Source organism: Alcanivorax sp. 24 (genome assembly GCF_004360225.1).
Lineage (GTDB): Bacteria > Pseudomonadota > Gammaproteobacteria > Pseudomonadales > Alcanivoracaceae > Alloalcanivorax > Alloalcanivorax xiamenensis.
Genome location: NZ_SNUA01000005.1, coordinates 171,598 through 229,268, shown reverse-complemented (window position 1 = coordinate 229,268; position 57,671 = coordinate 171,598). Strand labels below are relative to the sequence as shown.

Annotated in this window: 48 protein-coding genes (2 of these 48 only partly in view); 26 read left to right on the top strand and 22 right to left on the bottom strand. The window is 62.4% G+C overall.

The features are described 5' to 3' along the window. Positions 1-341 carry the 3' portion of a prepilin-type N-terminal cleavage/methylation domain-containing protein gene (locus E0L37_RS09290; RefSeq protein WP_133491464.1) on the top strand. Its footprint begins 151 nt before the window's first position, so 341 of the gene's 492 nt are visible here — the last part of the coding sequence; the start codon falls outside the window, past its left edge; the stop codon is at positions 339-341. 196 nt (positions 342-537) lie between these two features. Here E0L37_RS09290 and E0L37_RS09280 read toward each other — a convergent pair whose 3' ends face one another. From E0L37_RS09280 to E0L37_RS09250, 7 genes are all read right to left on the bottom strand, one after another. Then, positions 538-1,884: a Fic family protein gene (locus tag E0L37_RS09280; RefSeq protein ID WP_133491463.1), complete on the bottom strand. Its 1,347-nt coding sequence runs from the start codon at positions 1,882-1,884 to the stop codon at positions 538-540. Between the two features lie 93 nt (positions 1,885-1,977). Beyond that, positions 1,978-4,188 (bottom strand): TRAP transporter permease, encoded by a 2,211-nt coding sequence (locus tag E0L37_RS09275; protein WP_133491462.1) that lies wholly within the window; start codon positions 4,186-4,188, stop codon positions 1,978-1,980. Continuing rightward, entirely contained in the window at positions 4,185-4,661 is a 477-nt protein-coding gene (locus E0L37_RS09270; RefSeq protein WP_236563941.1) for a DUF1850 domain-containing protein, read from the bottom strand. Before E0L37_RS09270 ends, E0L37_RS09275 begins: the two co-directional genes overlap by 4 nt. A gap of 63 nt (positions 4,662-4,724) precedes the next feature. Continuing rightward, a complete protein-coding gene (locus E0L37_RS09265; protein ID WP_133491460.1) occupies positions 4,725-5,765 on the bottom strand; it encodes a TAXI family TRAP transporter solute-binding subunit in 1,041 nt (346 codons plus the stop codon). 251 nt (positions 5,766-6,016) lie between these two features. Then, on the bottom strand, positions 6,017-6,379 hold the full coding sequence (locus E0L37_RS09260; RefSeq protein ID WP_133491459.1) for a glycine zipper family protein: 363 nt from the start codon (positions 6,377-6,379) through the stop codon (positions 6,017-6,019). A gap of 339 nt (positions 6,380-6,718) precedes the next feature. Continuing rightward, positions 6,719-7,570: a carboxylating nicotinate-nucleotide diphosphorylase gene (gene nadC, locus E0L37_RS09255; protein ID WP_133491458.1), complete on the bottom strand. Its 852-nt coding sequence runs from the start codon at positions 7,568-7,570 to the stop codon at positions 6,719-6,721. Then, entirely contained in the window at positions 7,567-8,898 is a 1,332-nt protein-coding gene (locus E0L37_RS09250; protein WP_133491457.1) for a sodium:alanine symporter family protein, read from the bottom strand. Before E0L37_RS09250 ends, nadC begins: the two co-directional genes overlap by 4 nt. Before the next feature lie 359 nt (positions 8,899-9,257). Here E0L37_RS09250 and E0L37_RS09245 point away from each other — a divergent pair, with 359 nt between their 5' ends. From E0L37_RS09245 to aceF, 5 genes are all read left to right on the top strand, one after another. Continuing rightward, positions 9,258-11,444 carry a DUF1631 domain-containing protein gene (locus tag E0L37_RS09245; RefSeq protein ID WP_133491456.1) on the top strand — a complete coding sequence of 729 codons (2,187 nt, stop codon included), beginning with the start codon at positions 9,258-9,260 and terminating at the stop codon, positions 11,442-11,444. A 32-nt stretch (positions 11,445-11,476) separates the two neighbouring features. Continuing rightward, complete coding sequence (ampD, locus tag E0L37_RS09240) at positions 11,477-12,040, top strand: 1,6-anhydro-N-acetylmuramyl-L-alanine amidase AmpD (RefSeq protein WP_133491455.1); 564 nt, start codon at positions 11,477-11,479, stop codon at positions 12,038-12,040. 46 nt (positions 12,041-12,086) lie between these two features. Beyond that, a complete protein-coding gene (locus E0L37_RS09235; RefSeq protein WP_133491454.1) occupies positions 12,087-12,923 on the top strand; it encodes a hypothetical protein in 837 nt (278 codons plus the stop codon). Between the two features lie 392 nt (positions 12,924-13,315). Then, positions 13,316-15,985 (top strand): pyruvate dehydrogenase (acetyl-transferring), homodimeric type, encoded by a 2,670-nt coding sequence (gene aceE / locus E0L37_RS09230; RefSeq protein WP_133491453.1) that lies wholly within the window; start codon positions 13,316-13,318, stop codon positions 15,983-15,985. 37 nt (positions 15,986-16,022) lie between these two features. Next, positions 16,023-17,726, top strand: coding sequence for a dihydrolipoyllysine-residue acetyltransferase (gene aceF / locus E0L37_RS09225; protein WP_133491452.1), 1,704 nt, complete (start codon positions 16,023-16,025; stop codon positions 17,724-17,726). A gap of 100 nt (positions 17,727-17,826) precedes the next feature. On the opposite strand, the gene E0L37_RS09220 is transcribed toward aceF, so the two are convergent. The 7 genes from E0L37_RS09220 to E0L37_RS09190 all read right to left on the bottom strand — a co-directional run bounded on the left by E0L37_RS09220 (position 17,827) and on the right by E0L37_RS09190 (position 24,014). Then, a complete protein-coding gene (locus E0L37_RS09220) occupies positions 17,827-18,174 on the bottom strand; it encodes a Spy/CpxP family protein refolding chaperone (RefSeq protein ID WP_159659736.1) in 348 nt (115 codons plus the stop codon). Between the two features lie 85 nt (positions 18,175-18,259). Next, entirely contained in the window at positions 18,260-18,958 is a 699-nt protein-coding gene (locus tag E0L37_RS09215) for a response regulator (protein ID WP_097059188.1), read from the bottom strand. Then, on the bottom strand, positions 18,936-20,312 hold the full coding sequence (locus E0L37_RS09210) for an ATP-binding protein (RefSeq protein WP_133491450.1): 1,377 nt from the start codon (positions 20,310-20,312) through the stop codon (positions 18,936-18,938). Before E0L37_RS09210 ends, E0L37_RS09215 begins: the two co-directional genes overlap by 23 nt. A gap of 448 nt (positions 20,313-20,760) precedes the next feature. Then, positions 20,761-21,330 (bottom strand): cob(I)yrinic acid a,c-diamide adenosyltransferase, encoded by a 570-nt coding sequence (locus tag E0L37_RS09205; protein WP_133491449.1) that lies wholly within the window; start codon positions 21,328-21,330, stop codon positions 20,761-20,763. 186 nt (positions 21,331-21,516) lie between these two features. Then, positions 21,517-22,386 carry a ketopantoate reductase family protein gene (locus tag E0L37_RS09200; protein ID WP_133491448.1) on the bottom strand — a complete coding sequence of 290 codons (870 nt, stop codon included), beginning with the start codon at positions 22,384-22,386 and terminating at the stop codon, positions 21,517-21,519. Beyond that, complete coding sequence (locus E0L37_RS09195; protein WP_133491447.1) at positions 22,383-23,681, bottom strand: MFS transporter; 1,299 nt, start codon at positions 23,679-23,681, stop codon at positions 22,383-22,385. The genes E0L37_RS09200 and E0L37_RS09195 overlap by 4 nt, the downstream gene beginning before the upstream one ends. Continuing rightward, the gene (locus tag E0L37_RS09190; protein WP_133491446.1) at positions 23,682-24,014 is read right to left on the bottom strand and encodes an MGMT family protein; all 333 of its coding nucleotides are present in this window, start codon (positions 24,012-24,014) and stop codon (positions 23,682-23,684) included. It abuts the gene before it with no gap. 513 nt (positions 24,015-24,527) lie between these two features. On the opposite strand from E0L37_RS09190, the gene groES reads away from it, so the two are divergent. From groES to ltrA, 3 genes are all read left to right on the top strand, one after another. Beyond that, on the top strand, positions 24,528-24,818 hold the full coding sequence (groES, locus tag E0L37_RS09185; protein WP_080531388.1) for a co-chaperone GroES: 291 nt from the start codon (positions 24,528-24,530) through the stop codon (positions 24,816-24,818). Between the two features lie 52 nt (positions 24,819-24,870). Further along, a complete protein-coding gene (gene groL, locus E0L37_RS09180; protein WP_133491445.1) occupies positions 24,871-26,511 on the top strand; it encodes a chaperonin GroEL in 1,641 nt (546 codons plus the stop codon). A 1,095-nt stretch (positions 26,512-27,606) separates the two neighbouring features. After that, a complete protein-coding gene (gene ltrA / locus E0L37_RS09170) occupies positions 27,607-29,265 on the top strand; it encodes a group II intron reverse transcriptase/maturase (RefSeq protein WP_133491444.1) in 1,659 nt (552 codons plus the stop codon). 1,044 nt (positions 29,266-30,309) lie between these two features. Here ltrA and E0L37_RS09165 read toward each other — a convergent pair. Continuing rightward, a complete protein-coding gene (locus tag E0L37_RS09165) occupies positions 30,310-31,242 on the bottom strand; it encodes a LysR family transcriptional regulator (protein ID WP_063142386.1) in 933 nt (310 codons plus the stop codon). A 151-nt stretch (positions 31,243-31,393) separates the two neighbouring features. Between E0L37_RS09165 and E0L37_RS09160 the strand changes: the two genes are divergently transcribed. From E0L37_RS09160 to E0L37_RS09150, 3 genes are read left to right on the top strand one after another with little or no spacing between them, the layout of a single operon-like run. Next, on the top strand, positions 31,394-32,860 hold the full coding sequence (locus tag E0L37_RS09160) for an AMP-binding protein (RefSeq protein ID WP_133491443.1): 1,467 nt from the start codon (positions 31,394-31,396) through the stop codon (positions 32,858-32,860). Positions 32,861-32,881: 21 nt separating this feature from the next. Next, the gene (locus E0L37_RS09155) at positions 32,882-34,048 is read left to right on the top strand and encodes a TAXI family TRAP transporter solute-binding subunit (protein ID WP_133491442.1); all 1,167 of its coding nucleotides are present in this window, start codon (positions 32,882-32,884) and stop codon (positions 34,046-34,048) included. 46 nt (positions 34,049-34,094) lie between these two features. Continuing rightward, positions 34,095-36,107 carry a TRAP transporter fused permease subunit gene (locus E0L37_RS09150; RefSeq protein ID WP_133491441.1) on the top strand — a complete coding sequence of 671 codons (2,013 nt, stop codon included), beginning with the start codon at positions 34,095-34,097 and terminating at the stop codon, positions 36,105-36,107. 52 nt (positions 36,108-36,159) lie between these two features. Here E0L37_RS09150 and E0L37_RS09145 read toward each other — a convergent pair whose 3' ends face one another. After that, complete coding sequence (locus E0L37_RS09145; protein WP_133491440.1) at positions 36,160-38,409, bottom strand: sulfatase-like hydrolase/transferase; 2,250 nt, start codon at positions 38,407-38,409, stop codon at positions 36,160-36,162. A 156-nt stretch (positions 38,410-38,565) separates the two neighbouring features. Here E0L37_RS09145 and E0L37_RS09140 point away from each other — a divergent pair, with 156 nt between their 5' ends. Genes E0L37_RS09140 through E0L37_RS09125 form a run of 4 tightly spaced genes read left to right on the top strand, consistent with a single transcriptional unit; the run spans position 38,566 to position 45,506 of the window. Beyond that, positions 38,566-39,219, top strand: a complete 654-nt coding sequence (locus E0L37_RS09140; protein ID WP_133491439.1) for a response regulator transcription factor — start codon at positions 38,566-38,568, stop codon at positions 39,217-39,219. After that, complete coding sequence (locus E0L37_RS09135) at positions 39,216-41,039, top strand: sensor histidine kinase (protein ID WP_133491438.1); 1,824 nt, start codon at positions 39,216-39,218, stop codon at positions 41,037-41,039. The genes E0L37_RS09140 and E0L37_RS09135 overlap by 4 nt, the downstream gene beginning before the upstream one ends. Positions 41,040-41,041: 2 nt before the next feature. Next, positions 41,042-43,327, top strand: coding sequence for a multiheme c-type cytochrome (locus E0L37_RS09130; RefSeq protein ID WP_133491437.1), 2,286 nt, complete (start codon positions 41,042-41,044; stop codon positions 43,325-43,327). After that, positions 43,320-45,506 carry a sulfatase-like hydrolase/transferase gene (locus tag E0L37_RS09125; protein ID WP_166643030.1) on the top strand — a complete coding sequence of 729 codons (2,187 nt, stop codon included), beginning with the start codon at positions 43,320-43,322 and terminating at the stop codon, positions 45,504-45,506. Before E0L37_RS09130 ends, E0L37_RS09125 begins: the two co-directional genes overlap by 8 nt. Before the next feature lie 117 nt (positions 45,507-45,623). Here the strand turns inward: E0L37_RS09125 and E0L37_RS09120 are convergent, their stop codons facing one another. After that, the gene (locus tag E0L37_RS09120; RefSeq protein WP_166643029.1) at positions 45,624-46,025 is read right to left on the bottom strand and encodes a DUF1090 domain-containing protein; all 402 of its coding nucleotides are present in this window, start codon (positions 46,023-46,025) and stop codon (positions 45,624-45,626) included. A gap of 57 nt (positions 46,026-46,082) precedes the next feature. On the opposite strand from E0L37_RS09120, the gene rrtA reads away from it, so the two are divergent. The 5 genes from rrtA to rimI all read left to right on the top strand — a co-directional run bounded on the left by rrtA (position 46,083) and on the right by rimI (position 51,284). Next, entirely contained in the window at positions 46,083-46,682 is a 600-nt protein-coding gene (rrtA, locus tag E0L37_RS09115; protein ID WP_133491434.1) for a rhombosortase, read from the top strand. Continuing rightward, positions 46,648-48,372, top strand: coding sequence for a DUF3592 domain-containing protein (locus E0L37_RS09110; protein WP_133491433.1), 1,725 nt, complete (start codon positions 46,648-46,650; stop codon positions 48,370-48,372). Before rrtA ends, E0L37_RS09110 begins: the two co-directional genes overlap by 35 nt. Positions 48,373-48,433: 61 nt before the next feature. Further along, positions 48,434-49,981 carry a 2-isopropylmalate synthase gene (locus E0L37_RS09105; protein ID WP_097058640.1) on the top strand — a complete coding sequence of 516 codons (1,548 nt, stop codon included), beginning with the start codon at positions 48,434-48,436 and terminating at the stop codon, positions 49,979-49,981. A gap of 111 nt (positions 49,982-50,092) precedes the next feature. Continuing rightward, complete coding sequence (locus tag E0L37_RS09100; protein ID WP_133491432.1) at positions 50,093-50,833, top strand: hypothetical protein; 741 nt, start codon at positions 50,093-50,095, stop codon at positions 50,831-50,833. Continuing rightward, positions 50,826-51,284, top strand: coding sequence for a ribosomal protein S18-alanine N-acetyltransferase (gene rimI / locus E0L37_RS09095; RefSeq protein ID WP_133491431.1), 459 nt, complete (start codon positions 50,826-50,828; stop codon positions 51,282-51,284). The genes E0L37_RS09100 and rimI overlap by 8 nt, the downstream gene beginning before the upstream one ends. Positions 51,285-51,431: 147 nt before the next feature. Here the strand turns inward: rimI and E0L37_RS09090 are convergent, their stop codons facing one another. The 5 genes from E0L37_RS09090 to flgA form a co-directional block, all read right to left on the bottom strand. Further along, positions 51,432-51,881, bottom strand: a complete 450-nt coding sequence (locus E0L37_RS09090; RefSeq protein ID WP_133491430.1) for a hypothetical protein — start codon at positions 51,879-51,881, stop codon at positions 51,432-51,434. Positions 51,882-51,962: 81 nt separating this feature from the next. Continuing rightward, a complete protein-coding gene (locus E0L37_RS09085; protein ID WP_240687450.1) occupies positions 51,963-53,198 on the bottom strand; it encodes an EAL and HDOD domain-containing protein in 1,236 nt (411 codons plus the stop codon). A 51-nt stretch (positions 53,199-53,249) separates the two neighbouring features. Then, on the bottom strand, positions 53,250-53,699 hold the full coding sequence (locus tag E0L37_RS09080) for a flagella synthesis protein FlgN (protein ID WP_133491429.1): 450 nt from the start codon (positions 53,697-53,699) through the stop codon (positions 53,250-53,252). Then, the gene (flgM, locus tag E0L37_RS09075; RefSeq protein WP_133491428.1) at positions 53,696-53,980 is read right to left on the bottom strand and encodes a flagellar biosynthesis anti-sigma factor FlgM; all 285 of its coding nucleotides are present in this window, start codon (positions 53,978-53,980) and stop codon (positions 53,696-53,698) included. The genes E0L37_RS09080 and flgM overlap by 4 nt, the downstream gene beginning before the upstream one ends. Before the next feature lie 100 nt (positions 53,981-54,080). Beyond that, positions 54,081-54,746 carry a flagellar basal body P-ring formation chaperone FlgA gene (gene flgA / locus E0L37_RS09070; protein WP_133491427.1) on the bottom strand — a complete coding sequence of 222 codons (666 nt, stop codon included), beginning with the start codon at positions 54,744-54,746 and terminating at the stop codon, positions 54,081-54,083. Between the two features lie 148 nt (positions 54,747-54,894). Between flgA and flgB the strand changes: the two genes are divergently transcribed. The 5 genes in view from flgB to E0L37_RS09045 are tightly spaced (at most 17 nt apart) and all read left to right on the top strand, a layout consistent with a single transcriptional unit that may run on beyond the window. Continuing rightward, complete coding sequence (gene flgB / locus E0L37_RS09065) at positions 54,895-55,311, top strand: flagellar basal body rod protein FlgB (protein ID WP_133491426.1); 417 nt, start codon at positions 54,895-54,897, stop codon at positions 55,309-55,311. 14 nt (positions 55,312-55,325) lie between these two features. Further along, positions 55,326-55,724 (top strand): flagellar basal body rod protein FlgC, encoded by a 399-nt coding sequence (gene flgC, locus E0L37_RS09060; RefSeq protein ID WP_133491425.1) that lies wholly within the window; start codon positions 55,326-55,328, stop codon positions 55,722-55,724. After that, complete coding sequence (gene flgD, locus E0L37_RS09055) at positions 55,724-56,407, top strand: flagellar hook assembly protein FlgD (RefSeq protein WP_133491424.1); 684 nt, start codon at positions 55,724-55,726, stop codon at positions 56,405-56,407. Before flgC ends, flgD begins: the two co-directional genes overlap by 1 nt. 14 nt (positions 56,408-56,421) lie before the next feature. After that, entirely contained in the window at positions 56,422-57,603 is a 1,182-nt protein-coding gene (flgE, locus tag E0L37_RS09050; RefSeq protein ID WP_133491423.1) for a flagellar hook protein FlgE, read from the top strand. A gap of 17 nt (positions 57,604-57,620) precedes the next feature. After that, a protein-coding gene (locus tag E0L37_RS09045; RefSeq protein ID WP_133491422.1) for a flagellar basal body rod protein FlgF crosses the window boundary here: on the top strand, positions 57,621-57,671 show its 5' end (the start). 687 nt of this gene lie beyond the right edge of the window; 51 of the gene's 738 nt are visible here — the first part of the coding sequence; its start codon is at positions 57,621-57,623; its stop codon lies off the right edge, out of view.

Sequence of the window (57,671 nt, the reverse complement as noted above, 5' to 3'; positions counted from 1 at the left end):
GCACCACGATTTCTGAAGTTTCTCAGACAGGATTGGCTGCTGCGCCTACTGGAAACGATTTTGGATGTGGTGAAGATGATACCGGCCCCGTTTCACAATACGTGCAGACTATCCAGACAACTGCTGCTGGCGTGGTTCAAGTTGAAGTTCGCAATATTGATTCGAATGTAGATGGCGAGATTGTTGAACTGCGTCCCTTCACAGATGCAGATGCCGGCACTCCAGCTGCGGGTACCGACTTTGTTCGCGGTACAGCGCAACCTATTCGTTCCTGGCTTTGCGGTCCGGCATCAGGTGGCAGCCTGGAAGTTAAATACTTGCCGGCTACTTGTCGCGACTAATTCCTCCTTATTGAGCATGTTCGGTGGGCCTCGCTTCTTGCCTCTGCAATCGTAGGCAAAAAGTGAGGCCCAGTCTCGTAGACCATTACTCTTGAAACCTGCTCTTACAGCACGCCCAATCGCAACCCAAACGGCTTCAACAACTTCTCCGCCGTGCTCAATGCCGGTTTCCCCGTCCCATGCTCAATGCCGCCAATCACCTTTGTTTTTTCCGCCAGTGCTGAAACTCAGCCGGGCGCAGGCGGTAACGTGCCAAAACGCCTTCGTGGAGGCGGCGCAGTTCCTCAATGATCAGGTCCGCCACTTCTCTCTGCTCTTCTTCGGAAGCCAGGTCCGTCAGGTTGTTTCTGATTACGTCCAGAGGATTGCTGTCAGCATGGAGCACCACCTGACGGACCGTCTCCCTGATCCTTTGGCGCCAGGCCAGGCGCATCGGATCGGGTTCCGCGAGTTCCTGTTTGATGGCCAGGTATTCCTGGGTGGAGCGTTCATAGGCCCAGAGATAGAGATCACGCAGGAGTTCGACGCGTGTCAGCTCGTACACGCCCAGAATAGCACGGCTGTAGGCCTGCTCCGGTACGCCGAGGAAAGTGAGCGGACACAGGTTGGCGCGAATAAGCGGCAGGTTGGCGGCCAGACGGGAGGTGCGCTTGTTGACGTCGGCAAACGGCTGAAGGTAAGGGAGATGGACCATGGCGAAAAAGGATTGTTCGAAGGGGTCCTTGATGCGTGCCAGCTTGTTGAGAAGCAAGTCCAGTTCTTCCTCGATGCGAGCCGGAGTCTCGGGGGGCCGGTAGACGCTTTTGCCGATCTCCACCCGATGCTGCCGTGGACGGCCTTCGTCGGCGGGGTTGGGCAGCAAGTTTTCTGATAACGCGGCGTGCAGGTTGAGTAGGGTGTGCCGGTTGAAGTCGACCAGATCGGCATTGTCCACGAGCAGTTCGATAGCCGCTTTATGATTGAGGATCATCTGAGTTTCGGCGGCGGCTTTTCCGGTAGCGGCCTGGCCATGCTCAATGAGTTCGCGGGTATCCAGGCGGGAGTAGGTGTTGCCTTCGAGGTGGCTGGAGGCCCAGGACAGATCGATCAACAAGCGGTCCAGGATAGCACGGCCGTAAGTGCCCGCCGGGCGCTCGATTTGACCGGTGTCCCCCATGGCATGCAATTGCCGTCTTACCGGTTCGGAAAGGTAGCGGGTCTTGTTGGGTTGATAGGCATCCAGGAAATCCCGCTGATAACCTACGGGGGTTCTCGCCTGAAGAGGCTGGTCCACGTAAGCGAGGATGTCCCGGCTGTCGGCGGACAGGGGGATATGGGCGGGGAAGCGGTCCGCGTCGGCCTCACGTGGATCGGTGAAAATGGCAATGTAGTAGCGGGCGCGGGCAGCCCCCGCCGCGCGCACTTTATGCTGGGTGACCAGAGTCGCGAGCCATCGCTGAAGCGTGCGGCGGGGGGTATCTGGGTGCAGCTTGAGAAGCTCGCTGATGTTCAAGCCGTCGGGGTGGGCTTGAAGGCTTCGCAGTACAGCGTCCGGAGAACTCATGGTGGCGCGATTTTCGACCTCTGTGGCGCGATTCTGGCATAAGAGCGAGAATCGCGCCACTTAGATGGCGCGATTCGTGGGGGAGCACCGGCCCTAGACTCGGGTCTCCACCGGCGCCGCGGAACCCTCTTTCTTTGCCAACAAAAACAGCGTCACCGTAATCACCGCCCCCAGCACGTCACTCCACAGGCCGGGATAGATCAGGGACAGCGCGCCGGCCAGTGCCAGCAGGCGCCATACCGGGCCTAGCGGGCGGCGCAGATAACCTTCCACCGCCACCGCCAGTAGCAGCACCCCAACCGTGCCCGTGATGATCACCCAGATGATGTTGCCGACGGTGGCGTCGATCATCAGCATGTTGTGGGCGAACACGAACATGTAAGGCACGACGAAGCCGGCCACCGCCAGTTTCATCGCCTGGAAGCCGGTGGCGTTGGGTGAGCCGCCGCTGATGCCGGCACCGGCGTAGGCGGCCAGGGCCACTGGTGGGGTCAGATTGGCGAAGATGCCGAAGTAGAAGACGAACATGTGGGCGATGAAGATGGCGGTATCGTTGTCGCCGGCCAGTTCGCGGAACAAGGGCAGGTTGAGCAGGATCGGCGCCGCCATGGTGCTGGTGATGATGTAGGTGGGGATGCTCGGCAGTCCCATGCCCAGAACGATGGACGCGATCATGGTCAGCATCAGGGTCACCAGCAGTTGCAGAGTCGGGTAGGGAATCGCCCGTCCCAGTTGCACCACCGCGTCGGCGGCTTCCAGTGCGATGCCGGTGAGAGTGGCGATGCCGACGATGATGCCCACGGCGCCGCAGGCCAGGGCCACGGGGATGGAATTGCGCACGCCGTCGGTCATGGCGTCTCGGCAATCAGCCACATCCATTTTTTCCGCCACCAAACCAAGCCGGGCGCGAACCGCGTTGATCAGCACTGGAATGGCGATGACCGCGAACAGAGTCAGGCGGCTGGTTGGCATGGAAGGGACGGAATTGCCGAGAATCAGGGCGCGCAGTTGTGGCTCGAATATCAGCAGCGTCAGCAGGATCGTGGCGCCGATCGTCACCCGTCGGGTGCCGCAAATCAGCACGGTGGCGGCGATGGACCAGAACGCGGCGAAGAACGGGGCGCGCCCTTCGTACAGTAACCACATCAGTACCACCATCGGCACCAGCAGATGGCCGCGCTTGAGCATCACTTCCTTGATCGGTGTCAGTTGGGAGCGGGGGATGCCTTCCAGGCCGTTGCGCATGGCGCGCAAATGCACCTGGAACAGAACGCCAAGGTAGAACAACAGAGCGGGAATGATGCCGGCCATGATCACCTGGGTGTAGGGGACCGACAGTACCTCCGCCATGATGAAAGCGGCGGCGCCCATGATCGGCGGCAGAATTTGCCCGCCGACGCTGGCCGAGGCTTCGACCGCGCCGGCGAAATTGGGTTTGTAGCCGGTTCGTTTCATCAACGGAATGGTGAAGGCGCCGGTGGTCACCACATTGGCGATGGCGGAGCCGTTGATGGAACCGAGAAAACCACTGGCCAGCACCGCCACCTTGGCGGGACCGCCCCGGGTGTGGCCCGCCACGGCCAGGGCGAGATCATTGAACAGCTGTCCCAGCCCGGATTTCACCAGGAAAGCGCCAAACAGGATGAACAGGATGATATAGCTGGCGGAGACCGCGATGGCGGTGCCCAGCAGGCCTTCGGTAATGAACACCAGATGCGACATGATCTGCCGGCCGGTCGCCAGGACGATGGCTTCGTTGATCCGTGGATAGAAAGACAGTTTGGCGTAGAAGCCGTAGACCAGAAAAAGGGTGGCCAGAATCGGTAATCCCCAGCCGGTCACTCTGCGGGTGGCGTCCAGCACCAGCAGGATCGCCACCGCGCCCACCACCATGTCGGTGTGGTTGATGCGGCCGCCCGAGGCGATCACCCGGTCCGCCACCACCAACATATAAACGCCAACAGCAAACGCCGTCACGACCAGTATGGCGTCAAACCAGGGGATCCTGTCGCGGGCCCCCTTCTTGGTTATCGGATAGAGAATGAATGCCAGTGCCAGCAACACATAGAGGTGGATGCTGCGCTGGGCGATGTCCACCAGCGGTCCGGAAAAGGAGGTGTATAAATGGAAGGCCGCCAGCAGTACGCAAACAACGGTAATAAAGGCCAGGATCCAGCGGGGCAGGGCGTCGCGGACCAGGCTCTCGCGATCGTATTTTTCCAGCGCTTCCTTGATGGCGGGATCCGTTTCCACCCTCTCCGGTTCCGGTGGCAGCGGGGAAGGGGATGAAGCAGACGGGGTCATGGCGATCTCCACTGCCGCCACCAGGTTCCGAACCGGGCGGGCAGCATCATCAACAAGGGGGCTTCCCGAGTCGTGAATGTCAGAATCGGAGGGACACCGGGATGCGTCAGATCCAGTGTCCGTCCTTGGAAAGATAGGTGGTAGTGTTCAGCTTCGGCGGCCTGGACATGGAGTGGGTCCACCGGGCGGTCGATACCGCTCATGATCACCCAGCCCTGTTCCAGACGGGTTTCGCGGCCCACGGCGGCGGGGACACCGGCGCCGAAGGTCTTGAACCGGGTCTCCACCAGCATCAGGTTGCCATCCGTCTGTATCCGGAACCGTTCTTCCCAGTCTTCTTTTTCCACCGAGTGCGTCCAGCGCAGTACGAAGTCGGAACCGGAAGCGGCGGGGAAGGCGTAACGCAGAGCCTCGCCTTCCTCGACCACCAGCCAGAATCGTGGCCAAAGCAGTACGGCAAGAACCGCCGTCATGATCGGAACCGCCGCCAACGGCCAACGGCGCCGGGTTCCGATCCTTGCTACCACCGTGCCGGCTTATTCGCCGCCGCCATCGCGGCTGTCGTAATAGCTCTGGGCGCCGGGATGCAGAGGAACCACCAGGTGCTGGTCCATGGTTTCCGGGTCAATGTCCTTCAGCGCGCCCACTGATACTTTTCCGGAGTGCAGATAGTCATCGAAACGCTGGGTCAGCTCCCGCGCCACCTTGTCGTCCATGGAAGCGGGAACGATCAGAATGTTGCGGATCGCCACCGTGTTGACCTCGGCGTCCAGGTTGTAACGTTCCGGTTTGCCCGCGGGAATGGTGTAGGTCTCATAGTAGGGGTAGGCCTCGAGCAGTTTGTCCGCTACCTCGCCGGTGACCGGCACGAAGGTCACGTCGTTGGTCTGCATCAGCCCGGTGATGCTGGAGTTGGGCACGCCGGAGGTGAAGAAGGCCGCGTCCAGGTTGCCGTTGCTCATTTCCGTCACGCTGTCGGCGTAGCCGGTATGGCTGACCCGGGCCAGATCATCGTAGCTGAGGCCGGTGGCTTCCAGCACGATTTTGGCGCTTTGCTCGACACCGGAACCCACCTTGCCGACACCGACCCGTTTGCCGGCCAGATCATCGACGCTGTCGATACCGCTGTCCGCGGTGGCGACGATCTGCACCACGTTGGGGTAGAGCCCCGCCAGGGTGGTGATGTCGGCCTTGTTGCCCTCGAACTGATTGTTGCCGTTGACCGCGTCGTAGGCCACGTCGCTCATGACGATGGCGATCTGATTGAGGCCATCCTGAATGTTCTGAATGTTTTGCACCGAGGCCCCGGTGGAAACCACCTGTACGCCGCCGATCAGATCACTGGCCTCGAAGATCGGCTTCAGAGCGCCACCAATGGGATAGTAGGAGCCGGAGGTGCCGCCAGTGCCAAAAATCAGATTCACGGGCGTGCTGTCGCTGGTCTGGGTTTGTTCGGAAGCCGTATCATCGCCGCCGCTTCCGCTCTGTGGCGCATCCTGGGGTTCGTCGCTGCAACCCGCGAGCAGGGCGCCGGACAACCCCAGCGTGGCGGCAAGAATCAAAGTACGAGGTGCCATGGATCTTCTCCTGTTTTTATCGCCATGATGAGTACGTGGACCCGCACTAGCTTACGAGCCGTACCACTTTGATACCACGTGAAGAGGTTAAGACTAAAGTAGAATGGGAAAGAAGGGAGAGGGGGAAGAGCAGATGGGCTACGAAGCCGCTGTGGGAGCTTGCTTGCAAGCGAATTCTTTGGATGTGTGCAATTCGCTGCCAAGGCAGCTCCCACAGCAGCTTCGTAGTGACCTCTAAAGCTGGCCGGGACTTAGTTGAGAACCCGGTAACCGCGCCCGCGCATGCAGTTTTTCATGACCCGGGACTTTTCCTGTTGGGCGTCTCCGGCTTTGCCGGCGCCGCCCAGTACCGCGCCGCCGCCAGCCATGCGGCCGGCGGTGCCGGAATCACCAAATATGGCACCGAGGATGCCGCCCAGTACCGCGCCACCGATGGCGCCCTCGGTGGCATCCCGGCCAGTGGAAACCTGATCGGCGACCTGTTCGCATTCGGCCAGATCCTGCTGATACTGGGCCTGGTCCACGCCTTGAGGGTCCACCACGATCCGTTTGGTCGAGGTGCAGCCGGTCACCAACAACAGTCCGGCGGTCCCGAGGATGATCATTGCGCGCATGGTTGCTCTCCTTCGTTTGCCTGCCTTAGCCTGCCTTCCTATGATTTTTTCTGGTAAGCAACGCCGCGCCCATAAGGCGGCGTTGCTTCCTATTAACTCGATGATACGCGATTTGGCTGTATGGAAACTGAACCGCTGGGAATTTTACGTTGGAGGGCCGGCTCGTTTACACATACGCGGATTCGCCTCGGTCTTTAGCCGCTGTGGGAAGCTTGCTCGCACGCGAATATTACTAAACGCCTGAGCCAGCCTCACCATTCGCTTGCAAGCAAGCTTCCCACAGCGATTTGGGGGCGCTTGTCTTTCGCTGCCACCTGTCCGCTATCAACCGTCAACTCTTCAAGTCGTCCCTTGCAGACGCAGCGATAGATCCACCGCCTGGCAATGCTTGGTCAGTGCGCCGGAGGAAAGGTACAGCGGGCGGCTGTCCGGCAGGGTGGCGACGTCATCCAGAGTGCGGTTGCCGGAGATTTCCAGGGCGCTGTGCGGGGCCAGTGACATCGCCTCGGCCAGCATCTCCGGGGTGAAATTGTCGAGCATGATCTGATCCGGGGTGAGCGCCGCCGCTTCCCGCAGCTCATCCAGATTCTCCACCTCGATGATGATTTTCTTGTCGGCGGCGACACGGCGGGCCTGTTCAATGGCGGCGGTGATCGAACCGCAGGCGGTAATATGGTTTTCCTTGATCAGGAAGGCATCGTACAGACCGAGACGATGATTCTCGCAGCCGCCGCACAGAACCGCGTATTTCTGTGCCGCGCGCAGGCCCGGCAGGGTCTTGCGGGTGTCCAGCACGGTGACCCGGGTACCGGCCACGGCGTCGGCGTAGCGCCGCGCGCTGGTGGCCGTGGCCATCAGCGTTTGCAGCAAATTCAGTGCGGTGCGCTCGCCGGTGAGGATACGCCGGGTATTGCCGCTGAGGGTACAGAACACGGTGCCGGCGGCCAGCCGGTCACCTTCGCCAGCGTGCCATTGCACGTCCACGCCACCGAGTTGACGGAATACTTCCTCGGCCCAGGGCGCGCCACACATGACCGCATCCTCGCGGGTCAGGATGGTGGCTTGCGCCTGCGCGGATTCGGGGATCAATTGCGCGGTGATATCACCGTCGCCGATGTCTTCTTGCAAGGCGAAGGCCACGACCCGCGCGATATCGGCGCGGGCGTAGTCGGGCAGGGATCGGGTCGTCATTGTTGATCGAAAAACTCTTTGCTGAGGCGCACCACCACGGGGGCCAGGAATAACAGAGCGATCAGGTTGGGGACCGCCATCAGGATGTTCATGATATCGGCAATCGGCCAGACCAGGCCGAGGTCCATCATCGCGCCCACCGGCACCACCAGTACCCAGACCCAGCGGAACGGCACCAGGGCGCGTTCGCCGAACAAATATTGGGTGCAGCGTTCGCTGTACAGGCTCCAGCCCAGCAGGGTGGTGAACGCGAAAACAGCCAGACCACAGGTCACCACGATTTCGCCGTAGGTGCCAAAAGTGCTGGAGAAAGCCAGCGCGGACAGGGGCGCGCCCTTTTCACCGCTGGTCCAGGCACCGCTGGCGACAATGGCCAAGCCGGTGACGGAGCATACCACGATGGTGTCGATAAAGGTGCCGAGCATGGCAACGCTGCCCTGGCGGGCGGGGTGGTCAGTGTTGGCGGAGGCATGGGCGATGGGGGCGCTGCCCAGCCCGGCCTCGTTGGAAAAGATGCCGCGGGCGATGCCGTATTGGATTGCTTCCTTGATCACCGCGCCGGCGAAGCCGCCCGCGGCGGCGGTACCGCTGAAGGCGCTATCGAAACATAGCGCAATGGCCGCGGGCAGGGCGGCGGCGTGATCCGCCAGTACCGCCAGGCCGGTGAGCAGATAAGCCAGGGCCATGAAGGGCACCACGAAGGTGGCTACCCGGGCGATACGCTTGATGCCGCCCAGCACCACCAGACCGACCATGGCCATCAGCACCAGCCCGGTGGTCCAGGTGGGCACGCCAAAACTATCGTGAAGACCATCGGCCACCGAGTGCGTCTGGGTGGTATTGCCGATGCCGAAACCGGCGCACATGCCGAAGAAGGCGAACAGCACCGCCAGCCACGCCCAGCGCGACCCCATGCCCTTGCGGATATAGTACATCGGGCCACCCACGTACTGCCCGCGATGATCCTGCTCCCGATAATGCACCGCCAGCACCGCCTCGGCGTATTTGGTGGCCATGCCGACCAGGGCGATCAGCCACATCCACACCAGCGCGCCGGGACCGCCGGAAGCGATGGCGGTGGCGACGCCGACGATATTACCGGTGCCGATGGTGGCCGATAGCGCCGTGGCCAACGCGGCGTTGGAGCCGATGGTGCCCTGACCCGGCGCGGGGCTGAACATCTGCCGAAAACCGAAGCCGAGACGCCGGATCGGCAGGAAACCCAGACGCAGACTCAGATAAATACCGGTACCGGCAATCAATATCAGGGCCGGCCAACCCCACATGAGGTCGCGGACCGCCTCGGTGCGATCAATGATGCTTTCCATCGTGTCCCTTCCTTTAGTTTTAATGGGAGAGTAGGGAATTCGGCCTGCCGGGAAAAGCAGGAATCCGGGGGCGCTGGCCTTCAGCGTCCATGCATGGTCCATGCAAGGCCTTTTGATAAGGTGAATGTCTTATTTGGGAGTTGGTTCAAAATAGTGACTCATGGGGCGTGCTAGCTTGGGGAAGCTCTGAGATACACCTCGTCATTCCGGACCCGACCCATACGTCATCCCGGGCTTGACCCGGGATCTCCCTCTACAGCGTATGTGGCTTCGTGGAAGGAGATGCCGGATCAAGTCCGGCTCGAGTCCGGCATGACGTTTTTCAGGGGACATCTTTCGGGTTCCGGGGGTAATCAGTCATGACCAACGTCACGCACATTGGCGGCGCGCCGGGCCGCCGTGTCGGCGCTACCCGTGCCGGGCCTTTGCCGCGTCCGCTGGAGCAGGTCCGCGAACACACCCGGGAACGGGCGCGGGCGCTGCTGGCGGGTATGCTCGACGGCGCCGACGACATGCTGTTCAACATGGCGGAAGCCAAAACTGACAGTGAGCGGGACCGCTACTTTGATGCCATGCGTGAGCTGCGCCTGCAAAGGCGAGCGCTGGAAACCGGTTTCCATGAAGGCATCGTCGCCCTGTTCAATGAGCTCGGCCGGGCGCGCGAGCCGGTTCAGGATGCCCCCGGCCACGGATTCGAGTCGCTGACCCTGGTCCAGAACGACGAGCTGGAAATTTCAGTGGCGTTGGACAATCTGGCGCGCCGGGCCCGCAATGGTTGCGAGGAGGCGCTGGCCCTGCTGTGTCATCGCCTGGAGTATCTGTTCGAGGGCAAGGTGGCGATCAGCGAGAAAAACAATCCGCTTGAGCCACGCCAACTGGCCTCTTGCTTCGCTGATGGTGTTCTTCGATTGTCGCTGGACATCCGGGCCCGGCTGATCGTGCTGAAACTGTTCGAACGGGTGGTCATGGACGAGGCATCGGCCCTGGTGGAGCAGGCCAACCGTACCCTGGCCGAAGCCGGCGTCTTGTCGGAGCTGGCCAGCGCCCCGGTGGCACGGCATCGGGGCCGGAGCTCCGCCGGTACCGAGGCATCAGGGCAGGCCAGTGACGCCTCGTCCACCAGCTCTGATTCCGGCCTGCTCAGCGAACTGCTGGCCTTGCTGCGCGGGCCGGCCAGGACGGCGTCGTCGGAACCGCTCGATCGGTCGGGGCTGGCCACCTTACTGGACGGCGTGGCCCACCGCGACGGCGTGCCCGTCACCCTGGATCAACCGGTGCGGGCGGTGAGCCGCGACGACCTGATGCAGGTGCTGTCGCGCTTGCAGCGCGAGGGCCAGGGGCGATCCGGGCGGGAACAACCCCGGGGGCTGCGCGAGTCGTTGGCCCGGGAACTGGGGCAACGGCGGGATGCTCCGGTGGTGCCTGCCCTGGACCAGGCCGATGATGATCTCATCAACCTGGTGGCCATGCTGTTCGACTTCATCCTGGATGACGAAGCGTTGCCCGCGGACGTCAAGGCGTTGATCGGGCGCCTGCAGATTCCGCTGCTGAAAGTGGCGATCAACGACAACGGCTTTTTCGGTGACGACGGCCACCCGGCCCGGGCGTTGCTGAACACGCTGGCCCGGGCCGGTGCCCAGTGGGATCCGCAGCAGGGCACCGGCGATGAGTTGTACCAGCGTATCCGCCGCGCGGTGTACACGGTTATCGATCATTACGACCAGGACGATGGCCTGTTTGCCCGGCTGCAAGAGGAGTTCGATGAATATTTCTGCGAGCAGGACACTCGTGCCCGCCGTCTGGCACAGCGGTTACGCGAAAGCGAGGAAGGACGTGCCCGGGCCGAGCAGGCGATGGCACGGGCGCGGCGGTATCTGGACCAGCGGCTGGCGGGGCGGGCCTTGCCGGAAGCGCTGATCCGCCTGTTGCGTCAGGGCTGGCAGCAGGTGTTGTACCTGACGCTGCTGCGCGAAGGAGACGACAGCGAAGCCTGGCGCCGGCAAAGCAAGATCGCCGATGCGCTGATCTGGTGCCTGTTGCCCCATGCGGCGGAGGCCGACCAGCATAAAGCCCGCCAGATGGCGCCCAAATTGAGGGTGGCGGTGGCCCAGGGGCTGGCGGAGATACAACACGACGAGGTGGAGAGCCAGGCGTTGGTGCGCGGCCTGGCGCTGGCCCAGGAAGCGATGTTTCACGGGCAGACGCCGCGGCGGGTGAAAGTGAAACCGGTTTCGGAAGAACCCGCCGCCGCCCCGGCGCCGGAGGACGACGCCTTGCTGGTGCGTGCGCGGGCGCTGCGGCCCGGCCAGTGGGTGGAGATCGGCGCGGGCGACGGCACCCGCCGGGCACGGCTGGCGGCTAATATTCGCGAGGGCGCCAAACTGGTGTTCATTAACCGCCGGGGCATCAAGGTGGAGGAACTCGACGCCGCCGCGCTGGCCGTTGCCATGCGGGAAGGCACTGTTAAACTCATTGACGAGGGAGCGCTGTTCGACCGGGCCCTGGAAGCGGTGATCGGCGATCTGCGCCGGCGGCAAGGCCGCTGAGCGGCGCTCCCCATCATCATTGGGGAGTTTCCGTGTCCGTATCACCGTCGTTGACGCCAACCTATACCTTGCAGCGGCACTGGGTGGAGCAGGCCCGCAAGGTGCCGTCGCCGAATTTCAATGCCCGTCCCGATCCGGACGACATCGCACTGATCGTTCTGCACAACATCAGTCTGCCCCCGGGCCAGTTTGGCGGCCCGCACATCGAAGCGCTGTTCCAGAACCGTCTCGACCCTGATGCTCATCCCTATTTCGAGGGGCTGAGGGACCTGCGGGTATCCGCTCATTTTCTGATTCGCCGTGACGGCGAGCTGGTTCAGTTCGTCGCCTGTGACCAGCGAGCCTGGCATGCCGGTGTTTCGTGCTGGCAGGGGAGGGAGAACTGCAACGACTATGCGCTCGGCATCGAACTGGAAGGATGCGATGATCAGGTTTTTGATGAACGTCAATACGCGGCGTTAAAGCCGTTGCTGGCGACTTTGATGGGTCATTATCCTCGACTGAGCCGCGATACCATCACAGGCCACGAGCACATTGCTCCGGGCCGGAAAACCGATCCGGGTCCCTGTTTTGACTGGGCGCGGATCGGCGCTTGATAGTGAGCACTGGAAATAACCACTAAAGGAAACCGCTGGGAGCGCTATGAAACTGCTCGTCTTGCTTTTGGTTCTGGCTTTACGTCGTCGCGATGGCGGCTGGCCCGGGGTGCTGGCCCGGCCGGACCGGCACCAGCGCTGCCTCGCCACCTTGTCTCCGGTACGCCACGGTATCCCGGGCTGGTGGTTGAGCGTGGCGCTGCCGGCGATCGCGGTGGCCCTGCTGTTCGGCTGGCTGGCTGGCGGCTGGGGTAACCTGCTGGTATTGGTATTGGGAACCGCCTTGATGCTGTGGCTGGTCGGCGTGGAAAGCGAATTCCGGCTGGTGGATGAGCTGCTGGTATGCGGGCGTCTGAATGACGGTGAAACGTTGCGGGACCTGGCCGAGCAGGCGCTGCCGATCAACGGCGAAGCGGGCTCCCCGGATTGGTACCGGCAATTGGAAACCGGCTTCCTGGAACGGGTCTTTGTCTTGTTCACCGCGCTGTTCTGGTTGATGACATTGGGATTCGGCGCGGTGGTGCTTTTCGTGCTTAACCGGGCCTGGCTGCAACGGCATCGCGAACATAGCGACTGGGCGCGGAGCCTGGATGCGGCACTGCGTTGGGTGCCGGCACGTCTGACGGTGCTGGCGTTGGCCCTGGCGGGACAGTTCGGCGCGGTGACGCACGCGGCGGCGGGTAAACTCTGGCGCCTGGACGACAGCCGTGAACTGCTCAACGACACCGCCCAGGCGGCGGAACCGGTGGAGGAAATCGCCGAGAAGAGCACCGGGGAGCCGTTGGCGGCGGGAATGGATCGTCTGGAGGCACTGCACGGAGTGCTGCTGCGTGCCCTGGCGGTATGGCTGATCTTCGCCGCGCTCTGGAGCTTGCTGGCTTGATTGGCATGAATTCGCCGTTTGCTGGCAAGCCAGCTTCCCACAGCGGTTCCGTAGCCCGCTGTGGGAGCTGCCTTGCCGCTCCTCCTCCCAGATAATCGCCGTCACGTCCCCCATAAAAATGAAACCCTATTTCGGTTACGGTTTGCCCGCCAGGGGTGGTGGGGGAATCGTTCGAGGCCTGTTACTATGGCCGATGACCTCCTGGTCAGGAGCCTTGAATAACGCTTCGGCTCTTAGCTCTCCGGTGTTGATTGCCCTCGAATCCCTGGAGGAGCGAGCTTCCCCGACCTGTTGCGACGACCACACCCGGAATCGTCGACACAGGCACGACATTCGCTGTCGCGGTGATCCCGCGACGGCGTGGCTAACGCGATTAAAAAGGACGCAAGCCCATGCAGAAAAGAAACTTTTTCGATGATATCGATCCGGCGGAAACGCGTGAATGGTTGGACGCGCTGGAATCGGTGATCGAACGGGAGGGGCCGCAACGGGCCGCCTGGCTGTTGGATATCCTTACCAATGAAGCGCAGGAACAAGGTGTATTACGCACCCACCTGAACACCCCGTACATCAACACCATCCCGCCCCGCAAGGAGTCGCCGCTACCCGGCGACCTGTTCATGGAGCGGCGTATTCGCTCCCTGGTTCGTTGGAACGCGCTGGCCACGGTGCTACGGGCCAACAAGAGCGATGATGATCTGGGCGGCCACATCGCCAGCTTCGCCTCTTCCGCTACCCTCTATGATGTCGGTTTCAATCACTTCTTCCACGCCCCTCACGATGACAACCCCGGTGACCTGGTGTTCTTTCAGGGACACTCCGCTCCCGGTGTCTACGCCCGCGCCTACCTGGAAGGGCGCATCGACGAGGAGCAACTGGATAACTTCCGCCGGGAAGTGGCGGGCAAGGGGCTGTCCTCCTATCCGCATCCCTGGCTGATGCCGGATTTCTGGCAGTTCCCCACCGTGTCCATGGGGCTGGGGCCGATGCAGGCGATCTACCAGGCCTATGTCATGAAGTACCTGCAGAACCGTGAGCTGGTCGCCGACCATAATCGCAAGGTCTGGGCGTTCCTCGGGGACGGCGAAATGGACGAACCGGAATCCCTCGGCGCGTTGTCCATGGCGGGTCGGGAGCAGTTGGATAACCTGGTGTTCGTGGTCAACTGTAATCTGCAGCGTCTGGATGGTCCGGTACGTGGTAACGGCAAAATCATCCAGGAACTGGAAAGTTTGTTCCGTGGCGCCGGCTGGAACGTGATCAAGGTAATCTGGGGGCGCCTGTGGGATCCGTTGCTGGAAAAAGATGACGAGGGCCTGCTGCGCCGCCGCATGGAAGAGTGCGTGGATGGCGAATATCAGGCGTACAAAAAGAACGGTGGCGCCTATACCCGCGAGCATTTCTTCGGCGCCTATCCGGAACTGAAGAAAATGGTCGAGCACATGAGCGATGACGATATTTATCGTCTCAATCGTGGCGGCCACGATCCGTTCAAGGTGTTCGCCGCTTACAACGAGGCGGTGAACCATACCGGACAACCCACCGTGATTCTGGCGAAAACCGTGAAGGGGTACGCCACCGGTGCCGGTGAAGCGGTCAACAAGACCCACCAGATGAAGAAGATGGATCTGGACAGTCTCAAGGAATTCCGCGATCGCTTCGACATGCCGTTCACCGACGATGAACTGGAAGCGATCCCCTACTACAAACCGGAAGAGGATTCTCCGGAGCTGCGTTACATGCGCCAGCAGCGGGAAAAGCTGGGCGGCTACATGCCAGTGCGCCGGCGCGAAGCCAGTCAGTCCCTTAAGATGCCGGGTCTGGATTTCTTCGCCAACTTTCTGGAAGGCACCGGTGACCGGGAGATTTCCACCACCATGGCGTTCGTGCGCATGCTCAATGCCTTGGTCAAGGACAAGACCCTGGGTGAGCGGGTGGTCCCGATCGTGCCCGATGAAGCCCGCACCTTCGGTATGGAAGGCATGTTCCGGCAGTTGGGTATCTATTCCTCCAAGGGGCAGAAATACGAGCCGGAGGATGCCGGTCAGGTGATGTTCTACCGGGAGGACAAGAAAGGGCAGATCCTCGAAGAGGGCATCAACGAAGCCGGCGCCATGGCCGCTTGGATCGCCGCGGCCACCAGCTACAGTGTTCACGATTTCACCCTGATTCCGTTCTTCATCTACTACTCCATGTTCGGCTTCCAGCGCACCGGGGATTTCTGGTGGGCCGCCGGCGATAGCCAGGCCCGTGGTTTCCTGCTGGGCGGTACCGCCGGACGCACCACGCTCAACGGTGAGGGGCTGCAACACCAGGACGGCCACAGCCACATTCTTACCAGCACGGTACCGAATTGCGTCAGCTACGATCCGACCTACGCGTACGAGGTGGCGGTGATTCTGCAGGATGGCCTGAAGCGCATGTACCAGGACCACGAGAATGTCTTCTACTACCTGACGCTGATGAACGAGAACTATGTGCACGGCGCCATGCCCGAGGGCGCCGAGGAAGGTATTCGTCGCGGCATGTATCTGTTGCATGAAGGTAAGGGTGGCAAGAAAGCATCCAAGGTGCAGTTGCTGGGATCCGGCACGATTTTGCGTGAGGTGGAAGCCGCGGCGGAGCTGCTGCAACAGGACTTTGGTGTCAGTGCCGATGTGTGGAGTGTCACCAGCTTCAATGAGTTGCGTCGGGAAGGTATCCACGCTGATCGTGACCGCATGCTGGCACCGGAACGGGACAAGCACGAACCGACCTGGGTGGAGCGCTGTCTGGCGGATCGTGCCGGTCCGGTGATCGCTTCCACCGATTACATCCGGGCTTACGCGGATCAGATCCGGCCCTGGGTCAAGGCGCCTTACCGGGTGCTGGGCACCGACGGCTTTGGCCGCAGCGATTCCCGTGCGCAACTGCGCCACTTCTTCGAAGTGGATCGCTACTTCGTGGTGTTGGCGGCATTGACCGCTCTGTGCGACGAGGGCGAGGTCGACGCCGGCGTGGTGCAAAAGGCGATGGAAAAATATCGAATCGATCCGGCGAAACCCTATCCGGTGAACCATTAATGATTTTCCACTCTTCTTCCACAAGAAGGAGCAACGCGTGAGCAAGGAAACCATTCGAGTCCCCGATGTCGGCAGCAGTGATCCTGTGGACGTCATCGAAGTGACTGTGAAAGAGGGCGATACCATCGCCCCGGAAGACACCATCGTGGTGTTGGAATCAGACAAGGCGACGGTGGAAGTGCCGGCGCCGAAAGGCGGCAAGGTGCTTGGTCTGCTGGTCAAGCAGGGCGACAAGGTCAAGGAAGGTGATCCGCTGCTGGAGCTGGACGCGGAAGCCGGGGACGGTGACGCTGAAGAGGCAGGGCAGGAACAATCCGACCGGAAGGGCGCCGAGGAAGCCGAGCCGGAGCAGGAGAGCAACAGTACGGACGAAGGTGCCGACAGCGAAGATGATGAACAGGCGGCGGGTGGCGGCAGCCAGACCGTGACGGTGCCCGACCTGGGCGATATCGAAGGCGCTGAAATCATCGAGATTTCGGTCCAGGACGGGGATCAGGTGGAGGCCGAGCAGACCCTGGTGGTGCTGGAGTCCGACAAGGCGTCCCTGGACATTCCTTCACCGGCGGCGGGCACCGTGGCCCGGTTGCGGGTCAAGGTGGGTGACAAGGTCGGTACCGGTGATCAGCTGATGGATCTGGATGGGGCCGGCGGCGGCGGGGCGAAGAAAGCGTCCGGCGACGACGGTAACGCGGCGGCGAAAGACGGCGGTGACAAGGCCGTGGCCAAAGCCGAATCCAGCCCGGCGAAAAGTGCCGGTCAGACACAAAAACCGGCCGATCAGGCGCCGGCCAGACAAGCAGAAGGGCGTTCCGCCGCTTCCGCGTCCTCCGGTCAGCCATCCGCCCAGGTGCACGCCGGCCCGGCGGTACGCAAGCTGGCCCGTGACACCGGTGTGGATCTGGCGCTGGTCGAAGGATCCGGTCCCAAGGATCGGATTCTCAAGGAAGACGTCCACGCATATTTGAAACGTCGCATGGAAGCGCCCGCCGGGGCGGGCGTGGCGGCGCCGGTGGACGATCTGCCGGACATCGACTTCAGCGAATTCGGGCCGGTGGAGCGGGTGGAATTGAACAAGCTGCGCAAGGTGGCGGCCCGCAACCTGCACCGCAGTTGGATCACCATTCCGCACGTTACCCAGTTCGATGACGCCGATATCACCGAACTGGAAGCGTTCCGCAAGAGCCAGAACAAGCTGCTGGAGAAGGAAGGCGTCAAACTCACCATGCTGGCGTTCCTGGTGAAGGCCTGTGCCAACGCACTGCGGGCCTTCCCCAAATTCAACAGCTCTCTGGAGAAAGGCGGCGAAGCGCTGATTCAGAAGGATTACGTACACATTGGCATCGCCGTGGACACCCCCAATGGTCTGGTGGTGCCGGTATTGCGTGACGCCGACAAGAAAGGGCTCAAGGAGATTGCCCTGGAAATGTCGGAACTGGCGGCTAAGGCAAGGGATCGGAAGCTGACGCCGGCGGACATGAAGGGCGCCTGTTTCAGCATCTCGTCCCTGGGCGGCATCGGCGGGACTGCCTTCACCCCGATCGTCAATTGGCCGGAGGTGGCAATTCTCGGCGTCAGCCGTTCCGACACCAAGCCCGTATGGGATGGCCAGGCGTTCCAGCCCCGGCTGACACTGCCGTTGTCACTGTCCTACGATCACCGGGTGATCGACGGTGCGGACGCGGCGCGCTTTACCACCTACCTGAGCAGTCTGCTGGGGGATCTGCGTAGAGTGTTGCTGTAGTAAAAGAAAGATCGCGGCCATTTGACCTGCCCCCACTGCTACTCTGCGAAGTCGCTGTGGGAGCGGCCTTGGCCGCGAATTATCTCAGCGCAGTCGGGTTTTATTCCGCGTTTTTCCGTTCCAGACGTTGCTGCATCCGTTCCATGCGCTCCTTCATCTTTTCCTTGCGTTGTTCCTGCAGAGCCTGCGCTTTGTCCCGCTGTTCCGCCGTCAACACCGCGTCCACGCGTTCGCGGGTCTCGTCATGCAGTGTCTTCATTTTCTCGTGCTGTTGCTCGAAGATCGACTCAATCTCGGTGCGTTGAGCGTCGGTCAGGTCCAGGGTTTCCGCCATGCGGTCCATGCGCTGCTCCGGATCGAACTTCATCTTCGGGCCGTGCCCCATGCCGGGGCCGGCGAAGGCGGTGGTGGTGACCAGGGTGAGGGCGATCAGTAGGGCTTTCTTCATGATGCTTTCTCCGTTGAACTTCGATGTACCCAGTGTCGGAGAAAAATGTGCAGAGAGCGTGCAGGAACCGTGGAACAACCCGCGCTTATTCGTCTTCATCGGGATCGTCTTCCGGCTGGGCCTGAAGACGGTAACCCACACCGTAGACACTGCCGATCCAGTCATGGCCGCCGGGCAGCCCTTCGCCCAGTTTGCGTCGCAGCTTGCGAATATGGCTGTCAATGGTGCGATCGGAAACCACCCGATGGTCCGGGTAGATCACATCCATCAATTGATCGCGGCTCCAGATCCGGCCCGGCTGTTTGGCCAGGGTGGCCAGCAGCTCGAATTCGATGGCGGTGAGCGCCACCCGCGCACTCTGATAGACCGCCTCGAAACGGTGACGGTCCAGCTCCAGGCCGCCGTCGGGGTGTTGCTCCGCGGCCATGGAGCGGCGCAACACCGCCTTGACCCGCGCCACCACCTCACGGGGACTGAACGGTTTGCAAATGTAGTCGTCGGCGCCGATCTCCAGCCCCAATAACCGATCCACCTCTTCCACCCGGGCGGTGATCATCAGAACCGGCACTTGAGAAAAACGGCGGATGTTCTTGCACAATTCCATGCCGTCGCCATCGGGTAGCATCAGATCCAGCAGTACCGCCTGGTAATTCCCTTCACGCACACGCCGTTCCGCCTCGCGCACACTGGCGGTCTGGTCCGCCTGGAAGTGGCTGTGGGTCAGATAGTCCGCCAGTAGTTGCGCCAGGCGGGGCTCGTCTTCAACGATCAGTACGCGGGCCATGATGATCCTTGGGCAATCGAATGGTGATACGCAGGCCGCCCAGCGGGCTGTGGCCGGCGGTGATGGTGCCGCCGTGGGCTTCGACGATGCGCTGACAGATGGCCAGCCCAAGGCCGGCACCGCCGGTGCGGCGATTGCGCGAACTCTCCACCCTGAACAGGTGATCAAACAGTTTCGGCAACGCATCCTCCGGCACGCCCGGCGCGGTGTCGTTGAGAGTCAGGCGCCAATGGTCCTGCTCGTCGTCCAGAACCAGTTGCACTTCGCCGCCTTGGTCGGTGTATTTCAGGCTGTTGTGCAGCAGATTATCGAGCAACTGCCGCAGGCGTACCGGGTCGCCGCTAAGGGTGGCCGGCGGCAGGGTGGTGAGCACGGTCAGGCCGTGGCGCTGCATTGCCGGGCGCACAGCGTCCACGGCGTCCTCGCAGAGGGCGTCCAGGTCCACCCGGGTAAAGTGATAGCGCAGGTTGCCGGCGTCGGCCAGAGCCAGATCGTGCAGATCACTGACCAGATGGGTCAGATGGCGAACCTCGGATTCCAGGGTGCTGATGGTTTCCTTGTTCATGGGCCGGACGTCGTCCTGGATTGCTTCCAATTCACCACGCAGCACAGCCAACGGCGTGCGCAGCTCATGGGCGATGTCGGAAAACCAGCGCTGGCGGGCCTGCTGGCCCTGATCCAGGCGCTCCGCCAGACTGTCCACATGGCGAATCAGCTCGCCGAGTTCATCACGACGCTGACTGGTCAGACGGGCCTCGTAGTGGCCTTCGCGCAATTGCCGGGTATGGCGGCTGAGGGCGGTGATCGGCGCCACGAAATGGCGGGCCAGCAGCCAGGACACCAGAAGCGACAACGCCAGACCGATGAGCGTCATCCACAGCATGAACCGCAGCTGCCGTTCCTGGAAACGGCGGTCCATGGAGTCGCGGATCGCTTCCTGGTCCGGGTAGACCAGCCAGCCCACCACTTGGTCGCCGATGCGAATCGCCACCTGGCGGCGGAATTTGGGCGCCACGGGTGGGCCCAGTAGAGGGTGCTTGTTGGCCGTCAGCAACTGCAGATGGCGATGGGCATCGCGGTCGATTTTTCGCTGGTCGGGCTGATTGCGGTCACCGGCCAGCCAGTACAGTCGCCCCAACTGTCGCGGGTCGCGCAGCAGAAAGTCCCAGCTGCCTCGCTGTGCGTAAAGCACCGCCAGGTGATCGGCCAGCCGTTCCACCTGGGCCTGCTGACGCTCGTCCAGATATTTGGACAAACTCTGCTCGAACGACAGGTAATAGAAGCCGCTGGCCGCCAGGATCAGCAGCAGGAAAGTACCCAGAAAGGTGAGGAACAGTTTGTTGCGTATGCCCATGATGCTCGCGGGAGCCGTGGAGAATCGCTCCAGTGTAAGGCCGCCGGAGGTGTCGCCCTAGCGACTTGCACATTCTTTCAAAATGGTTGGGGCCGGACGCCGGATGCTAAAGTCAAAACCCGGGGCTGCGGCGCTTCAATCATGGGCACGGGTCTGTAACGGAGGGGGCTACCAAGCCGCTATATTCGCCAGCAAGCTGGTCTCCCACAGATCTGCTACGAAGCCGCTGTGGGAAGAGGCCCGGGCGGCGCTCCGCTTGGCCGCGAATGCCCTGAGCCGTTGGCCATTCGCGTGCAAGCACGCTCCCACAGCAGCGCAGTAGCCCCTTCCGTTACAGACCCGTGCCCATGATTGAAGCGCCGTGTCCCGCCAAACCCCGATGAACCATAAGAAAGCGTTTTAGTGCTTGCCAGGGCGTGGGGTCTGGTTTTGCATTATCGGCGTCCGGTCAGCGATCCTCGCGCCGTATCCACTGTGATTCAGGCGTTTCCGCGCGCAGGTTGATCAGACGGGCCATGATGAACAGCAGGTCGCCGAGCCGATTGAGGATCGCCAGGCTGACCGGGTTGACCTGCTCCTGGTCGGCGAGGGTCACCAGCCGGCGTTCGGCGCGCCGGGCCACGGTCCGGCAATGGTGGCACCACGCCGCGTCGGCGTTGCCGCCGGGGAGTACGAACTCTTTCAGTGGTGGCAGTTCGGCATTGATCAGGTCGGCCTGGGATTCGATTTCCACCAGCTCGGCGTCGGTCAGGGTCACGGTGTCGGGGATCGCCAGCTCACCGCCGATATCGAACAGCCATTGCTGCAGATTCTCGATCAGCCGGTCCAGATCCTCATCAAGCGGATGCGCGCGCAACACGCCGAGGGCGCTATTGAGTTCATCCAGGCTACCGAGCGCCTCGATGCGGGGATGGTCCTTGGCGACCCGGCTGCCATCGGCGAGACCGGTATGGCCATCGTCGCCGGTGCGGGTGATGACCCGGTTGATGCGGGTCTTTTCATCCTTGCGGGAAGGCATGGTGATTCCTAGTCAGTGATATGGCGTGGAACCCATGAATGTACTCCGGATTCCACCATGGGTGCAGCCCCGACTACGAAGCCGCTGTGGGAAGCTGCCTTGGCAGTGAATGGGACTGAGATAGCACATACACCGTATTCGCTGGCAAGCCAGCTTCCCACGGCAGCCTTGTAGCGGCTTCTGATTTCACGTCCGCGAAGTCAGGGTGGCGACGATGCGCTCATGGGCCGGCAGTGACAGCCCCAAGGGGGCGGCCCGGCGCAGTAAATAACCGTTGATGGCCTCGATTTCGGTGACGGCGCCTTTACCGACGTCGGCGCGCATGGACGAGGTATTACCCGCGGTGGCGCTGGCCACCGCCATCACCCGGGGCAGGGAGTCGCCGGGCCAGGTCGGGTCCACAGCGGTGAGCAACTGGTCGGCTTCCCGGCACAATTCCTCGGCCTGGCGTTGCAGCTCCCGCTCTTCCAACAGCCGGCCGTTGGCCACGTCGTGGAGCGCGGTGAGCGGGTTGATCACCGCGTTGGCCACCAGTTTATGCCATTGTCGGTGCTGGAAATCCGCCGGCCAGCTCAGGTTCGGCCAGTGCGCGCTCAGCTGCTCGAACCAGTCCGGAGCGACATCATGACCGCCCATCCAGGTCTCGTTCTCCGCCACCACCTGATGTTGTGCTGGCCCGTCCTGTTTCACCGCCGAGGTGGTCACCACCTCGATCAATCGAACGCCCTCTGGCAGCAGACCATCAAGGCTGCCGAGGCCATTTTGCAGTCGCAGCACCTGGGTATCGGCGGTCAGTGGCACGGACTCCAGGGCGGCGGCGCTGTAGGGCGCCTTGCAGGCTACCACCAGGCGGCGGGGCGGTTCGGTCAGCGCGGCGGGCGAGAGCACCGGCAGAACCAGATCGCACGGCGGCCTGCCGTCGGCGAAGGTGAGTCTCCTGCGAAGCGGGCTTGCGGTGTCATGGCGCAGCACGGTCACCGGAACGCCGGCCTGGCGCAAGTAGTACGCCGCCAGCAGGCCCATGTTGCCGGCGCCGAGCAGGTACCAGGTGCTCATGGTCGCCGCGCCTCCGGCCGGGCGCCATGGCGGATCAGCCAGATCAGAATCAGCAGTCCCGGTATCGCCATCAGCGCGGTGAGTATAAAGAACACCTCCCAGCGGCCGCCGAGAAGATCCACCATCCAACCGCTGCCGGCGGCCAGGGTGGTGCGGCCCAGGTTGCCCAGGGACGCCAGCAGCGCGTACTGCGTGGCGGTGAACTGCCGGTTACACAGATCGGAGATGTAGGTGACGAAGGCAATGGTGGACACACCGCCGGTGAAGTTGTCGAGGATCACGCAGGTCAGCAGCACGGTGTCGTTTCGCCCGGTTACCGCCAGCCAGGCGTAGAGCAGGTTGGTCAGAGCCATGGCGATGCCGGCCACCAGCAGCCCCCGGGAGGCGCCCAGCTTGATGCTGATGGCGCCGCCGAGAAAGCTGCCTACCCCCAACGCCACCATGCCGGCGGTTTTCACATAGGCGAACACCTCCGCCCATTGGTAGCCGATTTCGTTGTAGAAGCGGATCGACATGGTGCCGAGAAACGCCTCGCCGATCTTGAACAGAAAGATGAATCCCAGCAGCACCACGGCCATCTGTGTGCCGTTGCGGCGGAAGAATTCGATAAAGGGCGCGAAGACCGCGCTTTGCAGCCAGCGTGCCATGCGTTCGCCCGGTGGGGCGTCCGGGCGTCCGCTCACCCTGGCTCTGTCCTCGGGTTCCCGTGCCATCAGGCAGCCGGCCACGCCGAACAGCATGGCGCTGCTCATCACCAGGTAAATCTGGTTCCAGCTGTCGAGCCAGGCGGTCAGCCACAGGGCGATGCCGGCGATCAGTAGATTCCCCAGCAACCAACCCACCACGCCGGCGGAAGCGGCGGCACCCTGTTGGTCCACCGGCACGGATTCGATCCGCAGGGCGTCGATGGCGATGTCCTGGGTGGCGGAAACAAAAGCGATGATCAGACAGATAACGCCCACCGCCAGCAGCTCTTTGCTGGGGGTGAACACGGAGAGCAGCATCAACAGCCCCACCAGCGCGATCTGGCTGAGCAGAATCCAGGCGCGGCGCTTGCCCAGCGCCCGCCCCAGCGGGCCCAGGCGGAAGCTGTCCACCAGCGGCGCCCACAGAAAATTGAGCGCGTAGGGCAGCGAGACCAGACCGAACAGGCCCAGGCTGGTGCGGCTCAATCCCTCGTCGGTGAGCCAGGCGGACAGGGTGGAAACGATCATGCCCTTGGGGAAGCCGCTGGCAATACCCAGCAGAAAGATCACCAGAATGCGGCGATCAAAAAAGGCGTTTTCCAGTTTCATTTACTCTCCGGGGGCGGATTCGGCGGCCTCGGGGCGCCATTGGAAGCGGCGTAATGGCACGCGCTGGCTCAGCACCGCCACGCCTTCCTGGTGTAACCGGCGTAGTTGGGTCTCTCCACTGGGGGTGCCGATCAGCGGCAGACCGCCATCGCCCCGGATCACCCGGTGCCACGGCAGTTTGCTGCCCTTGGGCAACTGGCTCATCAGCCGGCCGACAAAACGGGCGTGGCGCGGGTAACCCGCCATACGGGCCACCTGACCATAGCTGCAGACGGTGCCGGCGGGGATGGCCGCCACAATCTGATAGACCGCGTCGCGGAACTCCTGATTCATGCGGCGAGTATGAAAGTGCCGGGAGCACCGCGCAACCGTGGCATGCGCACAGCCTGCCGGCCAGCTTCGGAGAGATCAATTCGCGCTGCATTCGCGAGCAAGCTCGCTCCCACAGAGAGGAGCCACGAAGCCCTGTGGGAAGCTGCCTTGGCAGCGAATCAGCGTGTAGGCGGGCTGTCCCATAATTGCGGGACACCGGTGTCCACTGACCGCAATGTCTGCGTTCCCGACGATTTTTGTGGCCTGCCGTCCATGGCGGCCACCCTCTGGGCCGTCGCGGATACGACGTCAAAAATCGTTCCTGACGATTTTTTGTGCTCAGGGCTCTTGAAAGGCCGGTTGAGAACCCCATTAGGAGGTCACCGGCGTGACAGCCTATTGACTGTCATGAAGGTCCAATTATGATTAGCACTCTCTGGCATAGAGTGCTAAGCCGGGTCAGGCGATGCCGGTCCGGCCATGATGCTGACTACATTCGTTGATTGCTGAAACCTCAACAGGAGAAGAGAGGCAATGAAAATCCGTCCGTTGCATGATCGCGTACTGGTGCGTCGCGAAGAGGAAGAAACCAAGACCGCCGGCGGTATCGTGCTGCCCGGCTCAGCCGCCGAGAAGCCTTCCCGTGGTGAAGTAATCGCCGTGGGTAACGGCAAAATCCAGGAGAACGGCGATGTGCGTCCTCTGGACGTGAAAGCAGGCGACAAGGTGATCTTCGGCCAATACGCCGGCAACACCGTGAAGGTGGATGGCGAAGAGCTGCTGATCATGAGTGAGGCTGAAATCCTGGCCGTGATCGAAGGCTGATCCCGATTCTCCACTGCTTTCCTGGATAACCGAATTTCAGAGGAACACGACAATGGCTAAAGAAGTACTGTTTAGTGACGACGCCCGCCAGCGCATGGTGAAAGGCGTGAACATCCTGGCCGACGCGGTGAAAGTCACCCTGGGTCCGAAAGGCCGTAACGTGGTGCTGGAGAAGTCCTTCGGCGCGCCGGCCATCACCAAGGACGGCGTGTCCGTGGCCAAGGAAATCGAGCTGGAAGACAAGTTCGAGAACATGGGCGCGCAAATGGTCAAGGAAGTCGCTTCCAAGGCCAACGACGAAGCCGGTGACGGCACCACCACCGCCACCGTGCTGGCCCAGGCCATCGTCAACGAAGGCCTGAAAGCCGTGGCCGCCGGCATGAACCCGATGGACCTGAAGCGCGGTATCGACAAAGCCGTCATCGCCGTGGTGGAAGAGATCAAGAAGCTGTCCACCCCCTGTGACAACACCAAGAGCATCGAGCAGGTGGGCACCATCTCCGCCAACTCCGACAGCTCCGTGGGCGAGATCATCGCTCAGGCCATGGAAAAAGTGGGCAAGGAAGGTGTTATCACCGTTGAAGAAGGCCAGTCCCTGGTCAACGAGCTGGAAGTCGTGGAAGGCATGCAGTTCGACCGTGGCTACCTGAGCCCGTACTTCATCAACAACCAGGAAAAAATGCAGGTAGAGCTGGAAGAGCCCTACATCCTGCTGGTGGACAAGAAAATCTCCAATATCCGCGAACTGCTGCCGGTACTGGAGAACGTGGCCAAAGCCGGCCGTCCGCTGATGATCATCGCCGAGGACATTGAAGGCGAAGCGCTGGCCACCCTGGTGGTGAACAACATGCGCGGCATCATCAAGTGCGCCGCCGTTAAGGCACCGGGCTTCGGCGATCGCCGCAAAGCCATGCTGCAGGACATCGCCATCCTCACTGGCGGTACCGTGATTTCCGAGGAAGTGGGCCTGAGCTTGGAAAACGTTTCCCTGGAAGATCTGGGCAACGCCAAGAAAGTGAACATCGACAAGGAAAACACCACCATTGTCGATGGCGCCGGCCAGCAGGGCGATATCGATGCCCGCGTCGAGCAGATCCGCCGCGAGATCGAGAACTCCTCCTCCGACTACGATCGCGAGAAGCTGCAAGAGCGCGTGGCCAAGCTGGCCGGCGGTGTGGCGGTGATCAAGATCGGTGCCGCCACCGAAGTGGAAATGAAAGAGAAGAAAGCCCGCGTTGACGACGCCCTGCACGCGACCCGCGCCGCCGTTGAAGAAGGCGTGGTACCGGGCGGTGGCGTGGCGCTGGTGCGCGCCCTGGCCACCATCGGCGAACTGACCGGTGACAACGATGAGCAGGATGCCGGTATCGCTATCGCCATTCGCGCCCTGCAGGCTCCGCTGCGTCAGATCGCCACCAACGCCGGTGCCGAAGCGTCCGTGATCGTTCAGGAAGTGCGCAACGGCAACGGTAACTACGGCTACAACGCCGCCACCGGCGAGTACGGCGACATGCTGGAAATGGGTATCCTGGATCCCGCCAAGGTGACCCGTTCCGCGCTGCAGGCCGCCGCTTCCGTGGCCGGCCTGATGATCACCACCGAAGCCATGGTGGCTGACAAGCCGGAAGAGAAAGGTGCTGCTCCGGATATGGGCGGCATGGGTGGAATGGGTGGCATGGGCGGCATGATGTAGTGCGACGTGAAGTCGCGAGGTCGCTAGCCTTTGCGGGCTACTTCGGGGGCTCCGCCCCCATTTAACCGCAGAAAAATAGCGTATTCCTTACCCGGTGATCGGGTCTTCGATCCGGCACCGGGTATCTCCCTCAGGGGAGTAATACCCAGCTGGACTCTGTCTGGCTAAACGGCTTCCCATGCCAATGGGATGAACGTTTATTCGGTGAAGACCGATGAATGTGCATCCGAGAAGTGGTGGGGGTATGCGATTGCATGCCTCCATTGCTTTTCCCGCGCATTTAATCCTCTTGGGCTTCTTGCCCTCAAACGTTTCTTGGTCTCGGCCATAAAACGCGGATTCCCGTGTCTGGAAGAACGTGCTGGCACCTCTCGGTGTAAGCCGTTTCTGTCATTGTTTCGTTCACGCAGCTACTAAGTGTGAAAGCGAAACCTGTTGTTCGACCAACAGTAGCCTATGGGCAGTGCGTTGCTGGTAACGGCAAGGTGCGAAGCGCCCTGACAATGTAGTCCCACTCTGTGGTCTGGTTTGCCCGTGAGGGTAGCCGGGGATTCTGCCAGCAACAGGCGGATGAGACGCTAGGCTGGACGGTAGGGTCAACGTAAGTGAACTGCTGATAAACACCGTCAACCGCATGGAGCCAAAGTTGCTGACAGGCTTCGACCAAAATGGTGTGTGGCTGGCTATCCCTCTTACATCTGGGGATACGTCGACACTGAGCCACCGGTGGATAGGCAGGACCTAACCCGTTTGTGTGACAGACTCGGAACACGGTAAGCCCGTATCTTCGCCTGGATTCATCAGGCAGGTGGACCGCAAGGGAAGCTGATGGAGGTGCGGGTAAAGGAGGATGGAGAAAGCGAATGCTTGCCTGTAATGGGCGGGATAGGGGTTCAAGATTTGCCCCGACGCGAAAGCGTGCAGACTTCCATCTGGTCTTTGATCGCGTGAAGGCAGGTAAAACCGCCTGAAAGATTGCCGACGTAACAAGCCTCTTGTTGCCCGGTTAAACAATGTGCCCTGAGGGTGTGGACTGCGCCCTCAGGGGAAATGCGTCTGCGCCTTCTCGGGTTCCAATCTGAGGAGGATAGCAAGATGAACGCATCGCTATTGATGCCTGCATTCTCCCACCCTGCCACCAGTTGGCACACGATTGACTGGGAAACCAGTCACCGGAGGGTGAGGAGGTTACAGGCTCGTATCGCGAAAGCAGCACGGGAACAGCGGTGGAGGAGGGTGAAAGCCCTGCAACGCTTGCTGGTCCGCTCGTTCGCCGCCAAAGCCTTGGCGGTAAAACGGGTCACCGAAAACCGGGGTCGCAAGACTCCGGGTGTCGATGGCGAATGTTGGGATAATCCGACATCAAAATGGGAGGCAATCCACCGTCTGAAACGGCACGGCTACAAGCCGCGTCCACTCCGGCGGGTGTGGATTCCGAAGGCCAACGGCAAACGCCGTCCCTTGGGAATACCGACGATGCACGACCGGGCCATGCAGGCGTTATACCTGCTGGCTCTGGAACCGGTGTCCGAGACCACGGCGGATCGTAACTCATACGGCTTCCGGCCCATGCGCGCTACGGCGGACGCAATCGAGCAATGTTTTGTTGTGCTTGGTCGCAAAAGCTCGGCGCAGTGGGTGCTGGAGGCCGATATACAGGGTTGTTTCGACAACATAAGCCATGACTGGCTGCTGTCCCATGTCCCCATGGACAAGGCAGTGCTCGGGAAATGGCTGAAAGCCGGGTTCATGGAATCCGGTAGGACACACCCGACCCACGCGGGAACGCCTCAGGGCGGTATTATCTCGCCGGTCTTGGCCAACCTGGCTCTGGATGGTTTGGAAGAGGTGCTAGAAGCTGCTTTCGGGCAGCGAAACACCAAAGCCAGCTACCGGACCAAGGTCAACTACGTGCGTTACGCCGATGACTTCGTTGTCTCCGGTATCTCGAAAGAGCTACTGGAGAGGGAAGTCAGGCCCATTGTCGAAGCCTTTATGGCGGAGCGAGGGCTTGCCTTGTCAGCGGAGAAGACGGTGGTGACGCATGTGGAGGAAGGGTTCGACTTTCTGGGTCAGAACATTCGCAAGTATGGAGGGAAGTGCTTGATCAAGCCTGCCCAACAGAACGTGAAGCGTTTTCTGGCTGAAGTGAAGTCGGTGTTGGACACGCACAAGACCATGCCTGCGTGGTGGATTGTCAAAACTCTGAATCCCAAGATTCGGGGCTGGGCGAACTACCATCGGCACGTGGTCTCGAAAGCGACGTTCAACTATGTGGACTATCGGATCTGGAAGATGCTGTGGCAATGGTGCCGCCGACGTCATCTAAATCGACGGAAGCGGTGGGTGAAGAACAAGTATTTTCGCCCCCTCGGCCAGCGCAACTGGACATTCCAGGGTATGGACCCAACAGGCAAGCGGTATGCGCTGTGCTACGCCAGTGATGTGCCCATCAAAAGGCATATCAAGATCAAGGCTGACGCGACACGGTATGACCCCGCCTTTGCTGGTTATTTCGAGGAACGCCTGGCGTATCTCTGGAAGAACAGCGAGAAAGGGAAGTCCAAGTTGCTACAGCTTTGGCTCCGGCAGGAGAAGCGCTGTCCTTGTTGTCGCGAACTGATCACACGGGAAACCGGGTGGAATATCCACCACGTGATCGAACAGCATAAGGGCGGTACTGACAAGCTGGACAATCTGGTGTTGCTGCATCCGAATTGTCATCGACAACTGCATTCGCAATCAATATGTTGATGATTGTGGAATGTTGAAATACAGTATGTAGTGTCCTTGACCCACAAGGGCGTTCGAATGGAGGGTTGTACTTTGACCAAACTTTTGAATGACCCCGAAGTTCGCCTAGAGCTAGCCCTTTAGGTGTCGGTCGGAAGGGGAAAGGAGACGAGAGCTAGTAGGAAGTATGCGTTAACCGGGCATGAACCTGATCGCGCTGCTACCCCCACGGCTAGGTGGGGGGTTGACTGTGATGGGCGCTGAGTAGACCGACGTAAGCTGGTGTATCGAGCAGCCGAGTACAGGGTACTTGGCCAAGCAAGGCATCAGTGAATGAATAATCTCGGTGTCCGCTCTCACTTATACTGTGCTGCTGGCTCATTCTCTGGAGTGGGCTTGTAAAGGCTTGAGCCGTATGCGGGTAAACTCGCACGTACGGTTCTTAGGGGAGGGGTGGCCAGTAATGGTCGCTCCTTACCCGACAACGCCGCTCCGGCTCCCACCGAAGCCTGAAAAAGCCCCGCCCGCAAAGGCGGGGCTTTTTTGTAGTTCATCGCGGATTACCGGGAATGTGGGTCTCCATCGGCGGCGCGGGTCTGCACGGAGGCCTTCCGGGACCCTGTTTGACAGGGAGGTCAAACCGGGAGCCGACAGGGATGTATTCACGGCGATCCCGGAAGGCCTCCGTGCAGACCCGCTTAGAAGTGAACCGCCGCGTTCCGGACGCCAACGACGACGGACCTTTCTGGAAAGGGAAAGGATGGCCTCCGTTTGCTCGCGGTGGACAGGGCATCCGTATTCGCCGCTCACCTCGAAGCGGAGCCGCGTTACGCCTTTGCGGGACTCTGCTTCACGGCGTTCCCGCAAAGGCGTAACGCGGCTCCGCGGTCCCTGATGGAAGGCAATACGGTTTCCCTCCATACCGCGATGAATCTTTTTTTGTGCCTGTCTCCAAGGCCGGTGAACCCGCCTCCTACAGCGGTTTCGTGGACTTGCGGATTCAGGGGATTCCGGTGGAGCAGGCATTTTTGCGCTGGCGAACGGTTGAGTCCCGCCCATGATCATTCACGGATTCTGATTTTTCAGTATCGCCCCGATGCTGCCGTCATCGGAGAACAGCGTCCTGATGTAATCGAGAAAGGTCCGGATAAGCTGAGACGGATAGAGGTTTGGCGCGGTGATCAGATACAGTTTGTCGCCCCACATTTTCGGGTCGGGATCGAAATCGATCAGCGTTCTGACCAACTGCCCCGATTGCAGTTCATCACTGATCAGGTAATACGGCAGTACCCCGATGCCATTGCCAAGCACCACCGACTGCTTGAGGAAATTCATGTCCGAGCATTGCAGTTTCGGTTGAAGATCGACGACATGGTGTGTGTCCCCGGAGATGAATCTCATGATCAACCGATTGTTTCTGACCGGTGGTGTAACCAGGGCATGGGTGGGTAACTCTTCCGGCGACCGCGGAGTCCCGTGGTTTTCCAGATAATCCGGGGAAACGCAGGTGACCCATTCCATGGCCGACAATTCCCGGGCCACATAATGATCGGGCGGTGAATTGGCGACCCGGATGGACACGTCGATTTCATCCTCCAGCAAATCGTATATCCGGTTGTTGAACGTGATCTGCATGGTGACCTCGGGGTTCTCCTTGCAAAAATCCAGCAGGGCCGGCGCCAGCACCAGTTGGCCCAGACCGATAGGCACGCTGACTCGCAGGTGGCCCCGCAGCGCCCGCCCCATATCCCTGACAACGGCCTCCATGGCGGTGAATTCCTGCATCACTTTCACCGCGTGTTCATAAAGCCTGATACCTATCTGTGTCAGCTCCACCCGGCGGGTGGTGCGTCTCATCAACTGAACCCGGAGTTCCGTTTCCAGCTTCTTGAGGCGCCGGCTGATGTTGGAACGGCTGGTCTGTAAGCGGTCCGCCGCGCTGGTCATGCTGCCGCTTTCCACCACCGCGACCAGGGCCTCGAAGTCCTTGATGTCCATGATGGGGTTATTGTTGCGAATTTGGAAACAGTTTGGACAAAATATGGAGCATTGTCTAGGTTGTGAATCCTTTCTACAGTGTCCGCTACCACTGGCGACATCCTGTCACGCGCGTATCGCGGGGCACCAAATAAGCAGAAAGGTAAGAATAATGACAGCAGACCTGGTCTATGAGGACCGGCTCATAACCGGAGAAGAACTTGATCTCAGGGCGCGGAGACTGGCGGGTGGACTGACCAGTCTTGGTGTTGGCGAAGGCGATGTGGTTGCGGTGATGGTGAAAAACCATCCAGCGTTCATTGACCTGATGCTGGCCTGCCGGGTGTTGGGAGCCCATTATTGCCCGATCAACTGGCATTTCCGCTCCACTGAAGCCGAGCATATCCTGCGCGATTCCGGTGCCAGGGCGCTGATTATCGAGGAGGCTTTTCTGCGGGAGATTGCTGAGATCATTCCCGCGGTGCTCTCCGTGATTGCCATCGACGGCGACAACGGCGAACACCCTGACTACGACAGCTGGCTGAGTCGGCAGCCGGAATACTCCGGTGGGATTCGTGCCCCTCGCGGCATGATGCCGTACACCTCCGGCACCACCGGCAAACCCAAAGGGGTATGCCGGCTGCCCTTGGGGCCGGAGCATCCGCCCGCCATGCAAGCGCTTTCGGAACAGGTCTGGGGTGTCAAGGCCGGCGTCCGGACCCTGATGCCCGCGCCGCTGTACCACAGCGCGCCGAATTCCATGACGCTGCAGACGCTGCTGCACGGTGATCTGTTGGTGCTGACGCGGAAGTTCGACGCGGAAGCCATTCTAAGGCTGATTCAGCGGCACGGGATCACCACTGTCTATCTGGTACCGATCATGTACGTCCGGCTTCTGCGGTTGCCGGAGAGCGTCAAAAACCAGTACGACATTTCATCGGTGAGGTTTGTCGCGTCCACCGGGGCATCCTGCGCCCCGGAGCTGAAAGCCGCCATGCTGGCCTGGTGGGGGGAAGTTATCTACGAGACCTATGCCTCCAGCGAAACCGGGATGCTGACCGTGCAGACGCCCGAGGGGGCGCGGATCAAACCGGGCAGTGTCGGCAAGCCGGTGTTGAACGCCGAAATAAAAATCGTGGGCGACGACGGTAAGGAATGTCCCATCGGTGAAACCGGTGTCATTTATGGCCGGCAGCCGGCCTATCCTGACTTTACCTATCAAAACAACCCGGCCGCCCGGGCTAAAGCCGGCTTGGGGGCCCTGATCACGGTCGGCGATGTTGGCTATGTGGACGAAGACGGTTACCTGTATGTCTGCGACCGGGTTTCCGACATGGTGATCTCCGGTGGCGTCAATATTTACCCGGCTGAAATTGAACATGCCCTGCTGGAATTGCCGGAAGTACTCGATTGCGCGGTCTTTGGCATTCCCGATCATGAGTATGGGGAATCTCTGGTGGGGCTGGTGAAGTGCACCGGCGGTGCCGATCAGGTGATGGAGAACATTCGCAACTATTTGGTCGGGCGCCTGGCCAATTACAAGATCCCCAGGGACATCCGAATAGTGGACGATCTGCCCCGTGACGATAACGGCAAAGTATCGAAACGAAAACTGAAACAAGAATTTTCTGGATCCTAGAATAAAAAGAGGAGGTTTTTAATGCGTTATCTGAAGAACATTGTGGCGGTATTTGCATTCGCGGGCGTTGCCGCCTTGAATCCGGTATCCGCCGATACCGCGAGCCCGCTTCCCTCGACCATGGCCTGGACTTCCTATCCGACCTCCTCGGCGAACTATGCTCAGCTTTTGGCGCTGGGGAATGTGCTCAAGAAAAAGTTCAACGTATCGGTTCGGGTATTGCCCGGTGATAACGATGTCTCCCGGATGACACCGTTAAGAACCGGCCGTGTTGATCTGTGCGGTTGTGGTATCGCCAGCTACTACGCATCGGAAGGAGTGCTCCTGTTTGCCGATGCCGCCTGGGGCCCGCAACCGGTTCGTGTGATCCGAACGTCCATCGCTGATTTTGGCATGGGGTTGGTGGTGGCCGGTGATCTCGATGTCAAAACCCCCGCCGATTTGAAGGGCAAAAAAGTCGCCTGGATCCGAGGCGCGCCGTCGTTGAACCTCGGTACCGAAGCCTATCTGGCGTTTGGCGGGCTCAGTTGGGATGACGTGGAACGGGTGGAGTTCCCCGGCTATAACCGTTCCTTCGACGGCATCATTCAAGGACTGGCGGACGCGGCCTTCACCATGACATCCGCGCCAGCGCCGGAACAGGTTGCCGCCAGCCCGAGAGGCATTACCTGGCCAGAGCTGAGCCCGGATGATCAGGAAGGATGGGCGCGCATGAAGGACGTGGCGCCTTACTTCCAGTCTCATGAAGTGACGTCGGCGGCGGGTGGCGTTGTTAACAAAGACCACCCCCACGCGTTCGCAAGCTATCCGTATCCGGTCATGGTGGCGACCCGCAACTACGATGCGGACATCGTCTATAACCTGATCAAGGTCATACACGAAGACTACGACGAATATAAGAACGATGCGCCGGGCGCTACCGGGTACGGGATCGACAGCCAGAATATGTTTTGGGTGATTCCGTTCCATGACGCGGTGGTGCGGTACTACAAGGACATCGGTATCTGGACCGATGAGATGCAGGCACACCAGGATCAGTTGGTCCGGCGCCAGGAACTGCTGATCGAGACCTGGAATGCCTTTGTCGATCACAACCCGCCCTCGGATCAGGATCAGTTCCGTGAGGCATGGATGCAGGCACGGGCCGATGCCCTTGAAGCCGAAGACATGAACCCGGTCTTCTATTGAACCCGTCATCCTGTGCTCGCAAGTTCCCGCCCGGAGTTTCATGACCATGAGTTCGACTCAGGCAACGTCCCCCAGGGATACGGTCAGCCAGCCGGAAAATATTTCCGGCATTCGCTCCCTTTCCGGTTTCTGGCTATGGGTGCCGAGACTGGCCACCCTGGCCCTGACTCTGATCACCATTGACTACCTGTTCAACCTGCGGATCATCAACCTCATCACCCGGGTGGAAAGCCAGTTTTTCTACACCGTGGTGGCCCTGATGCTGCCGTTGGTGTTTCTGCTCTGGCCGATCAATCGCCATGGTGCCCGGGACCGGGTGCCCTGGTATGACGTACTGCTGTTCATCGCCGCCGTGGTGGTGTGCGCCTTCTTTGTTTACAACGCGGAACATATCCTCAACCGGGGCTGGGAATACGCCGCGCCGGGCCACGCGGTGACCCTGAGCTTTTTGTTCTGGGCGATTGTAGTGGAAGCGGTACGCCGGGCGGGCGGCTGGCCGATCGCCGTGATCGTTGGCTGTGCCAGCCTCTATCCGATCTTCGCCGATGTGATGCCCGGGCCGATCCAGGGTTTTCCTTCCAGCCCGGACGCTACCGCTATTTATCTGGCCATGAGCCGGGAAGGCATCATGGGGATCCCACTGCAGGCGTTCGCCAATCTGGTGATCGGCTTCCTGCTGTTCGGAGTGGCTCTGCAGCAAACCGGCGGCGGCAAGTTTTTCATTAACCTGGCGTTTTCCCTGCTTGGCCACGTCCGTGGCGGGCCCGCCAAGGTGGCGGTGTTTTCCAGCGGGTTGATGGGCTCGATGAGCGGCAGCGTGATCACCAATGTCATGACCACCGGCGTCATGTCGATCCCCGCCATGCGCCGGATGGGGTTCGGCAAATCCTATGCCGCCGGCGTGGAGGCCTGTGCTTCCACCGGGGGGGTGCTGATGCCGCCGGTGATGGGCGCCACCGCCTTCATCATGGCGTCGTTCCTGAACATTCCCTACGGTACCATCGCCCTGGCCGCGGTGGTGCCTTCGGTGCTCTATTTCCTCGGGCTGTTCATCCAGATCGATGCCTACGCGGCCAGATACGGGATCAAGGGCCTGCCGGAGGACGAGCTGCCATCGTTGCGCCAGACGCTGAAAGAAGGCTGGTATTTCATTTTTGTCTTCGCTTTGCTGATCTGGTTGCTGTTCTTCCTGCGGCGGGAGGCCACCGCGCCGTTCTTCGCCACGGCGCTGCTGCTGATCATCAATCAGCTCCTGCCTTATCAGCGCTGGGGCTGGCGGGAGGTCAAGAATTTCTTCTCGACCTCGGGCAAGCTGTTTGCCGAACTGATCGCCATCCTGGCCGGGGTCGGCCTGCTGGTGGGCGCGCTGTCGGTGACCGGACTTTCCGGCACCATCGCCAACGACCTGATTTTCCTGGCTGGCGGCAACACTCTGGTGCTGTTGCTGATGGGGGCGCTGACCAGCTTTATTCTCGGTATCGGCATGACAGTGACGGCGGCCTACATCTTCCTGGCGGTGGCACTGGCGCCGGCGCTGATCAACGGTGGTGGCATGGACCCGTTGGCGGTCCACCTGTTCATTCTTTACTGGGGCATGCTCAGTTTCATTACGCCGCCGGTGGCCCTCGGTGCCTTCGCCGCCGCCACGGTGGCCGGAGCAAGGGCAATGGAAACCGGAGTCCAGGCGATGCGGCTGGGCAGTGTGATCTATTTCATTCCGTTCCTGTTCGTACTGAATCCGGCGCTGATTTTTCAGGGGGCCTGGCATGAGGTTGTGGTGGTGATCACTCAGGCGTTCTTTGGCGTGCTGCTGATCGCCTGCGCCATGCAGGGCTACCTGCTGGGTGTCGGCGACCTGTCGGTAAACCGGGTTCTGGAGTGGCCGATCCGGCTGGCGCTGATCGGCGGCGGCATGCTGCTGGCTATCCCGGGAGGAGGCCCGGTGCCACTGACCAACCTGACCCTGTCCCTGATCAGCGCCGCGCTGCTGGTGCCCGCCATCGGCGCTGCCTGGCTATCGGTGCGGACCATGCCGGCAGGGCAAACAGCGGGGACCTGAGGTCCCCGCGTGCCAGCGTATCGCGTGTAAGCAATACCTCAATGCCGGAGCTTCAGGGCCGGCAGTCCAGCCCCATATTGGCCTCGATCAGATCGCGGTCGGCGGTGTCGGTCACGCCATCCAGGTTGACGTCGTACCAGCTCGACAGGCCGCCGCCCTGATCGGGGTCGGCCCACCAGGCCCATTGCTCCAGGTCGGTGGCGTCGACCCTGCCATCGTCGTTGCCGTCGCCGGGGCATGCGCTGTCTCTGGCCAGCAAGTCGGTCAAACCGTTGCTCAAGGCCGCGTAATGGGTTTGCTCCGTGGCGGTCAGTTGATCCGGCGTTTTGCCCGCCAGCAGGTCCTGGTCTTCGCGGTCGAGTTTCAAGGTCAGCGGGTCCGGGCTTTCATTGATCTCGTAGAATTCCTCGCTATCGATGAAGGTGTCCGTGGCGCAGTCCAGGCGGCTGATGCGCACCAGCTTATAGTGTTCGTCACGCAGAGTGCTCTGATGGTGAGGAAACAGTTTTACCGGGTCCTCGCCCTGGGATACCCGGTAATCGTTGACCGCGCAGCAGGAATTGAAACCGTCCGCGCCGGCCACGCCGCCGGGACCGTACCAGATGCCGCTCTGGTCTTCGCAGACGCCCTGTTGCGGGAAGATTTCCACGCACACATTGGCGCCGGGAATGACGCAGGGCGGAGCGGGATCAGCGCTGAAATTGGTGCCCAGCTCGCTGAAGTTGGTGTCGCGAATGGTCTGGTGGTCCGGTTCGGTCAGGTAGGGCATCACCGGCCGGGCGTCCAGTTGCACCGAGGCGGGCAGACGCTCCTCGCCGATGCCGGCGATTTCCCGGAACAGGCTGAACAGATCGGTGTTGTTGACCATGTGCGGCACGTCGCGGTCCGGGCTGTTGACGATGGATTCAGGGCCGGCCACCGCCAGCGGCACCCAGACGCCGGATTGATAGAGCGAGCCTTTGGCCCGTACCGGATCGAACGGCAGTTTGACGCTGGGCATGTAAGTGCCGTTGTCGCTGGTGAACACCACTACGGTGTTGCTGTCCGGATTGTAGCGCAGGGTGCCGTCATCGAGCCGCTTGGCGATGCCGGTTTCCACCAGCAGGCGCCCGATCTCATGATCCACCGCCTCCAGCATGTGTTGGGCCACCGCCCGTTGCTGGGCGAAATCCGCCGCTTCGGTGGGATCGACGATGCCCAGTTCCGCCAACTGATTGGCGGCGGGGGTGCCGCAGCCGAGCAGGCTGAGGTCCGCGTCCGGGTGCGGCAGCAGGGCCGCCGGCGGCGGTTGCAGCGGTGCATGCAGGGCGGAATAGCCGAGGCTGAGCATCCAGGGGGTGCCGGGCTGCCGGGCGCGGGTTTGCGTGATCCAGTCGATGGCGCGGTCGGTCTCCCGCACGGTGCGGTAACCGCGGGCGCGGGGATCGGCGGCGAGCAGGGTTTCGTCGCGGCCATCGGCGTGATTGATTTTCCATTCGCCGGTGTAATAGCCGTTCTGGACAGTGAAGTCGAGTTCGGCTCGGCGCACGTCGCTGTACACCGTGGCCTCGGGATCGAACAGGCCGCCGCGTTCCACGCAGGTACGTCCCGGCGTCGGGTAGGCGTCCAGGTCGTTCATGATCAGATGCCCGCCATCGGCCAGATAGCAGACACCGAAGTCCGCGCCGTTCTCGCTGTCGGCCACGGTGTTGGGCACGAAGCCGCACTGGTAGGTGCCCTCCGCCGCCACGCCGCCGCCGGTGGTATCGATCGGGTAGGGCGCGCCATCCAGATAGCCGGCGAAGTAGTCCCAGCCCAGTTCACGCATGGCGCCGTCGCCCAGCGGATGATTCTCGGGGCCCAAGTCGGAACCGGTCAGATGCATCTTGCCGATCAGGGCGCTGACGTAGCCGGCTTCTTCCCGGAGCAGTCGCGGCACGGTCAGGGTGTAGGGCGACACCTGGGAATTGGCCAGGTCATTGGAGACGATGGCGTTGCGCACGTTGTTGCGGAACGGATAGCGCCCCTCGAAAAAGGTGGCGCGGGTCGGTGAACAGGTGGGCATCGACCAGGTGTTGCGGAACCGCACTCCGGCGTTGGCGATGGCGTCGATGCTACTGGTTTCCGCCGGGATCGCGCCGCCGTAACCGAACGCCCGGAACTGATCGATACCGGCATCGTCGACCACGATAAACAGAATGTTGGGTGGCGTGGGTGCGTCCGCGCCATCATCCCGTGATGATCCGGAGTCCGAATCGAAGCAGCCGCCGAGCGTGAACAAGGCACAACTTGCCAGTGTCAGGCCGCTTAATGATGGTTTCATGCTATCCCCCTTTTCTTGTTGGTAAATGCTTTTCCGCCCCGGTTATCTTTTTCTTGCTCTGGACCGCAAGCCCATACCATAAATGGGGTATCCAACGGCGATGGGCGGGTGGGGCATTCTGTCGCTGGCGATTCTTGCAGCCTGGGGAAAACAACAATGACGGGGACCAGCGGCACGGTACGTATCGTACTGCTTGAGGACGACGCGCCTTTGCGGGAACGCTTCGTGGCCATTCTCCATGCCTGGGACGGCGGCGAGTTGGTGGCGGTCTGCGCCACGTTGGAACAAGCGCTGACGGCGCTGGATCAGCATCCGGTGGATCTGTTGATGACCGATCTGAATCTTCCGGACGGTCACGGCATAGACGCCATCCGCCGATTGCGTCAACGCCATCCCGACGCCGATGCCATGGTCATCTCGGTGCTGGCCGACGACGAAACCGTGCTTGCCGCCATCGAGGCCGGCGCGGTGGGTTATTTGCTCAAGGACGCCGACTCCATCGAACTGGTGGAAGCCATCGAGGAGCTGCGCGCCGGGCGTTCGCCGATTTCCTCTTCCATCGCCAGGATTCTGGTGCGTCGCATGAACAAGCCGGCGGATGACGCCACCGGGCCAGGTCTGACGCCACGGGAAATGGATATCCTGCGGGGGATCGCCAAAGGTTTCACCTACACGGAACTGGCCGAATGGCTGGGCATTTCCCGCCAGACCGTGCCGGTGCACATCAAGAACATCTACCGGAAGCTGGCGGCGAACAATCGGTCCGAGGCCGTTTACGAAGCGTCCAAACGCGGGTTGTTGCGCTTGTGAAGCGCACGGTGGGGTTCGCGGTGCTGTGGGCGGTGATGGCGCTGCTTGCCAGCGCTCCGCTGTGGGGGACCCTGCCGGAGCCGGCCAGCGGCCGCATCGACACCGCTGAGCGCTATCAGGATGGCGTCTGGACGCCGGTATCCCTGCCCCAGGCCGGCCGCCCCGCCGGCGGCTGGGAACACTATCGCATCCGGTTTGACTGGGATGGCCGGGACCCGGTCTATCTTTATTTGCCGACGATCAGCCAGCGGGCGGTGGTCGAAGTGGCCGGCGAACGGATCGCGGACACGGAAAACCGCACCACCCTGGTGTCGTTGGCCTCGGGCGTTCCGGCGCTGGTGGCGTTGCCGGGGAAGCTGCTCGAGCGCGGCGGGAACCAGGTCGATATCCGGGTGCAGACCCTGGGCCTGGTACCCGGTTACCTCTCCACTCTGTACGTGGACAAGGCCGAACGGCTGGCGCCGTATTACCGGACCCGGGTGTTCGTGCTTGAGTACCTGCGCTTGATGGTGCCCGCCGGGCAACTGCTGATCGCTCTGGTGGTTCTGGTGGTGTGGCTTTACCGGCCCCAGGAGTCGTTGTTCGGCTGGCTGTTCCTGTTGTTGACCACCTCCATGTTCGTTTATCTGGGAATGATGCGGGAGTTGCTGCCGACGCCGGTCGAGGCCATGTACTACGCCATCATGGCCGGTTCGGCGGCCTGCGAAATCCTGGTGATCACCGTTTTGCTGATCGCCGGTGTGCCGGTACCGCGCTGGTTGAAGATCACGGTGCCGGGCGTGCCCGCCGCCTGCATTCTGGTCAGCGCCCTGGGGCTGGTGCCGCCGGCGCAGGTGGTGCTGTTCGTCAATGCGCCACTGAACATGCTCGGGCAGTTGGCGGCACTGGCGATTCTGGTGTGGGCGGCGCTGGCACGGCGGGTCGAGGAAGCCTGGCTGCTGGTGCTGCCGCTGTTGCTGTCGACGGTGGCGGCCCTGCACGACTTCGCCATCATCATGACCTGGCTGGACGGGCCGATCTTCCTGTCGGTGTATTACCGCCCGGCGATGATGATCGGCATTGCCATGATCCTGATGCGCCGTCTGGGTCTGAGCCTGGGGCGTCTGGACAACATCAATGGTTATCTGACGCAACGGCTGCGGGAGCAGGAACGGGAGCTTGAGCGGCTGCACCAGGACGAACGCCGCGAAACCGCCGCGCGGGCGCTCAGCGAGGAACGTCGGCGCCTGACCGCTGACCTGCACGATGGCCTGTCCGGTCATCTGGCCTCGATCATCGCGCTTTCGGAGCGGGAGAAATCGGAACGGGTGGAAGGCGCCGCCCGCGAGGCCCTGGATGATCTGCGGCTGGTGATTCATTCGCTGGACATCGACGACCACGAACTGCCGGTGGCTCTGGCGGGATTGCGGGAACGTCTGGAGCGGCAGCTCAAACGGTTGGGCGTGGCGATGGACTGGTCGCTGGCACCGCTGCCGGAGATCGCCGGGGTCACCCCGTCCCACGCGCTCAATGTGTTGCGCATCCTGCAGGAGGCGATCACCAACGCCCTGCGGCACGGCGGCGCCACCCGGATCACGGTACGTGGCGCCCGGTCCGAGTGCGGCCAGGCGTGCATCACGGTGGAAAACGATGGCCGCCCCTTTCCACGCCGGCCCGAGCGGGGCGGTGAGGGACTGATCAACATGCGTCGCCGGGTCCGGCAACTGAACGGTGTGATCGACATCGAACCCCTGGCCAGCGGCACCCGTCTGACCCTGCTGCTGCCCCTGCGTCTGCCCGGCGCGGAGCCGGACCAGGGCCAGCCGGATCCGGTGGCGTAGCCATGCGTACCGCTGTCGCGGTGGCTTTGTTGGCGGTGCTGGCCGGTGTGCTGGTGGCGGTGTTCCAGGCGCGGGGCGGCGGGGCCGCCGGCCCGATTACCGCGCACTGGGTCGAAGAGACGCAATGCGGGCAGTGCCATCAGGCCCAGGTGCGCGATTGGCGCGGTTCGCATCACCATCGCGCGATGACCGAGCCCACCGATCAAACCGTGCGCGGCGCCTTCGACGGCACCGGTTTCGTTGGCGAGACCCAGAGCAGCGTTTTTTTTCGCAGAGACGGCGAGTTCTGGATTCGCACCCAGGAGCGGGACGGTGAACCGGAAGAACACCAGGTGGCCTACACCTTCGGCTGGGAGCCGCTGCAGCAATACCTGCTGGAAACGGAGGGCGGGCGGCTGCAGGCGTATGGCGTGGCCTGGGATACGCAAACGCGGTCCTGGTTCCATCTCTATGACCGGCCGGAGGTGGACGAGCGGCACCCGTTGCATTGGCGCCAGCCCGCCCAGAACGCCAACTTCATCTGCATCGAGTGCCACACCAGCGGTTTTCAACGGGGCTACGATGCCGCCGGGGACCGCTTCGACAGCCATTGGCGGGCCCTGGGCGTGGGCTGCCAGAGCTGTCACGGCCCGGCCTCACGGCATCTGGCGTGGGCGCGGGCGCCAGCGGAGGCGGTGCCCGGCCACGGTTTCGAGGTGCCCCTCACCGACGCCGCCCGTGCCTCCGAGGTGGACACCTGCGCGCGCTGCCACAGTCGGCGCGCACCGCTGGGCGACGGTGCCCACCCCGGCGCCGCCCTGCGTGACGATTACCGGGTGACCGGGCTGAGCGCGGATCTGTACGAGGTGGACGGCACCATCCGGGGCGAAGTGTTCGAGTACGGCGCTTTCGTGCAAAGCCGCATGCACGCCGCCGGCGTGGTCTGCTCGGATTGCCACAACGCCCACAGCGGCGCCTTGCGTGCCCCCGGCAACGCGGTCTGCACACAGTGCCACAACGGCACCGGCGAGCCGGTGCGCCCGGCGATTCGTGGTGATGGCCTGCGCGCCGGCGACTACGACAGCCCGGCGCACCATCATCACGCCGCCGGCTCGCCGGGGGCGCAATGCCAGGCCTGCCACATGCCCGGCAAGGTCTATATGGGCAATGACCTTCGCCATGATCACGGCTTCACCTCGCCGGACCCGGCGCAGGCGCGGGCGCTGGGCCACGACGACGCCTGTCTGCAATGCCACGCCGGCGAGGCCGAGGGGCCGCTGATCGACGCTTTCCGCCGCTGGTACCCGGATCATCAACCACGAGACGGCGGCTACGCGCGGGCGCTGTTCAAGGCCCGTGGCGGCGAAGCGGGTGCCGCCGGCGCGCTGTTCGAACAACTGGCGCGGCAGGATCTGCCGGCATTGCGGCGTGCCGCTCTGCTTTCTGAACTGCCGGCCTATCCGTCGGCGCGGGCGGGTCAGGCGGTGCGCGACGGCCTGGCCGACCAGGCCGCGGCGGTACGCGAAGCGGCGGTGGCGATGGCCCCGGCCCTGTTACCCCCCGGCGAGGTGGTGGCGGCCTTGCAGCCGCTGCTGACCGACCCGGTGCGCGCGGTTCGGCTGGCGGCGGCCTGGCAACGGTTGCAGGCCAGTGGTGGCTCGCGGCACACGCCACCGCCGGCCTGGCTGGCGGAATACGAAGCGGTGCAGCAAGGCCTGCTGGAGCGCGCCGACGCCCACTTCAATCTCGCCAACCTGTACCTGCTTACCGGTCGTCAGGATCGGGTCGAAGCGGCGCTGCGCGACGCCCTGCGCCGTGATCCGGCGTTCTTCCCGGCCACCGTGCTGCTGGCGCAATGGCTTGAGCAATACAAGGGCGAGGCCGACCGGGCGCGCGCCCTGCTGCGCGAGCAGATCGCCCGGTACCCGGACGAGGCCAGCCTGCGTCATGCCCTGGGGCTGTCGTTGGTGCGCCACCGCGAGCATCGGGCGGCGCTGGCGGCGTTCCAGGCGGCCCACCGTCTGGCGCCGGACAACGGCGATTACGCCTATGTGCTGGCCATCGCCCTGCACGATGGCGGCCAGCCGAGGCGGGCCCGGCAGGTGCTGCGCCAGCAGTTGCGCGCCCACCCGGCCGACCGGTCGCTGCGTCTGGCCCTGTTGAACTTGCTGGGCGACCGACCGGATGAGAGGCGCGCCTTGCTGGCCGAGCTCAGAGAACAGAATCCCTGGGACCCGGTATTCAGCCGCCGGAGCGGCACCGGGCCCCACCATGACAAAAACGGAGAACAAGGAGGGGGTTATGAATAGGGTAAGTCACCGGTTGATACTGACCGGCATCGCCTTGACGGTGTCGGGCTGCTGGCTGGATTCCGACTCGGACACGGCGGCCGGCGATGACACGCCACAGCGGCCGAACATCCTGTTCGTGATCATGGACGATGTGGGCATCGATCAGATGCCGTCGATGGGCTATGGCGGCGTCCATCCGCCGAGCATGCCCAGCATCGACGCCATCGCCGCCGAAGGGGTGCGCTTCCGCAACACCTGGTCGATGCCGGAATGCTCGCCGGGCCGCGCCGCCCTGCTGGCCGGCAGCTACCCGACGCGCACCCACATCAATCAGGCGATCGGGCCCAACGACCTGGCCAATTCGCAGCTCAGCCCCTACGCCACCACCATCCCGAAACTGCTGAAACAGGCCGGCTACCAGAGCGCCATGTTCGGGAAATTCCATCTGGCCGGACCGGAACACAACGTGGCCGGCAACGGCACGCCCGGGGAATTGGGCTGGGATTATTTCCACGGCTGGACCGGTGGCCTGCCCGGTTCCATCGACACCACCGCCGGTGGCGTGGCACCGGAAGGCACCTATAGCTGTGGCTTCGTGCCCAGCGTTGTCGAGGACCCGCTGCACGGCGCCGCTTTCGGTGCCTGTTACGTCCAGAGCAGCGAGGGCACCGCCTGTTCGCGGTTGACCAGTGTGGAGCACGGCGACTCCGCCGGTCTGCAATGCCTGGCCCGCGGCGGCATCCTGGTGCCGGCCCGGGCGTGTCAGTCGAGCGCGCCGGCGGCGCTGGATTTCGAGCGTGAGAACGCCCATTACGTCTCGCCGCTGGTGATCAACAGCGAGGAGGGGGTGGAAGAAGCGGCGCTCACCGATCCCCGTGGTCGGGGCTATCGCTCCACCCTTGAAGTCGATGCCGCCCGCGACTGGATCAACACCCGTAAGGCGGGCACCCCCTGGATGGCGACGGTGAGTTTCAGCGCCGCGCACACCCCCTTGCAGGTACCTCCGGGGAACCTGTTGCCCTCGGACGCCACCGCCGCCATGCGCACCGACTGCGGCATGGGCACCGATAATCTGGTCAATCAACGGCTGCTCACCGACGCTCTGATCGAAGCGATGGACGTGGAACTGGGCCGGCTGCTGGTGGAAACCGGCATCGCCGAACGGGGCGAGGACGGCGCCCTGGTGTATCGGCCGGAGAGCGACACCGTGGTGGTGATCGTCGGCGACAACGGCTCCCTGGGCACCACGGTGAAACCACCCTTCGACGTCACCCGGGCCAAAGGGACCGCCTATCAGACCGGCGTCTGGGTGCCGTTGATCATCGCCGGCCCGATGGTGGCGATGCCGGACCGTGACGTCGGCAGCATGGTCAATGCCGCCGACGTATTCCATCTGTTCGGTGAGATCGCCGGGTTGGAGGTGGCCGGACTGATTCCCAACGGGCACGACGGGGTGTCGATGCTGCCTTACCTGCTCGATCCGGCCCAGCCCACCCTGCGCCAATACAACTTCACCGTAGGGGGCTTGAACCTGCAGGCCGGCGGCGGCCGTAATGGCCCCTGCGTGATCGCCACCACCTGCTCGCACACGCCGGTCAACAAGGCGGTGTGCGAGGACAACGGCGGCGTCTGGTGGGGCGTTGGCGCCGATGCGCCGGAGGTGGTGCGGGGTGATCTGACGCAATGCTGGCAGGTCAATCAGGCCATCTATCAGGACGACCCGGCGCGCTACGACGCTGACCGCAAGGGGATGGGCTGGACCGTCTATCAGGCGGTGCGTGACGACGAGTACAAACTGGTGCGCAACCATGCGCTGGATTACGACATCGACAGCGATGGCCCCATCGACGTGTATTCCGAGGAGTTCTACCGCATCGATCAACAGGCGCCGACGCCCAGGCTGGACAGCGAGGGCAGCGACCTGCTGGCCGGCGGTGATCCGTCATCGCTCAGTGATGAAGAGCGTGCCCGCCACGCCGAGCTGAGTGACCAGCTCGACGCGATTCTGGCGTCACCGGGCGAGTGCCCCGGCGACGGCAATCAGGACCGCCGGGTGGACGAAGCCGACCTGGCCAACCTCGACGCCCTGGTCGACGGCGGGTGGAGCGGCTCCAGCGTTTACGATTTCAACCTGGACGGCGTCACGGACGCCGTGGACCGGGCGGTGATCTCCGACCATTTCGGGCCGTGCCCTTGAGCCTGCCCGGAGGCGTTCCGACGCGGAACGCCGTTGCGACTCCCCTTCGGCTGCCCGGCAAGTACGGAAGGCCGGTAAGGGGAGAGCGGTTGGATTGTTACTGGGGCCGGAATGCATTCAGCGTCCGGCATCCAGCCGGTCCAGCTCCGATTGGTGAGCAAGTAATTCCTGTCGTGCCTCGCTGAGCTTTTTCCTTCGCTTTTTGATATCGTCCTGGTCCCCTTCCCGGATGGCGGCGTCCAGGTCGGCCTGGCGTTCGGCTACTTCCCGTTGTTTTTCGCTGACTTCGGCCCGGGCATCGTCGATCAGGCCTTGATCGGTGCACTTGTTGCGCAACGCGTCCAGGGCCCGTTGCAGCCCCCGGGCTTCGTGGTCATGGCCGTGAGCGCGTGCTTCCGCCTGCTGACGTTCCACTTCGGCGATCTTCTTCCCGCACAGGGGTTGGGCAGCGAAAACCGGGGCCGCCAATGCGAGGATGGCCAGGGCGGCGGGTAAGACGTAGGGGGAGGGTTTCGGCATGGGGCAAGTCCGTTTGGGTGAGCCTGTAGAGTAAAGGCAACGACACGAGGGGGCCAGATGGTCGTTCGGGACCGGAAACTGTGGCGCCATGTGGCGGCCTTCGCGCTCGTGGTGTTGGCGCTGGGCGTGGCCCACCAGTGGATCAATCCCTGGTTGCGATACGATCGCGCGGCGCTGGCGGCGGGCCAGGGTTGGCGGCTGTGGAGCGCTCACGTCAGCCATCTGAACCTGTGGCATACGGTGATGAATCTGGCCGGGCTTGGTCTGATCGTCCATTTCTTCCGTGATGTGCTGGATCGCTGCCGGTTCTGGGGATGGCTGCTGTTTTGCGGACTGTTTTCCAGCGTCGCGCTGTACCTTCTCGACCCGGGGCTGGACTGGTACGTGGGGCTGTCCGGGTTGCTGCATGCCTTGCTGGTGTTCTGCCTGTTACTCGGCTGGCGTGGCCACCCGTGGCTGCATTCGCTGGTGCTGGCGGTGGTGGCCGGCCGTTTGCTGGTCGAGCAATGGCCCGGTTATGACGTGGATTATCTGCGTGGCTGGATCGGGGGCAGTGTTTACGTGAACGCCCATCTGTATGGGGCGATCAGTGGTGTTTTCCTGATGATGGGAGTGACAGGGTTTGAACGAAGCCGTATCGGACACAAGGAAAGGTAGCAAAGGGCCGGGGTGCCTGCTGAACGGATTCGCCGCGGCCTTTCTTCTGGCGGGCCTGGCCGCCATGTACTTCGTCGCATTGAAGCCATTGTTTCATTATTGGCAGACCGACAGCTGGGAACGGGTGCCGGCCCAGGTATTGGACAGCCGTCTGAATCGCAGCACGTCGGAGGACTCCACCACCTACAGCGTGAGTGCGCGCTATCAATACCAGTACCAGGGGCGCACCTACACCAGTGAATCGGTGTCTCTGTACGGCGGCAGTGATAACTTTGACGATTTCTGGCAGCGTCTGGCCCGGCGTCTGGAGCGGGCCCGGCTGACGCAACAGCCGGTGCAGGCCTGGGTGAATCCGGACCAGCCGGAAAAGGCTTATCTGGAACGCGGCCTGCGCTCCGGCTCGTTGATTTTCGGCTTCGCGTTCGGGGCGGTGTTCATGCTGGTCGGCGGTGGCCTGCTGTACTTCTTTAATCGTAAAGCGAAATCGCCAACCGGGGGCGAGGGGGACGCGGGCGAGCCGGTTTACTACAGCAACCAGAAGTCCGGGCATGGCTGCCTGGTCGTGTTCGGCCTGATTTTCGTGCTGGTGCCGGCGCCGGGCTATATGAGCGCGGTGGAGGGCGTGCCGCGAGGCGATTACGCCATGCTGTTCATCTTTCTGTTCCCCCTGATCGGGCTGTTGGTGGTGGCCGGAGGCTGGATGGGCCGGCGCCGTTACAAGTTCTTTGGCCCGACACCGCTGACCCTGGACCCGAATCCGGGCTATGCCGGCGGGCAGGTGGGCGGTGAAATCCTGATCAACCGGGTCGTGCCCCATTCGGCCCGGTTCAACGTATCGCTTTCATGTGTGCATCAGGAGACCCGTGGCAGTGGCGATGAGCGCCGCACTGATACCACGGTACTGTGGCAGGGCGAGCAAAATGGGTATATAGAGTCGGGCCTGCGCGACAGCCGTGTTCAGTTCTGTTTCGATGTGCCGGGGAGTATGCCGCCCACCTATCAGCGTGGCCGGCAATCGGTGCACTGGCAGGTTTCCATGGGGGGTGACGTGGAGGGGCGCCAGTTACGTCGCGATTGGACGATTCCGGTGATGCAAGGCGACGTCGGCAGTCGCTTCACCCTGCCGGAGTCCCACGTGGCGGAGGACCGTCGCGAGCGTGAGGAAGCGGCGCTGGCATCGGCCAGGGAGCAGATTGTGATCAAGCGCACCGGCCTGGGGTTGACGGTGACCAGCCGTGCCGGCCGCAATCTGGGCCTGAAACTGGGCTTTCTGCTGTTCGGCGGCATCTTTGCCGCGGTGGGTACCTTCCTGCTGACGCTGGCCCTTGATGAGGGCGGCATGCTGTACTTGATGGCCGGCGTGTTCGGGTTGGTGGGCTACGGCCTGGTCCTGGTAACGCTGTATATGCTCGGACGCAGTCTTCAGGTGGTGATCCGTGGCGACGAAGTGCGCAGCCGCCGGCGCTGGCTGGGGATTCCGCTGCGCCAGCGCCGCATGCGGCTGCGCAACGCCGCTCAACTGGTGCTCGACAGCGCGGTCAGCTCCACCACCAATGGTCGGGTGATGGAATACATGAACCTCTATGCGGAGGACGAGAGCGGGCGGGTGCGAGTGGCCGAGGGCATCGCCGGGCAGCAGGCCGGGGAGCAGCTCCGCGAGGAACTGTTGCGGGAACTGCATCTGGTTTGATACCCCCGGTCCGGGCTGATTTGCTAGAATCGATGACCCCCATACTTGGCGAGACACGACGATGAACAAAGAGCGCCTGATCATATTCGACACCACCTTGCGTGACGGCGAGCAAAGCCCCGGCGCCACCATGGACCAGGACGAAAAACTGCGCATCGCCAAGGCGCTGGAGCGGATGCGGGTGGATGTCATCGAGGCCGGTTTCGCCATCGCCAGCCAGGGTGATTTCGAGGCGGTGAAGGCGATCGCCGATACCGTGCGCGAATCCACCATCTGTTCCCTGGCGCGGGCCAAGGCCGAGGACATCGATCGCGCCGCGGAAGCGCTGGCGGGGGCCGAGTCGGGCCGCATCCACACCTTCCTCGCCACCAGCCCCATTCATATGGAGCACAAGCTGCGGATGACGCCGGACCAGGTGGTGGAAAACGCGGTAGCGGCGGTCAAGCACGCCCGTAACCGCATCGACGACGTGGAGTTCTCCTGCGAGGACGCCGGTCGTTCCGAACTGGATTTCCTGTGCCGTATCGTCGAGGCGGCCATCGACGCCGGTGCCCGCACCATCAATATCCCGGACACCGTGGGCTATAACATCCCCGAGCAGTTCGCCCACACCATCCGTTCCCTGCTGGAGCGGGTGCCGAACGCCGACAAGGCGGTGTTCTCGGTGCACTGCCACAACGATCTGGGCCTGGCGGTGGCCAACTCCCTGGCGGCGGTGCAGGCCGGCGCCCGCCAGGTGGAGTGCACCATCAACGGACTGGGCGAGCGGGCCGGTAACGCTTCCCTGGAGGAAATCGTGATGGCGGTGCGTACCCGCCAGGATCTGTTTCCGGTGGACACCGGCATCAACACCCGCGAGATCGTGCCGGCGTCGAAACTGGTCTCCACCATCACCGGCTTCCCGGTGCAGCCCAACAAGGCCATCGTCGGCGCCAACGCCTTTGCCCATGAGTCCGGTATCCATCAGGACGGTGTGCTCAAGCACCGCGAAACCTACGAGATCATGTCCGCCGAGGACGTCGGTTGGCACACCAACCGCATGGTGCTTGGCAAGCACTCCGGCCGCGCCGCTTTCCGCGCCCGTCTGGAAGAATTGGGGATCCCGCTGGGCTCCGATGCGTCGCTGAACATAGCGTTTCAGCGCTTCAAGGATCTGGCCGACAAGAAGCACGAGGTGTTCGACGAGGACCTGCAGGCGCTGGTCAGCGATACCCGCCAGGCAGCGGAACAGGAGCGTTACCAACTGGTGGTGCTGGAGGTGACCTCCTGTACCGGCGAAACGCCGAAGGCGCGCATTGTCATCAACGTGGACGGTGAGGAACGGGAGGCCACCGCCGCCGGCGCCGGACCGGTGGACGCTACCTTCAAGGCCATTGAGTCCCTGGTGCAAAGCAACTGCAGCATGTCCCTGTATTCAGTGAACGCCATTACCTCGGGCACCGACAGCCAGGGCGAAGTGACCGTGCGGCTGGAAAAAGGAGGGCGCATCGTCAACGGCCACGGCGCCGACACCGATATCATCAGCGCTTCGGCAAAGGCGTATCTGAACGCTCTGAATCATTTCGCGTCGGGGCTGCAGCGGGCCCATCCGCAGGCCGCGGACGTATGACCAAAGGCGCCTTCACGCAATACGCTGGCACGCGGCACGCAAACACGGCATGTCAGTCACGGCGTGTCAGTGTATTGATAAGTGCGGAAGCCAGCCGCAATGGAGCGGCCCATGAATGAACCGCAACGGCAGAGTTACCTGAAGGCCCTGGGGCTGACGCCCTGGGTGGCGCGGGTGGCGCTGCCCGGCGCGGCGCCTTCTCCGGAACTGGCGCCGCCGGAGCCTCCACCGACCCCGAAGGCCGCGCCAGCGAGCGCCGAAGCGCCTCCCGCAGCGGTGGCAACCGAGGCGCCGGAAGCGCCGCCGTCGTTGTCCCGTGAATTGGAACGGACGCCGTCGGAGCGGCCCGCGGCAACGCCGCCGCCGGCGCCGGTTCAGCCCTCGCCGGAGCCTGTCGCCGCCGATCAGGCGGTGGTTTTCACGCTCGAAGCGCATCTGGCCGGTGAAACCTGGTTGCTATTTCAACAAAGCGATGCCAAGGCGCCGGGGCTGGGCCGTCACGACGGCGCCCTGGCGGCATCGCTGCTGGCGTTGTTCGCCGCCGGCCCGGCCCGGCCGCGCCGGTTCTATTGTCCGCTGACCGACGATCAACCGATGGACCGGAATGCCGCCTCCCAGGCCTTGGCCGCGTTCGTCGCCGGTTTAGCGCGGCTGGATGGCGGGCAGCGCACGCTGTTTTGTCTGGACGAGGCTCTGGCGAAGCAGGTTCTCGGCACGGAACGCTATCAACCGTTCAAGCTCGGCGAGATGGAGGCTCTGGTGGTGAGCAGTCTGGAGGAGATGCTCTCGGAGCCGGCGCGGCACAAAAAACGCAGCTGGCGGGCGATGGTGGCAGCGGGCTTCCATGGCTGAGATCACCGACGACGTGCGTCTGCGCACCATGACCAGCGCGGATCTGGATCGGGTACTGGTGGTGGAACAGGCCTGTCAGTTGACGCCCTGGTCGATGACCAATTTCCGCAGCTGTCTTTCCAGCGGTTACCGTTGCAAGGTGGCGACCCGAGAGGGGGAAATCGCCGGCTTCATGGTGTTGTCCGCGGTGCTGGATGAGGCCCATCTGCTGAACATCGCGGTGGCGCCGGCCTGGCAACGGCGTGGCATCGCCCGCTGGATGCTGGAGCAGGCCATTGCCCGGGCCGTCGACGAGGACATGTCGGTAATGTACCTGGAAGTGCGGGCAGGCAACCAGGGCGCGCGAAAGCTCTATGAACAGCTCGGTTTCGAGGTGTGCGGCCGGCGCCCCAATTATTACCGGACCACCGACGGCCACGAGGACGCGGTGCTGATGACGTTGATGCTGTGATGCGCAAGGGGCCTTACACGTAACACGCTGGCAGGCAAAAACACGCCATTCGCTGGTAAAGCAGCTTCCCACAGCGACTCTGCAGCTCCCCCTGTGGGAGTGGCCTTGGCTATGAATACGGTATCCGGGCAACTCGCATCGCCACAATCATTGTTGATCCGGTTTTGCCCCCAAAGCGCTTTTCATTTGCCAGCCCTGATCGCCTTTACTGAATACCAGCCGCCGTTCCCGATTGAAGGTGTCGCCTTCCTCGAACGGGCCGAATTCCACACGTACCGCGGCCAGGGCCATGGTCATGGCGAAACGGTCCATGGGTTCGCGTTCGCTGTCGCCACGAATTTCACTGGCGTAGTCGGCCAGGCCCTTGCGGGCGCGCAGTCGATAATTCACTTCCACGCTGTAATCGCCCTGGCTGTCCTCCACCGCGCTGAGTTGCTCAACCTCTTCCACTTCCAGCAATTCGTTGAGATGCCCCTGTTCCAGCTCCGCGTTCAGAGCATCGCGTATCACATTGTCGCCGGGCCCGCTGTCGCAGGCGGTGAGCAGGGCGGCCAGGGTCAGCAGGAGCCATACAGGCAGGGAGCGTGGCAGGGTCATGACATTATCCTTATTAGCGAAAGACTCATGCTAGCAAGGCAGCGGCGCGGAGCCCATTGACCGCGCCGCCGTGGCCGGATGTCACAAGCTGCCGAGAGCCTGTTGAATCTGCCGGGCCCAGGCCACGCTATGGCGATAGGCCACTTCGTAGAACGAAGTGTCGTTAAGCCTGGTGAGCCGGTCGAAGCGGCCGTTTTCGTAGTGTTCCACCTCGTTGAGCAGGTCTCCGAGTTTCCCTTCCCGGGCGACCAGGGCACGTTTCACTTCCTGGCTCAGCGGCACCTGGTCCATCAATTCCGGCATGGCGATGTCGGTGATGACGTCCAGTTGTGAGAGCAGGCCGACGATAAAATGATTCACCGGGACCTCCTCGCCGGAAAGCTCGGCCATCACTTCGCACATGCGTCCGCGCACCAGCATATTGCGGACCAGATGGGCGGGTTTGTTCTGGCTGCCGTGGACCAACAGCAGATTGGCCCAGCGGCGCATTTCGTCCATGCCCAGCAACGCGATGGCCTGGGACAGGGAACTCACCTCACGGTGTAAACCCTGGGCGGCGGAATTGACCACGCGCAGAATGCGCCAGGTCAGGTGCGCGTCCTGGATGGCAATGGCCTCCAGTGAGGATGGCGTTGCTTCCGGGTTATGCAGTTCGGCGAGCAGGCGCAGCAACAACAACTGATTGCCGGCGATTTTGCGGCCTTTCACCGGTACCGCCGTGGACAGGAAGTCACCTTGGTAGTAACTGAACCCTAATTCCAGACAGACGCGGAAACGGCGCCGATCATCCAGATGATCGGCAAGCAGGTCGGCGCCGTGGGGCCGGAGCCGTTCCACGGTGGCGCGCAGTGTATCGTCGTCGAAGCGGCGAACATCCAGTTTGATAATGTGGACCAGATCCAGCAGCGCGGGATCCATCTTGTCGGTTGGTCCGAAGCCGTCCAGCGCCAGGCGGTAACCCTGACCGGCCCAGCGTCGGGCCTGATCCAGCAACACTTGCGGCTCGGCCAAACCGTGGTCGAGGTCAAGGATATACTGTTTTTTGGGCAGATGAGGTAACGACCGGGCCAGCAGCACTTCCGGGGTCACGCGCAGGAAAGTGGGTATGGTGCGGGTGCGGCCGTCCTGATAAACCTGCGAATAGGTGCCCAGAATCACCGGATGGCTGGATTCGATGTCGGACAAGGTGACGCCGTCCCCACTGCCTTGCAGCAGCAGTTGGAAAGCGGCCAGGTCCTGATTCTTGCTGTACACCGGCCGACAGGCCAGCATGACGTCCAGGGCATCGTCGTCGACGATCGCCTGTTTGAGAGTCATTGCCACGTTGTCATTCCTGCTCACAGAATACGGAAGAGTCGGAAACGTTGATCAAGCGGACGAGGACAGCCGTCCGCCGCGTGGGCCGGGCTGGCCGTCGGGGCCGTACAACGGATTGCCGGCCTGTTCGCGCAGGGCATTGAGCAGCCTCAGATTGTTGGCCGCGCGCAGTTCGATCAACTCACCGTTGATCCGGTTGTCCGCGGCCACGGCCCGGGCATGGGCCTGGATCGCCCGCCACAACGGCAGACAGCCCGCCTCGCGGGCCGCCTGCTCGTCGCCTTGGGGGGTATTGTCATAGCCGAGCCGCCGCAGGGCGTCCCGGCGCCGGCTCTCGAAAGTGTCGAGTGTTTCCAGCAGGGCGGCTTTGCGTTGCGCCACGGCCCCCAGCGCCGGACCATCGACGCTGCCCTCAACCAGCAATGCCCGCTCTTCGGACAACAAGTGCCCCAGCGAGGCCAGGTGATCGTGCTGGCGCTGCAGATGGGTATTCAGACTCATGAAGGATCGGACCGCGTTTCCAGTTCTTCCCGAACCCGCTCGATCAACCCGTCGGCAATGCGATCGGCCCGGATTTCCAGGCGGCCCTCGCTGATCGCCTGGCGGATTTCCGCCACCCGCGCGGTGTCGATGTCTTCGTCACCGCAGTCCCGGCGCAGATGAGTTACCGCCGCCGGGCTGGTTTCCGCGGGTTCGCTGGCGGAACGCTCGACGCTGCGCTCGGCGGCTTTCTCCTGCACCGGGCGATTGGCGCTGAAGGGGTGCGGATGGTCAATTTTCACAGCTGTCTCTCCATTGCGTTCGCGGAGGTGCCTTGAGGTCGTTCAAGGTCCCCTCCCACCCTTCATCGGCCGAAAAACCCGGCGCTTTAGCCCGGAAAGGTCAAAATGTGACCCGGGTCCGGTTTGGCCCGCTCACCACCACTGTCAGCACCCGCCGGTCCGGCAAGCGCACCCGGATCCGCTCACCCAATGCGCCGTCTTCCAGAGCGTGGGCCGCGCGTTCGATACGAAAGCCGGTTCCCATGGCTTCCACCTTCACCGGTTGTCGCCGGCGTACCAGCGGCCGTACCCGCAATACGCTGTCTTGCAACACCATGCCGGCGTTCAGTGGGCGGGTCAGTTCCTTGCCAACAAGCTGATCCAGATCGGTGACCGTCCGGCGTGGCAGGGTGCTCAGGTCCCCTTCCCGCGCTCGCAGGTCGTCTTTTTCCAGAATGGTGCCGGCGTCCAGGTTTTGCGCCGCAGCCCAGTAGCGCCCCCGGGCGCTGACCCGGGCCTGCAGATAACGGACCTGACCATCACAGCGCACGCCGACGGTCACCGGTCCGAGCAGGGGGCGCTGATGACCAGGTAGAAACGGGGTGGCGTCGCCGCATTGCGGTAAAGGCGCGGTCGGCGATTGCATCGTCACCTCGATGTGATCCCCCAACCCGGCGGCCTCCCGCAACAGAAAGGCCCTGGCCTGTTGCTCCATCGGAGCCACCGCCACCGCCAGCGAGGCGGCTGTCAGTAACAAGCCGGTAACCAGCCAGCGCAATGCCTTCATCCGTTGCTTCTCCCACGGCCTGATAACGGCATTGTACGAAACCCGCCAGCAGGCGAATAAACGAAATAACGATCAAATAGGGGGCTGTTTGGCCGTTTGCCGTGTCCCCGCCCGTTTTAGTCTGGTGGTATCCAAAAGGAGTTTCGCCATGATCGACAAACTGGCCGGTGCCCTGAACTTCTACCAGCAGGCGCTGCAACTTCGTCACCAACGGCAGGGGGTGTTGGCGGGCAACATCGCCAACGCCGACACCCCGCATTTCAAAGCGCGTGACTTCAACTTCTCCGATGAGCTGGCGCGGGCGGTGGCCGGGAGTGAACAGGCGCGGGCCTTGCATTTGACCACCACGTCCGAGCGGCACTTTCCGTCAGGGACCGCCGGGATATCCTCTGAGCAGGTGGACTTGCTGTACCGGGTGCCGGACCAACCGAGCCTGGACGGCAACACCGTGAACATGGATGTGGAACGGGTGCAATTCGCCGATAACTCGGTCCGTTACCAGGCCGCGCTCACCATGATCAACAGCCGTATTCAGAGCCTCAAGGGCGCCATGCAATCGGAATAAAAAAGGAAGCCGCTATGTTTTCCATCTTTGAAATTTCCGGCTCGGCGATGGTGGCTCAGGCCCAGCGCATGAACGTCACCGCCAGCAATCTGGCCAATGCCGACAGCGTTGCCGGGCCCGATGGTGAAGCCTACCGGGCGCGCCAGGTGGTGTTCGAAAGCCGCCAAAACGGGGAAGGCAGTGTTGGCGTGTCGGTGCGGGAAGTGGTGGAGGACCCGGCGCCCCTGCGTCGCGAGTACCGGCCCCATCATCCGCTGGCGGACGAACAGGGCTACGTGACCATGCCGAACGTGGAGCCGGTTCATGAAATGGTCAACATGATCGCCGCCTCCCGTTCCTACGAAGCCAACGTGGAAGTGCTCAACACCAGCAAACAGATGATGCTGAAAACCCTGACCGTGGGAGAGAACTGATGGCGGCTGCCACCCAGAACATTAGTAACTCCGTTCTGAACAGTATGAACAGCACCAGCAGTGGCGGCAGCCGCGGCGCCGCCGGTGAGTTGCAGGACAGTTTCATGACTCTGCTGGTGACGCAACTGAGAAATCAGGATCCGATGAATCCGATGGAAAACGCGGAGATGACCTCGCAGCTGGCGCAGATCAATACCGTCAGTGGCATCCAGGAACTCAATGCCCGGCTCGGAGAAATCAACGATCAAATCGACGCCGGCAAGGCACTGCAGGCCACCGCCCTGATCGGCCGGGGGGTGCTGGTTTCCGGCGATCGGGTGCTGGTGGGTGAAGAGGGAGCCACCACACCGTTCGGTGTGGAGCTGGATAAAGGCGCCGATAACGTCGTGGTCACTATCACCGATGGTTCCGGGCAGGTGGTGCGCCGCTTTGAACTGGGCGCCCTGGACGCCGGTGTCGAGTCCTTTGTCTGGGACGGCAAACTGGAAGACGAAACCCTGGCGCCGGAAGGCGCTTATAAGGTTTCGGTGACCGCCACCAGCGGTGACACGTCGATGGACGTTACCACCTTGAATTATGCCCTGGTCAACGGGGTGAAGATGGGAACCGACGGTCAGCCGCGTCTGGACCTTGGCGGCATTTCCGATCCGGTGACGCTGGACGAAGTCCGGCAGATTCTCTGAACAGGAGCTGAAAGATGGGTTTTTCTCAGGCATTGAGCGGTCTTAACGCGGCCGCCAGTCAACTGGATGTGGTCGGCAACAATATCGCCAACTCCCAGACAGTGGGGTTCAAGGGGTCATCGGTGCAGTTCGCCGATGTCTATACCGGCGCCAAAGTCGGCCAGGGGGTGCGAGTGGCCGGCGTATTGCAGGACTTTTCCAACGGGACGCTGGAAAGCACCGGGCGGAACCTGGACCTTGGCATCAATGGGGCCGGCTTCTTCCGTTATCTGCAGGGTGACCAGATTGTCTATTCCCGTAACGGCCAGCTGACCCTGACCAAGGAAGGCTATCTGGAGAACGCTCAGGGTGCCCGTCTCACCGGTTTCCCGGAGGGGGTTGGCACTGGCGGCCAACCACAGGTGCTGCAGGTGCCGGCCGGTGGCATGAACGCCAGCGCCACCACTGGCGTGGATGCCACCTTCAATCTGGACGCGGAGAGCGACATCATCACCGACGCCTTCGATCCGGCGGACGACGACACCTACTCCTACGCCAACACCACCACGGTCTATGATTCCCTCGGTGTCCAGCACACCATGACGCTGTACTTCGTCAAAACCGGTGAGAATGAATGGGCGGTTCACAGTGCCGTGGATGGCACCGTGGATGCGGCCAACACCGGTGAGCTGCGCTTTAACAGCAACGGCACCCTGGATGAAGCCAACAGCACTTTTCCGGACCACGCCTTTGCCATGAACAACGGCGCCGATGACGTGACGTTCGGCATCAACTTCAGAGGTACCACTCAGTTCGGTCAGGAATTCGACCTGGGCTCGTTGGATCAGAACGGTTACACCGCGGGCAGCCTGGTGGGGGTCACCGTGGACGACGACGGCAACATCATTGGTAATTACGCCAATGAGCAGTCTCAGGTGCTCGGCACCCTGGCCCTGGCCAACTTCCGCAATCCCGAAGGTTTGCGGCCGGCCGGCGATAACGCCTGGGTGGAAACCGGTACCTCCGGGCAGCCGCTGTTGGGGCTGGCGGGTACCGGCATGTTCGGCAACGTGGAATCCCAGGCGCTGGAGGTCTCCAACGTGGATCTGACCTCCGAACTGGTGGACCTGATCATCGCCCAACGCAATTACCAGGCCAACACTCAAACCATCAAGGTGCAGGACGAGGTTCTGCAGAACGCGGTGAACCTGCGTTAATCGTCGAGGCTTGAGATATGGACCGCATACTCTATACCGCCATGGTGGCGGCTAAGCAAAGCCAGGAC

Bases quoted from the DNA above. Each gene is read 5' to 3' on its own strand.
- E0L37_RS09280 (WP_133491463.1), bottom strand. From the start codon at position 1,884: ATGAGTTCTCCGGACGCTGTACTGCGAAGCCTTCAAGCCCACCCCGAC.
- E0L37_RS09275 (WP_133491462.1), bottom strand. From the start codon at position 4,188: ATGACCCCGTCTGCTTCATCCCCTTCCCCGCTGCCACCGGAACCGGAG.
- E0L37_RS09270 (WP_236563941.1), bottom strand. From the start codon at position 4,661: ATGACGGCGGTTCTTGCCGTACTGCTTTGGCCACGATTCTGGCTGGTG.
- E0L37_RS09265 (WP_133491460.1), bottom strand. From the start codon at position 5,765: ATGGCACCTCGTACTTTGATTCTTGCCGCCACGCTGGGGTTGTCCGGC.
- E0L37_RS09260 (WP_133491459.1), bottom strand. From the start codon at position 6,379: ATGCGCGCAATGATCATCCTCGGGACCGCCGGACTGTTGTTGGTGACC.
- nadC (WP_133491458.1), bottom strand. From the start codon at position 7,570: ATGACGACCCGATCCCTGCCCGACTACGCCCGCGCCGATATCGCGCGG.
- E0L37_RS09250 (WP_133491457.1), bottom strand. From the start codon at position 8,898: ATGGAAAGCATCATTGATCGCACCGAGGCGGTCCGCGACCTCATGTGG.
- E0L37_RS09245 (WP_133491456.1), top strand. From the start codon at position 9,258: ATGACCAACGTCACGCACATTGGCGGCGCGCCGGGCCGCCGTGTCGGC.
- E0L37_RS09235 (WP_133491454.1), top strand. From the start codon at position 12,087: ATGAAACTGCTCGTCTTGCTTTTGGTTCTGGCTTTACGTCGTCGCGAT.
- aceE (WP_133491453.1), top strand. From the start codon at position 13,316: ATGCAGAAAAGAAACTTTTTCGATGATATCGATCCGGCGGAAACGCGT.
- E0L37_RS09220 (WP_159659736.1), bottom strand. From the start codon at position 18,174: ATGAAGAAAGCCCTACTGATCGCCCTCACCCTGGTCACCACCACCGCC.
- E0L37_RS09215 (WP_097059188.1), bottom strand. From the start codon at position 18,958: ATGGCCCGCGTACTGATCGTTGAAGACGAGCCCCGCCTGGCGCAACTA.
- E0L37_RS09210 (WP_133491450.1), bottom strand. From the start codon at position 20,312: ATGGGCATACGCAACAAACTGTTCCTCACCTTTCTGGGTACTTTCCTG.
- E0L37_RS09205 (WP_133491449.1), bottom strand. From the start codon at position 21,330: ATGCCTTCCCGCAAGGATGAAAAGACCCGCATCAACCGGGTCATCACC.
- E0L37_RS09200 (WP_133491448.1), bottom strand. From the start codon at position 22,386: ATGAGCACCTGGTACCTGCTCGGCGCCGGCAACATGGGCCTGCTGGCG.
- E0L37_RS09195 (WP_133491447.1), bottom strand. From the start codon at position 23,681: ATGAAACTGGAAAACGCCTTTTTTGATCGCCGCATTCTGGTGATCTTT.
- E0L37_RS09190 (WP_133491446.1), bottom strand. From the start codon at position 24,014: ATGAATCAGGAGTTCCGCGACGCGGTCTATCAGATTGTGGCGGCCATC.
- groES (WP_080531388.1), top strand. From the start codon at position 24,528: ATGAAAATCCGTCCGTTGCATGATCGCGTACTGGTGCGTCGCGAAGAG.
- groL (WP_133491445.1), top strand. From the start codon at position 24,871: ATGGCTAAAGAAGTACTGTTTAGTGACGACGCCCGCCAGCGCATGGTG.
- ltrA (WP_133491444.1), top strand. From the start codon at position 27,607: ATGAACGCATCGCTATTGATGCCTGCATTCTCCCACCCTGCCACCAGT.
- E0L37_RS09165 (WP_063142386.1), bottom strand. From the start codon at position 31,242: ATGGACATCAAGGACTTCGAGGCCCTGGTCGCGGTGGTGGAAAGCGGC.
- E0L37_RS09160 (WP_133491443.1), top strand. From the start codon at position 31,394: ATGACAGCAGACCTGGTCTATGAGGACCGGCTCATAACCGGAGAAGAA.
- E0L37_RS09155 (WP_133491442.1), top strand. From the start codon at position 32,882: ATGCGTTATCTGAAGAACATTGTGGCGGTATTTGCATTCGCGGGCGTT.
- E0L37_RS09150 (WP_133491441.1), top strand. From the start codon at position 34,095: ATGAGTTCGACTCAGGCAACGTCCCCCAGGGATACGGTCAGCCAGCCG.
- E0L37_RS09145 (WP_133491440.1), bottom strand. From the start codon at position 38,409: ATGAAACCATCATTAAGCGGCCTGACACTGGCAAGTTGTGCCTTGTTC.
- E0L37_RS09140 (WP_133491439.1), top strand. From the start codon at position 38,566: ATGACGGGGACCAGCGGCACGGTACGTATCGTACTGCTTGAGGACGAC.
- E0L37_RS09130 (WP_133491437.1), top strand. From the start codon at position 41,042: ATGCGTACCGCTGTCGCGGTGGCTTTGTTGGCGGTGCTGGCCGGTGTG.
- E0L37_RS09125 (WP_166643030.1), top strand. From the start codon at position 43,320: ATGAATAGGGTAAGTCACCGGTTGATACTGACCGGCATCGCCTTGACG.
- E0L37_RS09120 (WP_166643029.1), bottom strand. From the start codon at position 46,025: ATGCCGAAACCCTCCCCCTACGTCTTACCCGCCGCCCTGGCCATCCTC.
- rrtA (WP_133491434.1), top strand. From the start codon at position 46,083: ATGGTCGTTCGGGACCGGAAACTGTGGCGCCATGTGGCGGCCTTCGCG.
- E0L37_RS09105 (WP_097058640.1), top strand. From the start codon at position 48,434: ATGAACAAAGAGCGCCTGATCATATTCGACACCACCTTGCGTGACGGC.
- E0L37_RS09100 (WP_133491432.1), top strand. From the start codon at position 50,093: ATGAATGAACCGCAACGGCAGAGTTACCTGAAGGCCCTGGGGCTGACG.
- rimI (WP_133491431.1), top strand. From the start codon at position 50,826: ATGGCTGAGATCACCGACGACGTGCGTCTGCGCACCATGACCAGCGCG.
- E0L37_RS09090 (WP_133491430.1), bottom strand. From the start codon at position 51,881: ATGACCCTGCCACGCTCCCTGCCTGTATGGCTCCTGCTGACCCTGGCC.
- E0L37_RS09085 (WP_240687450.1), bottom strand. From the start codon at position 53,198: ATGACTCTCAAACAGGCGATCGTCGACGACGATGCCCTGGACGTCATG.
- E0L37_RS09080 (WP_133491429.1), bottom strand. From the start codon at position 53,699: ATGAGTCTGAATACCCATCTGCAGCGCCAGCACGATCACCTGGCCTCG.
- flgA (WP_133491427.1), bottom strand. From the start codon at position 54,746: ATGAAGGCATTGCGCTGGCTGGTTACCGGCTTGTTACTGACAGCCGCC.
- flgB (WP_133491426.1), top strand. From the start codon at position 54,895: ATGATCGACAAACTGGCCGGTGCCCTGAACTTCTACCAGCAGGCGCTG.
- flgC (WP_133491425.1), top strand. From the start codon at position 55,326: ATGTTTTCCATCTTTGAAATTTCCGGCTCGGCGATGGTGGCTCAGGCC.
- flgD (WP_133491424.1), top strand. From the start codon at position 55,724: ATGGCGGCTGCCACCCAGAACATTAGTAACTCCGTTCTGAACAGTATG.
- flgE (WP_133491423.1), top strand. From the start codon at position 56,422: ATGGGTTTTTCTCAGGCATTGAGCGGTCTTAACGCGGCCGCCAGTCAA.